The organism is Thermoflexus sp., from assembly GCF_025055495.1.
GTDB lineage: Bacteria > Chloroflexota > Anaerolineae > Thermoflexales > Thermoflexaceae > Thermoflexus.
Genome location: NZ_JANWXB010000130.1, coordinates 1 through 44,102 on the forward strand (window position 1 = coordinate 1; position 44,102 = coordinate 44,102).

General features: G+C 64.3%; 41 protein-coding genes. 24 read left to right on the forward strand and 17 right to left on the reverse strand.

Annotation, left to right across the window (positions count from 1 at the left end; all coding sequences use genetic code 11):
• Positions 1 to 302 precede the first annotated feature (302 nt).
• The 6 genes from NZM16_RS04350 to NZM16_RS04375 form a co-directional block, all read right to left on the reverse strand.
• Complete coding sequence (locus NZM16_RS04350) at positions 303 to 1,538, reverse strand: HlyD family efflux transporter periplasmic adaptor subunit (protein WP_295478843.1); 1,236 nt, start codon at positions 1,536 to 1,538, stop codon at positions 303 to 305.
• 114 nt (positions 1,539 to 1,652) lie between these two features.
• The gene (locus tag NZM16_RS04355; protein ID WP_295478846.1) at positions 1,653 to 2,912 is read right to left on the reverse strand and encodes an efflux RND transporter periplasmic adaptor subunit; all 1,260 of its coding nucleotides are present in this window, start codon (positions 2,910 to 2,912) and stop codon (positions 1,653 to 1,655) included.
• A 102-nt stretch (positions 2,913 to 3,014) separates the two neighbouring features.
• Positions 3,015 to 3,959: an ABC transporter ATP-binding protein gene (locus NZM16_RS04360; RefSeq protein WP_295449180.1), complete on the reverse strand. Its 945-nt coding sequence runs from the start codon at positions 3,957 to 3,959 to the stop codon at positions 3,015 to 3,017.
• Complete coding sequence (locus NZM16_RS04365) at positions 3,952 to 4,881, reverse strand: ABC transporter ATP-binding protein (RefSeq protein ID WP_295449177.1); 930 nt, start codon at positions 4,879 to 4,881, stop codon at positions 3,952 to 3,954. The genes NZM16_RS04360 and NZM16_RS04365 overlap by 8 nt, the downstream gene beginning before the upstream one ends.
• Before the next feature lie 88 nt (positions 4,882 to 4,969).
• Entirely contained in the window at positions 4,970 to 6,091 is a 1,122-nt protein-coding gene (locus NZM16_RS04370; RefSeq protein ID WP_295449175.1) for an ABC transporter permease, read from the reverse strand.
• A gap of 57 nt (positions 6,092 to 6,148) precedes the next feature.
• Positions 6,149 to 6,808, reverse strand: a complete 660-nt coding sequence (locus NZM16_RS04375; protein WP_295478850.1) for a TetR/AcrR family transcriptional regulator — start codon at positions 6,806 to 6,808, stop codon at positions 6,149 to 6,151.
• A gap of 259 nt (positions 6,809 to 7,067) precedes the next feature.
• Between NZM16_RS04375 and NZM16_RS04380 the strand changes: the two genes are divergently transcribed.
• The 4 genes from NZM16_RS04380 to NZM16_RS04395 all read left to right on the forward strand — a co-directional run bounded on the left by NZM16_RS04380 (position 7,068) and on the right by NZM16_RS04395 (position 12,174).
• Positions 7,068 to 8,378: an FAD-dependent oxidoreductase gene (locus NZM16_RS04380; RefSeq protein WP_295449172.1), complete on the forward strand. Its 1,311-nt coding sequence runs from the start codon at positions 7,068 to 7,070 to the stop codon at positions 8,376 to 8,378.
• 86 nt (positions 8,379 to 8,464) lie between these two features.
• Positions 8,465 to 9,505 carry a 1-aminocyclopropane-1-carboxylate deaminase/D-cysteine desulfhydrase gene (locus NZM16_RS04385; RefSeq protein ID WP_295449252.1) on the forward strand — a complete coding sequence of 347 codons (1,041 nt, stop codon included), beginning with the start codon at positions 8,465 to 8,467 and terminating at the stop codon, positions 9,503 to 9,505.
• Positions 9,506 to 10,129: 624 nt separating this feature from the next.
• On the forward strand, positions 10,130 to 10,678 hold the full coding sequence (locus NZM16_RS04390; protein WP_295449169.1) for a hypothetical protein: 549 nt from the start codon (positions 10,130 to 10,132) through the stop codon (positions 10,676 to 10,678).
• Between the two features lie 317 nt (positions 10,679 to 10,995).
• A complete protein-coding gene (locus tag NZM16_RS04395; protein ID WP_295449166.1) occupies positions 10,996 to 12,174 on the forward strand; it encodes a trypsin-like peptidase domain-containing protein in 1,179 nt (392 codons plus the stop codon).
• Positions 12,175 to 12,255: 81 nt separating this feature from the next.
• Here NZM16_RS04395 and NZM16_RS04400 read toward each other — a convergent pair whose 3' ends face one another.
• On the reverse strand, positions 12,256 to 12,576 hold the full coding sequence (locus NZM16_RS04400; protein WP_295449164.1) for a DUF4282 domain-containing protein: 321 nt from the start codon (positions 12,574 to 12,576) through the stop codon (positions 12,256 to 12,258).
• A gap of 238 nt (positions 12,577 to 12,814) precedes the next feature.
• Here NZM16_RS04400 and NZM16_RS04405 point away from each other — a divergent pair, with 238 nt between their 5' ends.
• Complete coding sequence (locus tag NZM16_RS04405) at positions 12,815 to 13,165, forward strand: DUF4190 domain-containing protein (RefSeq protein ID WP_295449161.1); 351 nt, start codon at positions 12,815 to 12,817, stop codon at positions 13,163 to 13,165.
• Between the two features lie 168 nt (positions 13,166 to 13,333).
• Here the strand turns inward: NZM16_RS04405 and NZM16_RS04410 are convergent, their stop codons facing one another.
• Together NZM16_RS04410 and galK are read right to left on the reverse strand one after the other, a co-directional pair.
• Positions 13,334 to 14,641 (reverse strand): MFS transporter, encoded by a 1,308-nt coding sequence (locus tag NZM16_RS04410; protein ID WP_295449159.1) that lies wholly within the window; start codon positions 14,639 to 14,641, stop codon positions 13,334 to 13,336.
• 65 nt (positions 14,642 to 14,706) lie between these two features.
• Positions 14,707 to 15,876, reverse strand: coding sequence for a galactokinase (gene galK, locus NZM16_RS04415; RefSeq protein WP_295449156.1), 1,170 nt, complete (start codon positions 15,874 to 15,876; stop codon positions 14,707 to 14,709).
• Positions 15,877 to 16,149: 273 nt separating this feature from the next.
• Here galK and NZM16_RS04420 point away from each other — a divergent pair, with 273 nt between their 5' ends.
• The 17 genes from NZM16_RS04420 to NZM16_RS04500 all read left to right on the forward strand — a co-directional run bounded on the left by NZM16_RS04420 (position 16,150) and on the right by NZM16_RS04500 (position 32,867).
• On the forward strand, positions 16,150 to 16,539 hold the full coding sequence (locus tag NZM16_RS04420) for a hydrogenase maturation nickel metallochaperone HypA (protein ID WP_295449153.1): 390 nt from the start codon (positions 16,150 to 16,152) through the stop codon (positions 16,537 to 16,539).
• Positions 16,499 to 17,167: a hydrogenase nickel incorporation protein HypB gene (gene hypB, locus NZM16_RS04425; protein ID WP_295478852.1), complete on the forward strand. Its 669-nt coding sequence runs from the start codon at positions 16,499 to 16,501 to the stop codon at positions 17,165 to 17,167. The genes NZM16_RS04420 and hypB overlap by 41 nt, the downstream gene beginning before the upstream one ends.
• Positions 17,157 to 19,541 carry a carbamoyltransferase HypF gene (gene hypF, locus NZM16_RS04430; RefSeq protein ID WP_295478855.1) on the forward strand — a complete coding sequence of 795 codons (2,385 nt, stop codon included), beginning with the start codon at positions 17,157 to 17,159 and terminating at the stop codon, positions 19,539 to 19,541. Before hypB ends, hypF begins: the two co-directional genes overlap by 11 nt.
• 98 nt (positions 19,542 to 19,639) lie before the next feature.
• Positions 19,640 to 19,921 (forward strand): HypC/HybG/HupF family hydrogenase formation chaperone, encoded by a 282-nt coding sequence (locus tag NZM16_RS04435; RefSeq protein ID WP_295449145.1) that lies wholly within the window; start codon positions 19,640 to 19,642, stop codon positions 19,919 to 19,921.
• A complete protein-coding gene (gene hypD, locus NZM16_RS04440; protein ID WP_295449142.1) occupies positions 19,918 to 21,057 on the forward strand; it encodes a hydrogenase formation protein HypD in 1,140 nt (379 codons plus the stop codon). The genes NZM16_RS04435 and hypD overlap by 4 nt, the downstream gene beginning before the upstream one ends.
• A 62-nt stretch (positions 21,058 to 21,119) precedes the next feature.
• The gene (locus NZM16_RS04445) at positions 21,120 to 21,974 is read left to right on the forward strand and encodes an enoyl-CoA hydratase-related protein (RefSeq protein WP_295478858.1); all 855 of its coding nucleotides are present in this window, start codon (positions 21,120 to 21,122) and stop codon (positions 21,972 to 21,974) included.
• Positions 21,975 to 21,979: 5 nt separating this feature from the next.
• Positions 21,980 to 23,032, forward strand: coding sequence for a hydrogenase expression/formation protein HypE (gene hypE / locus NZM16_RS04450; RefSeq protein ID WP_295478861.1), 1,053 nt, complete (start codon positions 21,980 to 21,982; stop codon positions 23,030 to 23,032).
• Between the two features lie 389 nt (positions 23,033 to 23,421).
• On the forward strand, positions 23,422 to 24,525 hold the full coding sequence (locus tag NZM16_RS04455; RefSeq protein ID WP_366946177.1) for a 4Fe-4S dicluster domain-containing protein: 1,104 nt from the start codon (positions 23,422 to 23,424) through the stop codon (positions 24,523 to 24,525).
• A 4-nt stretch (positions 24,526 to 24,529) separates the two neighbouring features.
• On the forward strand, positions 24,530 to 25,009 hold the full coding sequence (locus NZM16_RS04460) for a cyclic nucleotide-binding domain-containing protein (protein ID WP_295449131.1): 480 nt from the start codon (positions 24,530 to 24,532) through the stop codon (positions 25,007 to 25,009).
• Positions 25,006 to 25,875 carry an FAD/NAD(P)-binding protein gene (locus NZM16_RS04465; protein WP_295478865.1) on the forward strand — a complete coding sequence of 290 codons (870 nt, stop codon included), beginning with the start codon at positions 25,006 to 25,008 and terminating at the stop codon, positions 25,873 to 25,875. The genes NZM16_RS04460 and NZM16_RS04465 overlap by 4 nt, the downstream gene beginning before the upstream one ends.
• A gap of 24 nt (positions 25,876 to 25,899) precedes the next feature.
• Positions 25,900 to 26,703 (forward strand): hypothetical protein, encoded by an 804-nt coding sequence (locus tag NZM16_RS04470; protein ID WP_295449124.1) that lies wholly within the window; start codon positions 25,900 to 25,902, stop codon positions 26,701 to 26,703.
• Complete coding sequence (locus tag NZM16_RS04475) at positions 26,669 to 27,967, forward strand: Ni/Fe hydrogenase subunit alpha (RefSeq protein WP_295449122.1); 1,299 nt, start codon at positions 26,669 to 26,671, stop codon at positions 27,965 to 27,967. The genes NZM16_RS04470 and NZM16_RS04475 overlap by 35 nt, the downstream gene beginning before the upstream one ends.
• Positions 27,964 to 28,446, forward strand: a complete 483-nt coding sequence (locus NZM16_RS04480) for a hydrogenase maturation protease (protein WP_295449119.1) — start codon at positions 27,964 to 27,966, stop codon at positions 28,444 to 28,446. Before NZM16_RS04475 ends, NZM16_RS04480 begins: the two co-directional genes overlap by 4 nt.
• 153 nt (positions 28,447 to 28,599) lie before the next feature.
• Positions 28,600 to 29,232 carry an MBL fold metallo-hydrolase gene (locus NZM16_RS04485; RefSeq protein ID WP_295449116.1) on the forward strand — a complete coding sequence of 211 codons (633 nt, stop codon included), beginning with the start codon at positions 28,600 to 28,602 and terminating at the stop codon, positions 29,230 to 29,232.
• Between the two features lie 49 nt (positions 29,233 to 29,281).
• Positions 29,282 to 30,412, forward strand: coding sequence for a M48 family metallopeptidase (locus tag NZM16_RS04490; protein WP_295478868.1), 1,131 nt, complete (start codon positions 29,282 to 29,284; stop codon positions 30,410 to 30,412).
• Positions 30,413 to 30,446: 34 nt separating this feature from the next.
• Entirely contained in the window at positions 30,447 to 31,514 is a 1,068-nt protein-coding gene (locus NZM16_RS04495; protein ID WP_295478871.1) for a hypothetical protein, read from the forward strand.
• Between the two features lie 180 nt (positions 31,515 to 31,694).
• Positions 31,695 to 32,867: an alanine--glyoxylate aminotransferase family protein gene (locus tag NZM16_RS04500; RefSeq protein WP_295449105.1), complete on the forward strand. Its 1,173-nt coding sequence runs from the start codon at positions 31,695 to 31,697 to the stop codon at positions 32,865 to 32,867.
• A 219-nt stretch (positions 32,868 to 33,086) separates the two neighbouring features.
• On the opposite strand, the gene NZM16_RS04505 is transcribed toward NZM16_RS04500, so the two are convergent.
• From NZM16_RS04505 to prmC, 3 genes are all read right to left on the reverse strand, one after another.
• Positions 33,087 to 34,652, reverse strand: a complete 1,566-nt coding sequence (locus tag NZM16_RS04505) for a carbon-nitrogen hydrolase family protein (protein ID WP_295449101.1) — start codon at positions 34,650 to 34,652, stop codon at positions 33,087 to 33,089.
• Positions 34,653 to 34,773: 121 nt separating this feature from the next.
• A complete protein-coding gene (gene rpiB, locus NZM16_RS04510; RefSeq protein WP_295449099.1) occupies positions 34,774 to 35,229 on the reverse strand; it encodes a ribose 5-phosphate isomerase B in 456 nt (151 codons plus the stop codon).
• 88 nt (positions 35,230 to 35,317) lie between these two features.
• Positions 35,318 to 36,190: a peptide chain release factor N(5)-glutamine methyltransferase gene (gene prmC / locus NZM16_RS04515; protein WP_295478874.1), complete on the reverse strand. Its 873-nt coding sequence runs from the start codon at positions 36,188 to 36,190 to the stop codon at positions 35,318 to 35,320.
• A 360-nt stretch (positions 36,191 to 36,550) separates the two neighbouring features.
• Between prmC and NZM16_RS04520 the strand changes: the two genes are divergently transcribed.
• On the forward strand, positions 36,551 to 37,411 hold the full coding sequence (locus tag NZM16_RS04520) for a shikimate dehydrogenase (RefSeq protein ID WP_295449093.1): 861 nt from the start codon (positions 36,551 to 36,553) through the stop codon (positions 37,409 to 37,411).
• Positions 37,412 to 37,755: 344 nt separating this feature from the next.
• Positions 37,756 to 39,426, forward strand: coding sequence for a R3H domain-containing nucleic acid-binding protein (locus NZM16_RS04525; RefSeq protein ID WP_295449091.1), 1,671 nt, complete (start codon positions 37,756 to 37,758; stop codon positions 39,424 to 39,426).
• An 86-nt stretch (positions 39,427 to 39,512) separates the two neighbouring features.
• Here the strand turns inward: NZM16_RS04525 and purH are convergent, their stop codons facing one another.
• From purH to NZM16_RS04550, 5 genes are all read right to left on the reverse strand, one after another.
• The gene (gene purH / locus NZM16_RS04530; protein WP_366946176.1) at positions 39,513 to 41,027 is read right to left on the reverse strand and encodes a bifunctional phosphoribosylaminoimidazolecarboxamide formyltransferase/IMP cyclohydrolase; all 1,515 of its coding nucleotides are present in this window, start codon (positions 41,025 to 41,027) and stop codon (positions 39,513 to 39,515) included.
• A 219-nt stretch (positions 41,028 to 41,246) separates the two neighbouring features.
• Entirely contained in the window at positions 41,247 to 42,269 is a 1,023-nt protein-coding gene (locus tag NZM16_RS04535; RefSeq protein WP_295478878.1) for an SPFH domain-containing protein, read from the reverse strand.
• A 66-nt stretch (positions 42,270 to 42,335) separates the two neighbouring features.
• On the reverse strand, positions 42,336 to 43,085 hold the full coding sequence (locus tag NZM16_RS04540) for a sulfite exporter TauE/SafE family protein (RefSeq protein ID WP_295449081.1): 750 nt from the start codon (positions 43,083 to 43,085) through the stop codon (positions 42,336 to 42,338).
• Between the two features lie 60 nt (positions 43,086 to 43,145).
• On the reverse strand, positions 43,146 to 43,562 hold the full coding sequence (locus NZM16_RS04545) for a hypothetical protein (protein ID WP_295449079.1): 417 nt from the start codon (positions 43,560 to 43,562) through the stop codon (positions 43,146 to 43,148).
• 1 nt (position 43,563) lies between these two features.
• Positions 43,564 to 43,983: a hypothetical protein gene (locus tag NZM16_RS04550; protein WP_295478881.1), complete on the reverse strand. Its 420-nt coding sequence runs from the start codon at positions 43,981 to 43,983 to the stop codon at positions 43,564 to 43,566.
• Between the last annotated feature and the right edge of the window lie 119 nt (positions 43,984 to 44,102).

Genomic DNA, 44,102 nt, shown 5'->3' on the forward strand with positions numbered 1-44,102 from the left:
CCCTTCCACCCCCCCTTCTCCCGCGCCTCCCCATCTGGCCACCCATCACGAGTTCCACCCGCTGGGTCCACCTTCGGCCCCCCCCCGGGGTTTTTGGGGGGGGGGCGCCGCCTGCGGCGGCGCCCCCCAGAGCCCTGGGGGAGGGGCCTAGTTGACTTCCCTCCCAAAGGCGCCTGGACCGGAATTGTCGCCCGAAATTCCACATAGCGTAATATTTAGGATAGCAACCCCGCTGGCCTCGCCAAACTCATCGCCTCCATCGCCCTCCCGGGAAAGGGATCCATCATCGATTCCCCTTCCCTTCAAGGTAAAATTTGCACGTCCGCCGGCATCCCTATCTTGAGACGGCCCTCGGGATTCGGGACTCGCACGGTTACGGCGAAGACCAGCACCTGACGTTCCTCGCGGGTCTGGACGTTCCGCGGGGTGAAAGTGGCCTCGGGCGCGATCCGGGCGATGACTCCTGGGAACTGTTCCCCCGGGAATGCATCGACCTGGACGACCGCGGGTTGTCCCACCCGAAGACGACCCAGAAGGCTCACAGGCACAAAAATGGTAGCCTCCAGGGGATCCACCGCGCTCAGGCTGAGCACCGGTTGCCCGGCTCGAACGGTCTCCCCTTCATGAGCCAGGCGCTCGGAGACCGTCGCGGTAAAGGGAGCCGTCAGGCGGAGTCGTTCCACCTGTAGCCGCAACAGGTCCCGTCGGGCCTCGGCCAGGGCCACGGCCGCCCGCGCCTGATTCCGTTCCCACAGGGTCGGCCCGTTCCGCGCGCGATCCAGACGGGCCTGCGGGGCGCGAAGGGCCGCCTCGGCCGCCTGGATCTGTGCCTCCGCCGCGTGAACCTGCGCCAGCAGGGCTAGGGGGCGCTGGCGCATGGCGATCAGGCCCTCCAGGCGAGCGCGGGCGGCGTCTCGCTCCGCCTCCGCCGCCCGCCACGCAGCCTCCGCGGCGGCCACCTGCCGGTCGGCGATCTCGCGCTGCCCAAACGGCAGGCGGTCCCGATCCGCCCGCGCTTTTTCCAGCTCCGCCCGTGCCCGCTCGACTCCCTGCTCCGCCATCGCCAGCGCAGTTTGCGCCTCCAGGATCTGGCGCTCCAGATCCTGGGGCTCGCGAAGCTGCCGCAACAGCGCCTGATAGCGGCGCTCCGCCGCTTCGACCTCCGCCGCGGCCTGTCGGACCTGGGCGGCCAGCACCGCTTGTTGCTCCGGCGACATCCCAGCCTCCAGCGCGGCCGCTTCCGCCTGGGCCGCGGCCAGGGCCGCCTCCGCCTCCATCAGCTGCTGAGACAGGACCGGGTCCTCCAGCTCGGCCACCCGTTCGCCCGACCTCACTGTCGTTCCCTCCTCCGCCAGCCATCGGACGATCCCGCTCACTTCCGCGGAGAGCTGGACCCTTCGCCCTGTCAACGTGCCGGAAAACATCATGCTTCCCCTGAATCCGCTCGCTGCAGGCCGGGAGAGCCACCATGCGCCGGCCAGGGCTGCGATCCCACCGATCGCAATCACCAAAATACCTGCACGAAGGGGTTTGCGCATTCAGAGGCCTCCATGCGACGGCTGGAAGGATCCTGCGGCATCGTCTTTTGATCGCTGCAGAACAGATTCAGGACACTCAACCGAGGAACGATCCATCCGGGCATCCCAGCCGCGTTATGGCACTTCCACATCGGCCGGCATGCCGGGCTTCAGACGGCCCTCCGGGTTCTCCAGCCGAATGCGAGCCGCAAAGGTCAGATGGACCCGTTCTTCCTGGGTCTGGACCTGGCGAGGGGTGAACGAAGCCTCCTCCGCGATGTGGGTGACCAGACCTTCAAAACGCTCGTCGGGAAATCCTTCCACCATCACCGGAACGTTCATGCCCGGGCGCACCCGACCGAGCGCCGTCTCCGGAATGTAGACGGTCAGCGTGAGGATTCGCAGGTCCATCAGCTGCATCACCCGGGTGCCCGGCGCAACCAGCTCGCCCGGCTCGACGGCCCGCAAGGCCACGATCCCATCCTGCGGCGCTTGTAACGTGTATCGTCCGCGCCGGGCCTTCAGGGCCTCCAGGGCGGCTTCGGCCTGGCGCAGGCGGGCCCGGGCAGCTTCCCGCTGTTCCCGCGTCGCTCCTGCCCGAAGCGCGACCAGTCGAGCCCGGGCCGCTTCGAGGGCCGCCTCCGCCGCCCGATAACGGCCCTCCGCCTCCACAACCTGGATCCTCAACGTCAGTGGATCCTGAACTACCGCATCCAGGTAATCCCGCAGGGCGCGGCTGCCGTCATAGGCCACCCCGGCCCGGTTCACCTCGGCCCAGGCGGCCCAATAAGCGTAAGGTGCATCCCGCACCTCGCCTGGCAGTGGGGGGCGCAGGTTGGGGGGGAGCTGCTCCCAATCCCGAATCGCTGCCTCCGCGCGGTTCTTGAGGATCTCCGCGATCTCCTTCATCGCCACGGCCTGCTCCAGTCGGGCCTGAGCCGCGCGAGCCTGGGCGGCGGCCACCGCCCGCTGGATCTGCAGCTCCTGAGGCTCTCGCCACATCACCAGCGCATCCTGCCAGGCTTGATAGGTGCCATCCCGCAGCGCCTGGGCCTGATCCACCAGCGCCATCGCTTCCCGCACATCCTCGTCCCGAGGGCCAGCCTCCAGGGCCTCCAGGGCGGCCCGAGCCTGGGCCACCTGGGCCTCCGCCATCCGGATCTGGGCTTCCAGGAAGGCCGGATCCAGCTCCATCAGAGGCTGGCCCGCCTGGACAGCCTCGCCTTCCTCCACCCACACCTGAAGCACGCGACCGCCTTCCACAGCGATGACATCGATCGTCTGGGCCTCCAGATAGCCGGAAGCCCGCAAAGGCCGCTCGATCCCAGGCTGACATGCGATGGCGAATGCGAGGAGGCTGAACAAAAACGCACGCAATTTCCCCCTGATCCTCATTCACCATTCCTCCATTCTGAAGTGCGGATCTCAGACGCGGCAGGGTTGATGTTTTCTCTCTGATCTCCGAAGCGTATGGCCAGCGCGATCTGCGGGATCATCTCAACCGGCCGGGTCAAAGCGCTCCCGCTCGATCACCCACAGAAAGATGTCCTCCAGGGATGGGGCCACGGGTTCCACGGAGATGGACTCCAGGCCCGCGGTTTCCAAGCGCCTCCGGATTTCTTCTAGGGAAACCTCAGGCGCGCGAAGGTAGACATGGATGCGAGCCCCATGGAGCGTCACATACGGAAAGATCGACCATCCCCGTAGCAGAGCCAGCGCGCGATCCAGCGGCGTCGCCGCGATCTCCAGCACACGCCCCATATCGGCCATCGCCTTCAATTCGGTAGGTGCCCCCTGCAGAATCAGGCGGCCGTTATGGATGAGGGCCAAGCGAGAACACTGTTCCGCCTCATCCATGTAATGGGTGGTGACAAACACCGTGATCCCCTGTTCCGCCAGCCGATACAGTAAGGACCAGATCTCCCGCCGCGCTAACGGATCCATCCCGGCCGTCGGCTCATCCAGAAACACGATCTCCGGCTCGTGAAGCAAAGCGACCGCCAGGGCCACCCGCTGCCGCCATCCCCCCGCCAGATGTCGAACCAGGCGCCGCTCCTGTCCGGTCAAGCCCAGGAGCTCCAGCAACGCCGGGATGCGATCCGCCAGCCGGGGGAAAGACAGCCCATACGCCGCTCCATAAAACCGCAGCGTCTCCTCCACCGAAAGATCCGGATACAGGCTGAAGCGCTGGCTCACATAGCCAATTCGCGGACGGATCCGCGCGGTCTCTCGCGTCGCATCGTGCCCCAGCACCCAGGCGCGACCCTCGGTCGGCTCCAGAAGCCCCAGCAGCATCCGGATGGTTGTCGTCTTCCCCGCCCCATTCGGGCCCAGAAACCCGAAGATCTCCCCCCGGCGAACCTCAAAGGAAACATGATCCACCGCCGTGAACGTCCCGAAACGGCGGGTCAGCCCCTCGGCGCGAATCACCGCCTCATCCATCGGCCGTCTCCTGATGCATCAGGTGGGCGAAAACCTCCTCCAGGCGCGGCGCGGCCCACCGCGCCTCTTGAACGATGGCGCCGGGGATCCCTCGCGCCGCTTCTTCCACGTCCTCCGGGGAAAGGCTTCCCTCCCGCACCACCAGCCGGATCCGATCGCCCAGGATCACCGCTTCCAGAACCCCGGGATGATCCCTCAGCGCGGCGTGGACCCCCATGATCGGCTGGGCGATGATCTCGATCACCGGATGGCCCAGCGAGGCGCGAAGTCGATCCGGGGCATCGATCGCCAGCATGCGCCCGCGATGCATCAGCGCCACCCGCGTGCAACGCTCCGCCTCGTCCAGATAGGGCGTGGTCACCAGGATGGTCACTCCCTGAAGATGAAACTCACTGAGCAGATCCCATAGCTCCCGCCGTGACACTGGATCCACACCCGTCGTAGGCTCATCCAGCAACAGCAGGCGAGGCCGATGGATCATCGCCCCGATCAGGGCCAGTTTCTTCTGCATCCCCCCCGAAAGTTGGACCGCGCGGCGGTCCAGGAATCGCTCGAGGCGGGCAAAATGAAGCAGGCGCTCCATCCAGGCGGGATCGGATGCTCCATACATTGTGGAAAAGAAAAGCAGGTTCTCCCGCACCGTGAGGTCTCCATACAGGCTGAAGTTCTGAGGCATATATCCGAGCAGCGGGCGAACTCGTTCCAGCTCCCGGAGCAGATCCCGGTCGAAAAGCCGCAGGGAGCCCGCGTCGGGGCGTATCACCCCCGCGAGGATCCGCAACAGGGTCGTCTTCCCGGCGCCGTCCGGACCGATGATCCCGAAGATTTCGCCCTCATCCACCATGAAAGACAGATCCATCAGAGCCCGGACAGGACCGAAGCGCTTTTCCAGATGTTCAACCCGCACAATCGCCCGGTTCATTCCACCCCCTGCAGCCATGTTTGAGAAAAGGCTCTGGGTGGGGCTCCTTAGCCATTAAGTGAACAGGGGTGAACGCAATGACCTCACCCTACTCCAGACGCTTCCGGAAGCGACGGGCTGCAAGGCCCATCACAGCGAACCCGAAGAGCGTCAGCGCCAGCGCTTCATCCCACAGGGGTTCAATCCCCACCCCTTTCACGATGATTGCGCGCAGGATGATCAGCATGTATCGTAGCGGGATCAAGTAGCTCACCCATTGGAGCACCGTGGGCATTGCCTGAATGGGATAGAGGAGACCTGAAAGGAAAATCGCCGGTAAAAGGAGAAAATAAGTCAGCAACATTGCCTCCCGCTGGGTGGAGGCGACTGTTGAAATCAGCAGGCCGAAGCCCAGAGAGGAGATCAAGAAGAGACTGGACAGAGCAAACAGCAACCCCATATCGCCACGGATCGGCATGCGAAACCAGATGGCTCCCAAAGCCAGCACAATCCCGAAGTCCACGAAGGCAATCACGACATAAGGGGCCACCTTGCCGATCACCAGCTCCATAGGGCGGATAGGGGTGACGATCAGCTGTTCCATCGTCCCCTGCTCTCGCTCCCGCACAATCGCTTGAGCCGTGAGCAGCATCGTGAGGAATTGAAGGATCGCACCGATCAGCCCCGGGATCATGTAGTTCGCGCTGCGCAGCTCCGGGTTATACCAGACGCGCGGACGCGGATCCAGCCCAGGCATCTGCTGGGGATCCAGGTGGAGGGTTTGACGCAGGATCTCCGTGGAGTGATGCTGCGCGATCGAAAGCGCAGCCGCGTAAGCATTGTTGGCGACCGTGGGATCGCTGCCATCGATCACCAGCCCTACTACCGCCCGGCGCCCTGCGATGACATCCGATCCATATCCTCTTGGGATCAGCAGCGCCGCCTGGGCTGTCCCCGCATCCAGCAGGCGGGCGAGATCCTCCTGCCGCTCCACATACCCGATGATCCGGAACGCATCCACAGCGCGGTAGGCATCGATCAGCTCCTGGCTCTGGGCGGTTCGGTCCCAATCCAGGATCACCATCGGCACACGCTTGACATCGGTAGTGGCCGCGTAGCCCAGGAGGAACAGCTGAACCACAGGGATCAGAAACATCACCGCCAGCGTCCGGGGATCCCGCAGGATGTGCAGCACTTCCTTGTAGCTCACCGCGCCGATCCGGCGAAGCATAGAGCCCTTCCTCCAAAGCCGAGACCTGAGCACAGAAGGACGATGCAGCCCAGCACCTCAGAGCCGCTCCTCGCCGCTCGCCCGGGCCAGAATCCCGTGCAGATATATCTCCAGCGCCTCCGCCAGCAATCGGTCTATTGATACCGGAGCACGGATCCGGAACAGACAGACCAGAAAGATCTGGGATAAAAGCAGGCCCATCCACAACTGCGCCATCACCCATACGTTCCCACGCCGGAGATGACCGGCAGCCTGCTGATCGGCCAGATACGCTGTTACCGCCTGCAGGCCAGGGCGGATCGCGCGGGCAACGAAAATCCGTCGAACCCGTTTATCCCGCATCGCTTCCGCTAGCAACAACTGGATCGCCGTCAGAACCTTCGGATCCCGAGCCATCGCTGTTGCCAGCTCGACCGTCCTTGCCAGGAACTCACCGGGCGTGGTATCCCGCATGGCCCGTGCTATCTGCCGAAGGGGAAGGATAAACGACTTGGTCTCCACCACTGCTCGAAACAGATCCTCTTTGCTGTGGAAGTACCAGTAGATGAGGCCTGGGGAGATCCCCGCCTCCTGGGCGATCTCCCGGTTTGTAGTCCCCCGGAAGCCCCGCCGCGCAAACACCCGAAAGGCTGCCTCGACGATGTGCCGGCGGGTTTCCTCGCGCTGCTGCTCCCTGAAATTCGACTTCTTTTCCCTCTTCCTCCGCCCCATCTTCATTTGAGCCACCTCGGCGAATTCATGAAATTGACCGATCAGTCAATCAATTATCATCAATAGATCTTCGACGTCAAGATCCATTGGAAAAGCTGTGTCCGGCCCGAGATTGTCCATCCTCTATCTCACAGCAAATTGAGGTATCATAACAGAGCAGCCAGGTAGCACTATGGAGTGTCAAGGCCTTCGAGAGGGATGAACCAAAATCCATGTTTATTTTGCGCTATCCAGAGGACAATCCCCAGAGCTACGCGAGGATATCATGGCGCTGCATTCGCTGGAAGCGGAAGTCATCGTTGTGGGCACAGGACCCGGCGGAGCCACTGTGGCGCGGGAGCTGGCGCGCGCCGGGCACCGGGTGTTGCTGCTGGAGCGCGGCCGCCCGGAACGCCATCGCCCCCTCTATGGGACCCATCTGGGCGCCCTACGTTACACCGAGCGCGGGGGGCTCTTCTTCACCCCCGAGGGAATCCAGGTGGTGGTCCCCTCCATGGTCGGCGGGGCGACCGGGATGTTCGCCGGATGCGCGGCGCCGCCGCCTCCGTGGCTTCGGGAGAAATACGGGATCGATCTCCGCAACGAGGTCGCTGAAACCATAGAGGAGCTGGGGATCGCGCCCCTGCCGCCGGAGCAGCGCGGCGCAGCCTCCACCCGCTTAGCCGAAGCCGCCCGCGCCCTGGGTTACGCCGTTTATCCTCAGCCGAAGTTCATCCGCCCGGAGCGATCCCCCCGGTTCCGCTGCGGAGCACACTGCCTGCTGGGGTGCCGCTGTGGAGCGAAGTGGAGCGCCGCGGAATTCGTGGAAGAAGCCGTGCAGGCCGGCGCGCTCCTCTTCACCCAGGCCCATGTGGAGCAGGTGCGGATTGAGGATGGCCGCGCGGCGGGCGTGATCGGTCGCCTCGCCGGCCGCCCCTTTGTCGCCCGGGCGGAACGCGTAGTGCTGGCGGCGGGTGGGCTGGGCACACCTCGCATCCTCCAGGCCTCCGGGTTGCGAGGAGCGGGCGAGCGGATGGCGATGGATCTCACGGTGATCGTTTACGGTATCGCAGGGGAAGCGGGAAACGCCCAGGATCCTCCCATGACCTGGTCGTGGGAAGATCCGGAGCTGGGAGTGATGTTCAGCACGCTGGTGGATCCCTGGCTGCTCTACCCTGTGATCGCCGGGATGCGGGATCTGCGCTATGTGCTTTCCTGGCCGCGCTGGAGGCATCTGCTCGGGGTGATGATCAAGCTGAAGGACAACCTCTCCGGGCGCCTCCTCCCGGATGGAAAGCTCTCCAAGCCGCTTCTCCCGGAGGACCGCGATCGTTTGCAGGAAGCGGAGCGCGTTGCGCGACGCATCCTCCGCGAGGCGGGAGCAAAGCCCGATTCGATTTTCTCCTCCCCACTGCGGGGAACTCACCCCAGCGCCACCGTCCGCATCGGAGAACTGGTTGGCACCGATCTGCAGACCGAGATCCCAGGCCTGTATGTCTGCGATGCCAGCGTGTTCCCGGAAGCCCTGGGACGGCCCACGGTGCTGACGATCATCGCCCTGGGCAAACGCCTGGCCCGCCAGATGTTAAGGGTTTAGCTTTCCCGGGACTGCGCCGTCGGCCTCTGTCCGGAAGAGACTTCGGGGCCCAGTCCCAAAACCCACAGGACAAAGAGGTGCGCGCGATGGATGCCGAAGCGCTCGCCCGACGTCTGGAGGCGATCCCTCGCGTTCCGCTGGTGAACGAGCCCACCCCGCTGGAATACCTCCCCCGCTTCAGCGCAGCGATCGGTCGGCCGATTTACCTGAAGCGGGATGATCACATCGGCCCGGCCATGGGCGGGAACAAAGCGCGCAAGCTGGAGTATCTGCTGGCCGACGCCCTCCGCTGGGGCCACCATCGGGTGGTCACTTATGGAGGGCTTCAATCCAACCACGCACGGATCACCGCCGCCGCCGCCCGACGCCTCGGCCTGGAACCCCATCTGTTCTACTTCGCCCCTCGTCCCTCGCGTCTGACAGGGAACCTTCTGGTAAACGATCTCCTGGGAGCCCACATGCACTTTCTTCCCTTTGGAGGCGGCACCCGGCCTCGTTCCCTGGCCTGGACCGATTTCCTGGTCCACCTTCTGGCCTGGGTGCGGGTCGGCCGGCATTATTTCATTCCCGTCGGCGGACGTTCGGTCCTGGGCGGGCTAGGCTACGTGCGGGCGGCTCTGGAGCTACATCGACAGGCACAGGCGGAGGGCCTGGAAAACGCATGGGTCGTGATGGCGGTCGGAACCGGCGGGATGCTGGCGGGATTATGGGCGGGGTTTACTTTACTGCGATCGCCGCTGCGCTTGCTCGGCATCGACATCGGGGCGCTATGGAAAAATTTCCCCACCACCGTCGCCCGTCTGGCGGAACGGATCTGTGCCCGCTTAGGAGAGCCCCATCGATTCTCCGCCACGGAGGTCCCCCTGATCGAGCGGACCTACGCCGGCCCCAGCTATGGCGTGCCTTCCCCGGAGGGGAATGAGACATTGCGACGGCTGGCTCGAATGGAAGGAATCCTCCTGGATCCGATTTACACCGCCAAGGCCTTCGCTGGAATGCTGAAACAGATCGAAAAGGGACAGCTGGGCAAGGGGGAGCCGGTGATCTTCCTCCACAGTGGGGGATTGCCGGCGCTGTTTGCTTTTGAGGAACAGGCGCAGGATTCCGCGCTGGGAGAACCGGGTTGATCGTCCCTGGCTGAGCCTGCCCGGCGCCTCCTCCGCATTTCCTCAACCGCAACCGGTCAGCCTGCCAGTGCTTTGTCCAGTTATCCACTGATGGTTTGAGGAACCGAAGCCTGTTCGGAAGGCCATGGTCCCTCCTCCCTTTCTCTCCTCTCCCCACGGCCTAGAGGGCCGTGGGGAGGGGAGAGCAAAACATCTTTCGGGGGCGGTGCGAGGGCCAAAGGCCCCCCGCACCGCCCCCGAAAACCCCCAAATGCAAAGATGGACAAAGCCCCAGTCTCTCCTTCGATGGATCCCCGCTTTTCGCCCTCGCTCCTACCCCCGATGAAACCGGACTCCGGACAAACCTGCAATAAACGGAAGTCGCGGAGAAGGGGGAGAGGACCGGTCGGAACAGAGAACTCGTCGAACGGGCTCCACCGTAACCCCCTTCCCCGGGCAGGCCACGGGCTTTTTTGGCCGGAGCCCGAGCGCCCCGCGCTGCCCGGCTATCCTTCGAGCCGCATGTTATGAAGTCTTAATGCTCGCACAACTGACCGATAACGGCCCTCCGATATGCTGACCTATGGATGGAAGCGGGGGAAGCCGTGACTTCCCCCACCACAACCTGAAGCGGAGGTGCGTGCGATGCGTCGATGGTGGCTGTTTGTTCCCCTTCTCCTTCTGGCCCTGCTGGCCGGCGCGTTCGGCCTAGGCGCCCTGGGTCGGGCCCAGGCGGCCACCGCCGTGCCCTTTGGTAGTTTTCTGGGCCACCGCGGGTGGGGGTTCGGCCGAGGGCTCTGTGGCCAGGCCGGACTGGAGGCGGCCGCGAAGGCCCTCAATATGACCCCCGAGGAGCTCTCCACCCAGCTGTGGGGCGGCCGCACGCTGGCGGAACTCGCGGACAAGGCCGGCGTGGACCTTCAGAAGGTCCGCGACGCGGTGAACCAGGCCTGCGTCCAGGCGATCAAGAACGCCATCGAGCAGGCCGTTCAGGCGGGTCAGCTGACCCGTGAGCAGGCGGACTGGCTGCTTCAGGGGCTGGACCGCGGCTACTGGGGCCCAGGGAGCGGCTGGTGGGGCTTCCGGGGCTTCTGGGGCCGCGGATGGGGGGCTCCGAAGGCGCCGGCCACACCCACCCCCGGCGGCACGAGCTTCCCACGCCCGCGGTTCCTCGTTCCCGGTCGCTCGGCCTGACTCTCCCAGCAGCCTGATCCATGAAGATCGGGCAATCAAACCGTTGCCTGATCGAGCAAGGACCCCGCGACAGGGCCTTTAGGGGTGCAGGAGACGTTTATGGACAGGATGCGGGCCGCCTTTGGCGGCCCGCATCCAATGAAACAGGGAGGTGGAATCCATCGGCTGGGGGAGATAGGGCCACTTTTGCAGTCCTACCTATCCCAAAGCCCTTGGAGGAGGAAATCGGTTTTCGGGCGGTAGGGCTGATGCCCTTCAGCCCTCCATCCTACCCCTTACCTTATCGAAGAGGGACGAGATTGCCAACGGAGGACGGGATGAATGCCTTACGATGGATTCGAAGGATGGGCCTGGGGGTTCTGCTCCTGCTCGCCGCCTGCCAGGCGGTCCGAACGCCTCCCTCCTCGCAGCCCGCGGCGACGCCTCCCCGCGAAGGCCAGTCATCGGCTCCGGTCGCCGGCCTCGCAACGCCGATCCAGGTTGCCGCCCAGGAGGCCGGCAGCCCGGTGGAAGCGCTGGAGCAACACCTCGAGGCCATCTATCAGCAGGTGAACCCTTCCGTGGTGCATATCCGCGTCCGTAGCGGTCGAGGCGTATTCCAGCAGGAGAGCACCGGATCGGGGTTCGTTTACGATTCCCAGGGTCATATTGTCACCAATTATCACGTGGTGGAGGGGGCCAGCGCGATCGTCGTCACCTTTGCGGATGGGACGGAAAGCACCGCTCAAGTCGTAGGTGTGGATCCGGATAGCGATCTCGCGGTCATCCGGGTGGATGCGCCCACCGCTCCGTTGCGTCCGATCGCGTTAGGGGATTCCGGGAGCGTGCGGCCGGGGCAGCTGGCGATCGCCATCGGCAACCCCTTCGGGCTGGAGGGGACTATGACCTTGGGGATCGTCAGCGCCGTGGGGCGGGTGATCCGGCCAGGCGCCCGGCCGTTCAGCATCCCCAACATGATCCAGACGGACGCGCCGATCAACCCGGGGAACTCCGGCGGCCCGCTACTGGACAGCGAGGGGCGGGTGATCGGAGTGAACACGATGATCTTCTCTCAAAGCGGAACCTCCTCCGGGGTCGGATTCGCCGTTCCCGTCAACACGGTGAAGCGGGTGGTGCCGGAACTGATCGCGCGGGGCCGTTATGATCACCCATGGCTGGGGATCTCCGGGTTCTCGGTGACGCCACTGGCAGCGAAAGAGCTGGGGTTGCCCGCTGAACGCGGCGCTCTGATCCTCGAGGTAGACCCGCGGGGTCCTGCCGCTCAGGCCGGCCTGCGCGGCGGCACGCAACCAGCCAACTACGAAGGAGAGACGATCGCTCTGGGCGGCGATCTCATCGTGGCGATCGACGGTCAACCGGTTCGCAGTATGGAGGATCTCATCGCTTACCTGGAGGAGAAACGAAAACCAGGGGATGAGGTGGTGCTGGCGATCCTGCGCGACGGAAAAACCCAGGAGGTCCGGGTGCGTCTGGCCTCTCGCCCCTCGGGGGCATAAGGTCAAGGACTTGATCCCCGACGCATGGACGGCGCGCCTTAAGCGCCGTCCATGCGTTCTTCTTTATGCCACTGGGAGCGCCTAACCCCCGGTTTGACGCTGACGCTCCAGCAACTCACGGATGTCCGTCAGGGTCTCGCTGATCCGAAAGGCCACCATCAGAAGCTCCGCGTAGATTCTCGAGGCCAGGACTCCCAGAACGACCACTAAGGGGCTCACGCAGATCGCCGCGAGAACTGCGCCTGCGCCCTCGCGACCTCCAGCGATCCCTGCCCCGCTGATCCCGCTGACCAGCACGGCGCAACCGCTCAGCAGGCTGAGGGCCACGCCGATCCAGAAAAGCACCTGAATGATGTAGGGGGTGATCATCCGGCGGAAGGTGAGGAAATCGCTCCAGTTCATGGCTGCCCTCCTGTCAGACGATGTTCACCGGACACAGTATACAATCGACGCATCCATCGGTTCCAAATGGCAAAATATAGGAGTTCATATAGGGGTTACGGGTAGGCCTGTGGATGAACTCAACGGTTGAGGGGCGCCATCGGAAAGTTAAATCCGATATAATTAGCTATGTGGCATGACCTCCAACGACCGTCTGATAGACTCAGAACGGGGAACACGAACTTAGGAGGTGTTTCAGATGACAGAAGCGCCCTCTCCCACCCCGACCGCGAGAACCAATGGCAAGGCGATCGCCAGCTTGGTGCTGAGCCTTCTGGGCCTGGTGGGGGTCCTCCCAATCATCGGTCCGATCATCGGGATCATCCTGGGCAATCAGGCGAAAGCAGAGATCGCTCAAAGCGGCGGCGCTTTCACCGGAGAAGGGCTGGCCCAGGCAGGGGTCATCCTGGGATGGGTGGCTCTTGGGCTGAGCGCGCTGGGGGTGATTTGCGCGGTGCTGGCCTTCGGAGGCGTTCTGGGATTAGGGGTCTGTTCCGCCCTTCAGCAGTCCTCCCAGCTCTTCCCTCAGGCCTTCGTCGCCTGGAGATAAGGCGCCCGACTCTTCAAACCGACGCGGAGGGCTTTGATCCGCGGCTCCTGAGACGGATCGACAGGCTGCGTCCTTGGCTGGGAAGGCCGCCTTCGGGGGCCTTCCCAGCCCCCAACCCTTCTCTCGATCTTCCCCCTCCCCCATCCCATCGAAGGGCGAACCGATTCGCTACCCCAATCGGCGGATTTCCGGGTAATGCTGATGCACCCAGAGCATATAGCCCAGGCTGGCCACAGCGCCTAAAGCGACCGTGGCAGGCGCGCCCAGCCAGCCGGCCATCAGGCCAGCCTGCAACCCACCCAGGCGCATCATCGCCTGAAACGAAAGCGTATAAACCCCCATCACCCGTCCCCGCACCGAATCCTCCACATGCGTCTGAATCAGCGTGTTGGCCAGCGCGTTCTGCCATACGAAAGCGATCCCAGTGAGCACCAGAAAGATCAGGGCGATAAAAAAGGATCGGGAGAGGGAGAACCCCAGCAACGCCACCGGAAAGCCCAGATTCCCCCACGTCAGCATGCGTCCCCGCTGGCCCGCATCCCCATATGCCGCCGCCAGCAACGCCCCGGCGACCGCGCCCACCCCCACGGCTCCCATCATCAGCCCATAGGCAACGGCCTCCGGCTGAACGCACGAGAGAAGGGCTCCTCCCAAGGGGTTCTCCACAGTTGCCCGGCAAAGGGCCTCCACCACTGGCACTGCGCTGTCCCAGAGGGAAGTGCGAGCGAAAACCGGGAGAAGCGTGGTGTAGGGCATGGACAAAAAGGCGGAAACGCCCACCATGCCCACCAGGCCCTGTAGGATGGCATCCGATCGGATCCGCGCCAGCCCGGCCAGGGGATCCGCGGAAAGGTTAGACAAGCGCCGTCGTGCGGTCGATGAAGGCAGCCGCATGATCAGCAGGCCGGCGATCACCGCAAGGAACGAGAGGCCGTTCAGGAAGAAGGCCATCGCCTCCCCCAGCGTGGCCACCACCAGCCCGGCCAGGGAGGGACCAAGGATCCGGGCGAAATTGAAGAGGGAGGAGTTCAGGGCGATGGCGTTCCCCAGATCCTCCTCGCCGACCATCTCCACCACGAAGGCTTGGCGCGCGGGCATATCCAGCATCTGCAGGGCCGCCAGGAGCATGGCCATCCCCCAGACATGCCAGACCTGGACACGGCCGCTCCAGGTCAGCCAGGCCAGGAGGAAGGCCTGGCCCATCATGAGCGATTGCGTGATCACCACCAGCCAGCGCCGGGGGAAGCGATCGGCCAGGCTCCCGCCGAAGAGGGCCAGGGGCAAAAGCGGCAGAACCGAGAGGCCGTTCATGATGCCCAGGCTGGCCGGCGACCCGCTGAGCCGATAGACCAGCCAGTTCTGGGCGATGGTTTGCATCCAGGTCCCGCTGAGGGAGATCAGCTGGCCGAAGAAATACAACCGGTAATTCCAGTGACGAAGCGCCCGGAACGGGGAACGCGCGCGATGATTGGACATTGCCGGCATCCATCCCCATCGGTGGATCCGGAGGTGTGTTGAGGCCACCTTCGGCGGCCCCATCATCAGATCGCATGGAGATGCACGGTGGCGCCCTCGTCCGGCGCCACTGCGAACAGAGCCGGCCGTCGGCCGAAGCGAGCCTCATAGAGACGGGCCATGGCCTCGCTGGCCGCCTGAACCGCTTCCCGTTGAACCACCGCGAGAATGCTGCCTCCGAAGCCAGCCCCTGTCAGCCGGGCTCCATATACGCCGGGAACCGAACGGGCTGCCTCCACTAAGGTGTCCAGCTCCGGGGCGCTGACCTCATAATCCAGCCGCAAGCTCTCGTGAGAGGCGTTCAGCCCTTCCCCAAAGGCCAGGAGATCCCTGCGTTCCAGCGCGGCCACCGCCGCCAGGACCCGGTCGTTCTCCGTCACCACATGCCGGGCCCGCCGGTAGATCAGCTCCGGAAGCTCCGCCCGGGCCTCTTCCAACTGCGCTGGGGATACATCTCGCAACGCGCGAATTCCGGGGTATCGCCGCTGAAGCCGTCGCACGGCCTCTTCGCACTGGGCCCGGCGCTCATTGTATCCGGAGGCCGCCAGCTCCCGGCGCACCCCGCTGTCGGCCACCAAGACCACTACCTCTTCCGGGATGGCGATGAGGCGGGTTTCCAGGGAGCGGCAATCGATGAGCAGGGCATGGCCGCGTCGGCCGAACAGGGCCGCCATCTGGTCCATGATCCCACATCGCACCCCTACAAACTCGTTCTCCGCCCGCTGACACAGACGCGCCAGCTCCAGGCGAGGCATTTCGCGGCCGCTGAGGGTGAGCCAGGCCACCGCGAAGGCCACCTCCAGCGCGGCGGAAGAGCTCAAGCCACTGGCGATCGGCACATCCCCTGAGATCACGGCGTCCAGCCCCGGGAGATGAACACCGGATCGCTCTAAGGCCCATGCCACCCCCGCCGGATAAGCCGCCCATCCCCGCAAGCTCCCCGGCCGCAGCCCATCCAGCGAGAAGCCGGCCTCCTCCCCGAAATCCGCTGCGATCAGATACGCCTGCCGATCCGGACGCGGACGAGCCGCCACCCAGACCGCCCGGTCGATGGCGATCGGAAGGACGAAGCCATCGTTGTAATCCGTATGCTCTCCGATCAGATTCACCCGGCCGGGGGCCCGGGCCCGTAGGGATGGTGGTTCACCGAACCGTTCTCGAAACACGTGGATCGCCCGCGCCTCAGCATGGATCATCCCAGGATCCTCAAAGAACGGAGTTCAATCACCACGATTCTATGTCAATAGGAGTCACGCAGCTCCTCACCCCCAAATGTTTGGATCCCCCTCCCCACGGCCCGAAGGGTCGTGGGGAGGGGGATAAGGAGGGGCATCCCGCTTCGCTTAGCCGGCTTCCCACTGCGTAATTCCTATAGTGAAACGGGAATCTCAGAATGGCAAGATATCCGGCTGAAGCCGGCCTTCCCTCTGAAAACCCTGCGCTATACTTAAGCAGAGGGGGACATCCATATGCACGAGCTGGCGATCACCCAGGGGATCCTCTCCGTGGTCCTGGAGGCGGCCGAGGCCGCAAGGGCGCGACGGGTGCTCGCGATCGATCTCATTGTGGGCGCCCTCACGGGTTACGTGGATGATTCCATCCGCTTCTATTTCGATTTGCTCAGCCAAGGGACACCCGCCGAGGGCGCCATCCTGAGGATCCGACGGGAGCCTGGACAGGGACATTGCCAGACGTGCGGAGCCACGTTCCGGGTGGAACCTCCGCTGTGCCCGACCTGTCCTTTCTGCGACAGCCCCCAGATCCAGATCACCGGTGGAGCCCGCTGTTTCGTTGAGCGCATCGAGGTGGACGATGAGGATGAGCATACCGGTAGTGAAGGCGATCCTCCAGGCGAATGAGGCGGTGGCCTCGGAAAACCGAGCCGCCTTTGATGCCGCTGACCTCCTTGCGGTCAACCTGATGTCCTCCCCCGGCGCAGGCAAAACCAGCCTGATCCTCGCCACTATAGAGCGCCTGCCCGCTTCCCTTCGGGCCGGGGTCATTGAGGGAGACATCGCCTCGACGCTGGATGCGGAGCGGATCGCCGCCCACGGGATCCCCGTGGTGCAGATCAACACAGGCGGCGCATGCCATCTGGATGCCCCTATGATCCGCTCCGCGCTTCCCCATTTACCCCTGGAAACGCTCGATGTGCTATTCATCGAAAATGTGGGGAACCTGGTCTGCCCGGCGGAGTTCGACCTGGGCGCCCATCTGAACATCGTGATCGCCAGCGTCCCGGAAGGCCACGACAAGCCCTATAAATACCCCGGGATGTTCCAGAAGGCCGATGGAATCGTGCTGAACAAGGCAGATCTGATGGATGTGCTGGAGTTCGATTTGGAAGCTTTCCAACACGGTGTGGAGATCCTCCGGCCGGATGTTCCGCTTTTCATCGTCTCCTGTCGAACCGGCCACGGCTTGGAGGCCTGGACCGAATGGCTATTCGAGCAGCACCGGCTGCGACGGAAGCGCTATGAGCGATGAGATCCGACGGCTTCGTGTGGAGATCCAAGGCGCGGTGCAGGGGGTGGGATTCCGGCCCTACATTTATCGGCTGGCCGCCGAACTCGGCCTCGCCGGATGGGTTCTGAACGACTCCCGTGGCGTCTTCATCGAGGTGGAAGGGCCTGTATCCCGGCTGGAACGCTTCCTGGAACGCCTCCCCCGCGAAATCCCCCCTCGAGCCCGAATCTATTCTCTTCAGGCGGGCTGGCTGGACCCCGTCGGCTACCCTCGCTTTGAAATCCGCCACAGCGAGAGCGAGGGCGAGAAAACCGCCCTGGTCCTCCCGGACATCGCCACCTGCGCTCGATGCCTGGTCGAGATCCTGGATCCCAAAGATCGCCGGTATCGCTATCCGTTTACGAATTGCACGGATTGTGGCCCCCGATTCACCATCCTGGAGGCCCTCCCTTACGACCGGCCCAACACCACGATGCGTCGCTTCCGGATGTGCCCGACATGCCAGGCCGAATACGAAAACCCCCTGGACCGACGGTTCCACGCCCAGCCCAACGCATGTCCGGAATGCGGTCCCACCCTGGCGTTCTACGCCCGCGTGTCCGCCCTCGAGGAGAGGGGGGAAGATCATCCGGATTTCCCTCAGAGCATAGGGGAGTTCGGACGAGTGGCGATGGGAGAGGCAGCGCTGCGGGAGGCTGCCCGGGCCCTGCGCGCAGGCCAGATCGTGGCCGTGAAGGGGTTGGGCGGCTTCCACCTGATGGTGGACGCGCGGAACGAAGCGGCCATCGCCCGGCTGCGGGCTCGCAAGCCCCGCCGGGATAAGCCCTTCGCCCTGATGGCGAAGGATCTCGCCCAGGTCCGCACCCTGTGCGAGCTTGCGCCGGAAGCAGAAGCCCTGCTCGCAGGGCCGGAGGCGCCCATTGTGCTCCTCCCCCGCCGGGCCGACGCGCCGGTCGCGCCGAACGTGGCGCCGGATAACCCTTATCTGGGCGTGATGCTGCCCTACACGCCGCTTCACCATCTGCTGTTGCGGGAGCTGGATTTTCCGGTTGTGGCCACCAGCGGGAACCTCACCGATGAGCCGATCTGCACCGATGAGCGGGAAGCCTTCCAGCGGCTGGCCCGTGTGGCGGACGCCTTTCTGATCCACAACCGGCCGATCGCCCGCCATGTGGATGATAGCGTGATGATCGTAATGGACGGAGAGCCCCGCCTGTTGCGACGAGCCCGGGGCTTCGCGCCTTTGCCGATCTTGGTGAATCGTCCTCTCCCTCCCATTCTGGCCGTGGGAGGCCATCTGAAAAACACCATCGCCCTCAGCGTCGGACGACAGATCTTCCTCAGCCAGCACATCGGGGATCTGGATACGGCGGAGGCGCTGGGGGCTTTCGAGCGCGTGATCTTTGATTTCCTGCGCCTGTATGAGGCGGAGCCCGTGGCCATCGCCCACGACATGCATCCGGATTACATTTCCACCATCTGGGCGCAACGGGCGGCGGCCGGCGATCTTCCCCAACCCCTGAGCTCGCGAGCACCCCTGCCGTTGATTCCGGTCCAGCATCACCACGCGCACCTGGTCGCGTGCCTGGCAGAGCATAACGTGGAAGGGCCTGCCCTGGGGATCACCTGGGACGGCACCGGCTATGGCCTGGATGGAACAATCTGGGGCGGCGAGTTCCTGGTGGGAGACGCTTACGGATTCCATCGGGTGGCGTCCCTCCGACCATTCCGCCTGCCCGGGGGGGATGCGGCCATCCACGCACCGTGCCGCGTGGCGTTCGCGCTGTTATGGGAGCTCGCTGGCGACATGGTGATTGAATGGGAAGACCTGGCTCCTGTGCGGGCCCTGCGGCCCATCGAACGCCAGGTGCTGGCCCGGATGATCGCGCGAGGGGTGAACGCGCCGCTCACCTCCAGCATGGGACGGTTATTCGATGCGGTCGCGGCGCTCCTGGATCTCCGGCAGGAGATCACGTTTGAAGGCCAGGCGGCCATGGCCCTGGAGTTCGCCGCGGATCCCTCGGAGACGCGCGCTTATCCGTTTCCGTTCTGCGAAAATCCGTCGGGGGAGCCAGCCCAAGTTCTGGACTGGCGTCCTCTGCTGGAGGCGATCCTGAAGGATCTCCGACGCGGGGTCGAGCGGGAGAGGATCGCAGCCCGGTTTCACAATGCCCTGATTGAGGGTATGATCACGATAGCCCGGGAGATCGGGGAAGGCCGGGTTGCCCTGAGCGGGGGCTGTTTCCAGAACCGCCTGCTGACGGAGCGGGCCGCCCGGCGCATAAGGGAGGGAGGGTTCACCGTCCTGATCCACCGCCAAGTTCCCCCCAACGACGGGGGGATCAGCCTGGGCCAGATCCGGATCGCCGCTGCCTATCTGGAGCGTTTTCCCTGAGACCAGGAGTGAGGACGGAAAATTTTCGCGAGCAGGGGGGAGGCCATCGCCTTCTGGGCTGGCCTCGGAAAGCAGACCGTTCGATCAGGAGGCCAAATATGTGCCTTGGGGTTCCCGGGAAGGTGGTGGAAGTGAACGACATGACCGCCCTGGTGGACTTCTGGGGGGTCCGCAAGCCGGTGATGCTCCATACCGTCGACGAACCGGTGGCCCCGGGGGATTACGTGCTGGTCCACGTGGGCTTCGCCATCCGGCGCATTCCCCCCGAAGAGGTCGAGGAAACCCTGGCCTTCTATGAAGCGCTTCTGCGGGCGGCGGAGGAGGATTTGATGGCCGCCGAGGTGCAGAGCGAGATCCGCACGCCGGAGGAGAGCCCATGAATCGATTGCGCTCCCCCAAACCCTCGGAACGCCTCGAGTTCCGGGACCCCGAGCGGGTGCAGGCTTTTCGGCGCGCCCTGGAGCGGCTTTGCGCGGATCACCAGGAGCCGATCTCCGTGATGCACGTCTGCGGCACCCACGAGCAGAGCATCGCCCGGTTCGGGCTCCGGAGCCTCCTCCCGCCGAACCTCCACGTCATCATGGGGCCGGGATGCCCGGTGTGCGTGACCGATATGCCCGAAGTGGACGAGGCGGTTTACCTGGCCGAACAGGGCATGATCATCGCGACCTTCGGGGATATGTTCCGGGTCCCGGGGACCCTCAAATCGCTGGCGGAGGCCAAGGCGGAAGGAGCCGACGTGCGGGTGATCTACAGCCCCTGGGAGGCCCTCCAGATCGCCCGGGAGACCGATCGGGAGGTGGTTTTCTTTGCTACCGGCTTTGAGACCACCGCGGTGGCGACCGCCGCGGTGATCCTCTCCGGCCCGCCGAAAAATTTCTCTGTGCTTTCCGCCCACAAATATATCCCCCCCGTAATGGAGATCGTGGCCGAGATGCCCCAAACCCGGGTCCAGGGCTTCCTGGCCGCCGGCCACGCCGCCACCATCACCGGATGGAAGATCTTCGAGCGCTTCGTCGAGCGCCACGGCATCCCGGTGGTGGTCGCGGGCTTCGAGCCGCTGGACATCCTGGGCGCGCTGGTCCAGCTGGTGGAGCTGATCCGGCGGGGGGAGAAGCGCGTGGTGAACGCCTATCCGCGATGCGTCACGCCGGAAGGCAACCGCAACGCCCAGCGGCTGTTGTGGGAGGTCTTCGAAACCGAAAGCGGGGTCTGGCGCGGCATCGCCTACGTCCCCAACGGGAATCTACGGCTGCGCCGCAAATACGCCTGGGTGGACGCACGGGTTCGCTTTGAGATCCGCCTGTCGGAGTGGCTGCGCGACGCGCCGCCCCGCCTCACCCAGGAGTGCATCTGCGGCAACATCATGGCCGGCATCGCCACGCCCTACGATTGCCGGCTCTTCGGCAAAGAATGCACGCCGGAAACCCCAGTGGGCGCCTGCATGGTCAGCAGCGAAGGCGCCTGCCGGATCTGGTATGAATACGGAGGGCATATCACCGGACCGAACATGTAGGGGCGAAAAGTTTTTCGCCCCCACCCATTCGGACCCAATCCGCCAGGCCCGGAGAGCGTCCGATGGAACCTGTGGTCCTTGAGCTCTATCACATTCGAATGCAACGGAAAGGCGCGGTTGGGATCATCCAGCTGGACCGGCCGGAGCGTTTCAACGCACTGGATGTGGCGATGGCCCGGGATCTCCGGAAGGCGGCCCTTCAGCTCGCCCGGGATCCAGAGATCCGATGCGTGATCCTCGCCGGAACCGACCGGGTCTTCTGCAGCGGGGCGGATCTGAAATACATCCGGGAGCGGGAGCACCCGGAAGACTTCTCGTATTTGCAACCGGAGGCGCGTGAGATCGAGGGGGGGTATGGGCGCAGTTTCAAGGAGATCCTAGAATACCTTCACAGCACGATCTCTGAGATCCGCCGCGCGCCCAAGCCGTTCATCGCAGCGGTCAAAGGGGTGGCCGCCGCAGGCGGCCTCGGCCTGGCTATGGCATGCGATCTGGTCTTTGCCTCCGATCGCGCCAGCTTCGAGTGGGCCTACTCCAAGACCAGCCTCACCGGGGCAGAGAGCACCACTTTCCTCCTCCCCCGCCTCATCGGCCTGCGGCGGACCATGGAGATGGTCTTTCTGAATCCGCGCCTCGACGCTCAGCAGGCCCTGGAGTGGGGCCTCATCAACGGGATCTTCCCCTTTGAGACCTTCGATCAGGAAGTCGAGGCGGTCGCCCATCGCCTGGCTCGGGGGCCTACTCGGGCATGGGCCATCACCAAGGCCCTCATCAACGAAGCCCTGGGGATCGATCGCCTGGATGTCCACATGGCGAAGGAGCTACGCCACCTGGTGGAGATCGCGGAGACACCGGATTTCGCGGAGGGCCTGGCCGCCTTCTTTGAAAAGCGAGAACCCGACTTCCGAGGAGCGTGAACCTTATGGCGACAATGGAGAGCCTGGGGTCCTGCCCAATCCCGTCCCTCTCTTATCGCACCGTGTTGCTGGGGCATGGAAGCGGGGGGCGGCTGATGCACGAGTTGATTGAGAAAGTGTTCCGTCCGCTCCTCCTGCCGCCCGAAACCCGGGTGCTGAACGACGCGGCCGTCCTCAACGTGGACGGATTGCGGCTGGCCTTCACCACGGACGCCTTCGTGGTAGATCCCATCGTGTTCCCGGGCGGGGACATCGGCCGGCTGGCGGTGAACGGGACCATCAATGACCTGGCCGTCAGCGGAGCTCACCCGCTGTTCCTGAGCGCCGCCTTCATCCTGGAAGAAGGGCTGCCGATGGACACCCTGTGCCAGATCGTGGATTCCATGCGCCAGGCGGCGGCAGAGGCCGGAGTTCCCATCGTCACCGGGGACACCAAAGTAGTGAACCGGGGTAAGGCGGACAAGGTGTTCATCACTACGACCGGGATCGGAATCGTGGAATACGAAGGCACGCTGTCTGCCGATCAGGCGCGGCCCGGAGATCTGGTGCTGCTCAACGGGCCGATCGCCGCCCATGGGATCACCGTGATGCTGGCCCGCGAGCAGATCGAGTTCGAACAGCCGGTTCGTTCGGATACGGCGCCGCTGCACACGCTGGTCGCTGCGATGCTGCGGGCCAGCTCCCGGATCCGCTGCATGCGCGATGCCACCCGGGGCGGCCTGGCCAGCGCCCTCAACGAAATCGCAATGAATTCCCGGGTGGGCATTCATCTCGATGAAGACCGGATTCCCATCCAGGATGAGGTGAAAGGCGCCTGCGAGATCCTGGGCCTGGACCCCCTCCACGTGGCCAACGAGGGGAAGCTGGTGGCCATCGTCGCCCGCGAAGACGCGGAGCGGGTCCTGGAGGCTATGCGGGCTCATCCCCTGGGGCGGGAGGCCGCCATCATTGGGGAAGTAGTGGAAGATCCCCGCCACCTGGTCCTGCTCCGCACCCGGATCGGCGGGTTCCGGGTGGTCAGCATGCTGGCCGGCGAACAGTTGCCCCGTATCTGCTGATCGTGAAATATATCACAAAACCGGATGAGCAAACTCAGCAGCCCACTCCGCGCGCTACGAATATAATGATGACAAAAATAACCTGAATTATCCCGGAGCTCCCCCGAAGGGCTTTTCAGGTGCTCGGTTATAATCCGAATGATCCCGGCTGGGGATTCGGGACTTGTCCCTCCGCTCTAATCTTCTCTTCCACGCCGCGAGGCAGCGCTGGAAGGAGGGTAAGAAAAGCGGCCCCAAACCCCAAGTTTGCAACCGAGCATTTCTCAGATCATCCTGCTGGACAGCGCTCGAACACCCTGGCATCCAGCGGGGAAGCGCTGTGGGTCTATGAGGAGGCGGCTGTGGCGAGCCTGGAATCTGCGATTCCGACCCCTGGCCAGGCCTGGCGGATGGAAAAGGCGCGGCTCCAGGAGCTGCTCGATGCCTTGAACCGCCAAGGCTACACCGTCATCGGCCCTCGCATCCGGGAGGGCGCCATCGTCTACGATGAACTCCAGCGCCTCACCGATCTCCCCATCGGATGGACGGATGAGCAGGAAAAAGGATATTACCGGCTGAAGCGCCGCGAGGATGAAGCCTACTTCGGCTTCGCCGTCGGCCCCCATTCCTGGAAGCAGTTTCTTCATCCTCCGGTCTTCCTCCTGGGTCGGGCCCGTCGGAACGGCCAGGGGTTCGAGTGGATCCCCCCAACGGATCCGCCACCCCGGTATGCCTTCCTCGGGGTCCGGGCCTGCGAGCTGCACGCCATCGCGATCCTGGACCGGGTCTTTATGGGCGGTCCCTATGTGGATCCCGTCTACCGGGCCCGCCGCGAGGCGGTTTTCCTCATTGCCGTCCAGTGCACCGTTGCGGGGGGAACCTGCTTCTGCGCCTCGATGGGAACAGGACCGAAGGCCCCACCCGGCGCGGACCTGGTCCTCACGGAACTCCCGGACGCCTTTGTGGTGGAAATCGGCACCGAACGGGGGGCCGCGGTGATGGCGGGGATCCCCTGCGCGCCCGCCACCGAAGCGGATCGGGCCGCCGTCGAAGCCCGCCTGGAGGAGACCGCCCGCGCGATGGGCCGACGGCTGGATACCACAGACCTCCCCGCCCTGCTCTACCGCAACCTAGAACACCCCCGCTGGGAAGAAGTTGCCCAACGCTGCCTGACCTGCGGGAATTGCACGATGGTCTGCCCAACCTGCTTCTGCTTCACCGTGGAGGATGCGAGCGACCTGTCCGGAACCCAGGCGGAACGGGTGCGTCGCTGGGATTCCTGCTTTACCACTGCCTTTACTTACACCGCAGGACATCCGATCCGCCAGAGCGCGAAGGCCCGCTATCGTCAGTGGCTGACCCACAAACTGGCTTCGTGGTGGGATCAGTTCGGAACCTCCGGTTGCGTGGGTTGTGGGCGCTGCATCACGTGGTGCCCGGTAGGTATCGATCTGACCGAGGAAGTTCATGCAATCCGACAGACGGATGGCACCATAGCGGGCGAGAGGAGGTAAGCCGATGTCGAAAGCCGAGATACTGGAAGCGCTTCGTCAGCATCCCTTCACCCACCATATGGATGAGGCCTGGAAAGAGAGCCTGGCGGAGATGGCCCGGTTGCAGACCTACGCTCCGGATACGCTGCTCTTGCGGGAAGGCCGGGCTGCGGACGCCTTTTTCCTGATCATCGATGGCATCGTGGCGATTGAGATGTTCATCCCCCAGCGTGGCCCCGTGCGCCTGCAAACCGTGAGCGCAGGGGAGATTGTGGGCTGGTCATGGGCCCTTCCCCCCTACCGATGGGAATTCGACGCTCGGGCCCTGGTGGAGACCCGGGCGGTGGTTCTGGACGCCGCCGCGTTGCGAGCCCGCATGAGTCAGGATTGCGCTCTCGCGGCCTGGATCCTGAGCCGGCTGCTCAGCGTGGTCGCCGGACGGCTCAAGGCCACCCGGTTGCAGCTGCTGGATATTTATGCCTTGCCGGAAGGGAGGTTGGCATGATCGCGGCCACCGGCCCCGAAGCGCCTGTCGCCGTAGAACAGGACCTTTTCACTCCCCTTCCCTTCCAGGTCACAGCGGTCCGACGGGAGACGGCGGACACGTTCACCCTGCGCCTCCGCCCTCCGGATGGAAGGCCTTTCTCCTTCCGACCCGGCCAGTTCAACATGCTGTATGTCTTCGGGGTAGGCGAGGTGGCCATCTCCATCAGCGGCGTCCACCCCCGAACCCATGACCTCGAACACACCGTGCGGGCTGTCGGCTACGTCACCCGCGCGCTGGTCCGCCTGCACCGGGGGGATATGGTGGGCGTGCGGGGACCTTATGGGCGCGGGTGGCCCGTGGAGGAGGCCCGTGGCCGTGACGTCCTGATCATCGCTGGAGGGATCGGCCTCGCCCCGTTGCGGCCAGCCCTGCGGCACCTGATGGTCCACCGCTCGAATTATGAGCGGATCGTCCTCCTGTATGGGGCGCGAACCCCGAGGGATCTCCTCTACCGGCTGGAGCTGGAGCGCTGGCGCGGTCGCTTCGATCTCCATACTTTTGTGACGGTGGATCGCGGGGATGAGGCATGGCGCGGTCATATCGGCGTGGTCACGACCCTGCTTCCGCTGGCGGAGCGACTGCTGGATCTGCGACACGCTTTCGTCATGATGTGCGGCCCGGAGATCATGATGCGCGTGGCCGCCCGGGAGCTCGAAAATCGAGGGGTCCCGCCGGATCAGGTGTTCGTCTCCCTGGAACGCAATATGAAGTGCGGGGTGGCTATGTGCGGGCATTGCCAGCTCGGCCCGCTGTTCATCTGCCAGGATGGGCCGGTGTTCCCCCTCTCGCAGGTATACACCTTCATGGAGACGCGGGAGTTCTGAAGCTTTTAATCGGAGGCATCGCGAATGGCCCGACGCCGCAAACCCAAACTGGCGGTCTGGAAGTTCGCCTCGTGCGATGGCTGCCAGTTGACGTTGCTGGATTGCGAGGACGAGCTGCTCGCGCTGGCCGGAGAGGTGGAGATCGCTTACTTCCTGGAGGCTTCGCGAGCGGTTGTGCGTGGACCTTACGATCTCTCTCTGGTGGAGGGAAGCATCTCCACCCCCGAGCAGGTTGAGCAGATCCGCGAAATCCGGCGACAGAGCCGGTTCCTGGTCACCATCGGGGCCTGCGCCACCGCCGGCGGGATCCAGGCCCTGCGAAACTTCGCGGATGTGCGGGGCTTCCTGGATCTGGTCTACGCCCGCCCGGAGTATGTCAGGACCCTGGAGAAATCCCTCCCGGCGTCCGCTTACGTGCCGGTGGATTTCGAGCTGCGGGGCTGCCCCATCGGGAAAGGGCCTTTGCTGGAGCTCCTCAGCGCTTTCCTGAACGGCCGGCGCCCCAACATTCCGAACCACAGCGTGTGCATCGAATGCAAGCGCCGCGGGATTGTCTGCGTGATGGTCGCTCAGGGGACCCCATGCCTGGGCCCGGTCACCCACGCCGGTTGCGGGGCCTTGTGCCCGGCCTATCGACGGGGATGCTATGGCTGCTTCGGTCCGATGGAGACACCCAACCCGACCAGCCTGGGGAACTGGCTGCTCACGCACGGGATGTCTTCCCCTGATCTGGTTCGGCTGTTCCGGACTTTCAACACCTACGCCCCCGCTTTCAAAGAGGCAGGAGAACGCTATGCAGAAGCCGCGGACGTTGACCGTGCGCGTTGACCCACTGACGCGGGTGGAGGGAGAAGGCGCCCTGCACGTTCGGGTTCGGAACGGGCAGGTGCATGAGCTGCGCCTGGAGATCTATGAGCCGCCTCGCTTCTTCGAGGCGTTCCTGCGCGGGCGCCGTTTCGAGGAGGCGCCGGATATCACCGCCCGCATCTGTGGGATCTGCCCGGTGGCCTATCAGATGAGCGCGTGCAACGCGATCGAGAGCCTTCTTGGATTCTCGGCGACAGGCCCTCTGCGGGATCTGCGGCTGCTCCTGTATTACGGCGAGTGGATCGAGAGCCACGCGCTCCATGTCTTCTTCCTCCATCTGCCGGATTTTCTCGGCTACGATAGCGCGCTTCACATGGCCCGCGATCACCCGGAGTGGGTGCAGAAAGGCCTGCAGATCAAAAAGGCAGGAAACGCCCTGCTGGCCCGGATCGGCGGCCGCGAGATCCATCCGATCAACGTCCGGATCGGGGGCTTCTATTCCGTCCCCTCTCGAAAAGCTCTGCTGGAGCATCGAGAGGAGCTTGCCCGGGCTCGCGATTTCATGGTGGAAGCGCTCCGCTGGATGGCCACGCTGGAATTCCCGGATTTTGAAGAAGATTATGAATTCGTAGCCCTTTATCACCCTGAAGAATACGCGATCCTGGATGGCCAGATCCGTTCCAGCAAAGGCATCCTGGTCTCCGTTTCCGGATTCGAGGAGGTTTTCGAAGAATTCCAGGTCCCCTACAGCCACGCCCTGCATTCCATCATCCGGGGGCGCGGCAGTTACATGGTCGGTCCCCTGGCCCGCTTCAATCTGAACTTCTCTCAACTTGCCCCGGTCGCCCGGGAAGTCGCGGTTTCCCTTGACCTGACCCCGCCCGTCCGCAACCCCTTCCGGAGCCTTCTGGTCCGCGGGATCGAGGTCGTCCACGCCTGCGAGGAGGCGCTGCGTCTGATCGAACGCTATGAGCCGCCTCACCGCCCCTGGGAGCCAGTGGAGGTTCGCCCTGGGATCGGCCATGGCGCCAGTGAGGCTCCGCGAGGGCTCTTGTATCACCGCTATCGGATCAACCCGGAGGGCCTGATCGAAGAGGCGAAGATCGTCCCGCCCACCTCGCAGAATCAGCGGCGCATCGAGGACGATCTGCGGAAACTGGTGCCTCGCCTGCTCTCCCTTCCGAAGGATCAAATCACGTGGCGCTGCGAGCACGCGATCCGAAACTACGATCCGTGCATCTCGTGCGCCACGCATTTCCTGCGGCTGGAGATCGATTTGGAATGAGGCCACTGCTGGCGCTCATCGGCCTGGGGAACGCCTGGCGGCGGGATGATGGGGTCGGCCTGTGGGTGGCTGAGCAGATTCAAGCCCGTAACCTCCAGGGATTGAAGGTGGCCCCCCTGAGCATCCCGGATCCCGTCGCGCTGGCCCGAGCATGGGAAGGGGCACGGATCGTCTGGATCGTCGATGCGGTAAGGGCCGGGAGGCCCCCGGGAACTGTCCTGCGGCTCCGGTGGGATCGCCTCCCGGATCCGCAGGAGCGCTGGTGTTCCACCCATGGGATTCCCATCCAGGAGGCGATCCCCCTGGCTCGCGCTCTGGGAGATCCCCCGGCATCCATCACCGTGTATGGGATCGTGGGTCGGGACTTCGGTCACGGCGAGGGTTTCACGCCGGAAGTAGAGGCGGGCGCTCATCGGCTGCTCCGCCGATTGGAGCGTCTCATCCCCCATGTTCTCCGCTGCCTGGACCATTCCGCATAGCGCATGCTGTGCTCGTATACCCAGCAGGAGCCCCGCCTTCAACCTCCCTTCCGGCTGGTCCTTGCTCTCCCCATCGGATCGGGCGTATAGTGTTCTTGAGGAACTCGCGCTTTGGGCACGCGCACTCCCAAAGATGGTCATGGGAGGTCTCCCATGGAACAGCATCCTCGCCTGTTGAGCCGGATCCACTGGCTGGGCCATGACGCCTTCCGCATCGACGGGCCACCGGTGATCTACCTGGACCCCTGGCAGGTCCCTCCCGATGCACCGAAGGCAGATCTCATCCTGATCAGCCATGAGCACTTCGATCATTGCTCGCCGGAGGATATCGCCCGGCTGCGCAAGCCGGAAACGGTGATCATCGGCAGCCCAGCCGCCGCTGCCAAAATCAAAGGCGCTCGCGCGATGCGCCCCGGCGAACGGCTCTCCGTGCTGGGTGTGGAGATCGAAGCGGTGGCGGCCTATAACATCAACAAGCGCTTCCATCCCAAAGAGGCCGGCGGGCTGGGGTTCATCCTCACCATTGAGGGGGAACGCCTCTACTTCGCAGGGGACGCCGATTTCATCCCCGAGATGAAAGAGATCCGCTGCGACATCGCCCTGCTCCCGGTCAGCGGCACCTATGTGATGACCGCGGAGGAGGCTGCCCAGGCGGCGGCCGCTATCGCGCCCAAGGTCGTGATCCCGATGCACTACGGCGCGGGAGTGGCCGGCACGGAGGCCGACGCGGAGCGGTTCCGCTCTCTGTATTCCGGCACGGTGGTGATTCTAAAGCCGGAGCGATGACTCAGAATCTGGGTTCCCTGGGGGAACTCTGCCCGGGCGAGTAGAAGCCATGGATCGTCAACAGGAGGCAAAACGCTACGCTCGGCTTCGCCGTCGTTTGTGGCTGGCGGAGACAGGCCTTTTCCTGGCCTACGCCCTCCTCTGGCTCGGGTCAGGCCTCGCCCGCTGGGTTGGGGAGGCCTTGGCCCAATCGCTTCCCTTTCCCCTGGATGCGATGGGGATGGCCGTGCTGTTCGGCGGCGGCTGGGCGTTGCTTTCGCTCCCCCTGGATTTTTACGGCGGGTTCCTTCTGCCTCACCGTTTCGGTCTCTCCACGCAGACCCGGACCGGATGGCTATCCGATCGCCTGAAGGGCTGGGGGATCGGGACCTTGATCGGATTGCCGTTGCTCGGAGGGCTTTATTGGGCCTTTCGGCACTGGCCTCAAACCTGGTGGATGCCGGTGGGCCTTTTCTGGATCCTCTTTTCGGTTCTCATCGCTCAACTGGCCCCGGTGCTGCTCGTCCCTCTGTTTTATCGGTTCCGCCCGCTGGAGGATCCGGAGCTCATCGCCCGGTTGACTCGCTTGGCCGCCCAGGCGGGCGTGCAGGTCCGTGGCGTCTTCACGATCGATATGAGCCGCCGGACCCGCGCCGCTAACGCCGGGTTGATGGGGTTGGGCCCCACCCGACGGATCGTGGTGGGGGATACTTTGCTTCAAGGCTATGCGCCGGAGGAGATCGAAGCGATCCTGGCTCACGAACTGGCCCATCATCTCCACCGGGATATCCCGCTGGCACTGGTCGTGGGGAGCCTCCTGAACCTGATCGGCTTCTTCCTGGGAGCCCAGATTCTGCCCCGGATCCTTCAAGGCCTGGGTCTCCCGGGCCTGGATCACCCCTCCAGCCTGCCGGTCCTGGCCGTGGGAGCCTTCCTGTTCAGCCTGGGAACGATGATCCCGGCGAACGCCTGGTCCCGCTGGCGGGAGTGGAAAGCAGATCAGGAAGCGATCCGGCTGTGTGGGCAACCCCTTGCGCTGGCTTCCGCCCTGCGTAAACTGGGAGAACAGAACTTGGCGGAGCTTGATCCCGAGCCGTGGGTGGAATGGATTTTCTACACGCATCCAGCCCTGGGGAAACGGATCCGCTTTGCCGAGGCTGTGGCGCAGCGTAGCGCTTCCATGCAGGATATGCTAAACTGAGTCGTGTGGCCACATCGCCTGGCAGGAGGCCTTGATGCGCAACCTTTCCCATGAAGACCAGGAGGCTTTGCGCGCGATCCTTCGAAAGAGGTTCGAAGAAGCAACAGTGGAAGCGCTTCTCGAGGCGTTGGATCGACTGGCCACCCGTCAGGAGGAAAAAGCAACCGACCTTCGGCAACTGGTTGAAACCCTGGAGGGGGCTGTTCGAGGCGTGCGAGAGAACGTCCGTCAACTGGCCGATAGCTATCAGCACGTGGTCCAGGGATTGGCGCGTTTAGCGGAAATCCAAGCGCGAACCATTGAGGGCCTGAGCCGTCTGACAGAGGCTCATGCGCGTATAGAGAACGCCCTGACCCGCCTGGCGGAAGTTCAGGTTAAAGCTGAGGAGCGCCTGGCTCACCTCGAGGAAACCGTCGCCCGCCTGGCCGAAGCCCAGGCCAAAGCCGAAGAACGCCTCGCCCGCCTCGAGGAAACCGTCGCCCGCCTGGCCGAAGCCCAGGCCAAAGCCGAAGAACGCCTCGCCCGCCTCGAGGAAACCGTCGCCCGCCTGGCTGAAGCCCAGGCCAAAACCGAAGAGCGCCTGGCTCGCCTGGAGCAAACGATCGAACGATTGGCTCGCCAAGTTGGCGGTCTGAGCGATCTCATCGGAGGCGACCTAGAAGACACCGCCTACATTGTCATCCACGACAGCTTCGAACGGGAACTGGGATGGGAAGTGGATGTTCTGGAGCGCGCCTTTCTTCGCTGGGATGATCGCGAGCTGGAAATCGACATTTTCGGGAAAGCTTTCGATCCTAATCGGCCTAAACACGAAATCTGGATTGTTGGCGAAACGAAATATAACATTACCATCAGCGAAGTGGATCGGTTTGCCCAAAAGTTGGGTATGGTTGAGGAATATTTGAAATGGGAGCGAGGTGAGAAAGGGGGGCGCTTGATCATCCCGGTGATCTTCTGCTATCGCGCTCGCCCCGAGGTGCAACAGAAGATCCACGACCTGGGTTTTCATCTCGTCTTCTCTTATGGGCGAATCCGATGGGGAAAGGAAGGTCCTCCGATCTCCGGGCGTAAGAGGGCACCCTCCCGGAAGACCCGTCGCTGAGGATCGCCATCCAGGAGACGCAAATTAGGAGCTCGAGGCTCGCCCACCGACTCGCCCACCGACGGATCTCCTTCCCCGCGTCCTGAAGAGATGCGGGGAAGGAGATCCGCGTAGCCAAGCGCCCGGCTCCACCTCTAATACCCCTCAGATGGAATGTAACTCTCATCGAGGAGCCTAATGATGGTGTCCCGCACGCTGTTGATGATCCCCGGCCCAGTGGAAGTGGACCCTGAGGTCCTGGAAGCCATCGCCCGGCCTCCGCTCAGCCATATGTCTACCGCCTTTGCGGCCCTGATGCAGGAAGCTCTCGCAGGTCTTAAGGAAGCCTTCGATGCCCTGGATGGCCAGCCGTTCCTGATCGCGGGATCCGGGACTCTGGCGATGGAGATGGCCCTGGCCAACCTGGTCGAGCCCGGCGATCGCGTGGTGGTGGTGGACACTGGCTATTTCGCGGCGCGGATGGCCGAGCTCGCCGAGTGGCTGGAGGCCCAGGTCATCCGGGTAGCTGCCGAACCCGGAGCCCTCCCCGACGACGCCCAGATCGAGTCGGCGCTTCGGGGCGGGGCCAAAATCCTGACGATCACCCACGTCGACACCTCAACCGGGGTGGTGGCGCCCGTCGAGCGCTGGACAGCCCTGGCCCATCGCTACGGCGCCCTGGTCGTCGTCGACGGGGTTTGTGCGGTGGGAGGGCAGCGCTTCCACCAGACCCCATGGGAGGTGGATGTCGCCCTGACTGGCTCCCAGAAGGCGCTGGCGGTGCCACCGGGGCTGGCGATCGTGGTGGCCCGCCCGGCTGCGCTGGAGGTCTACCATCAACGACGGACCCGAACCCGCTCCTACTATGTGGACTGGGGGAAATGGCTTCCGGTGATGGAAGCTTATCAGGCCGGACGGCCCGCCTACTTCGCGACGCCAGCAGTGAACCTGGTTGCGGCGATGGTCGCTTCCCTTCGCCGCATACGGGTCGAAGGGATGGAAGCCCGATGGGCCCGCCACGAACGGATCGCCCGTTCCTTCCGGGCTGGGCTTCGGGCGATGGAGCTCGAGCTGGTGCCCCGGGATCCCTCCTGGACGGCCGTCACCTTGAGCGTGATCTACTACCCGGATGGGATCGATGATCGCCTGCTGCGGGAAATCGAGGCGGCAGGGGTGACGGTGGCGGGCGCCATCCATCCGGCGCTGCGGGGCCGCTCGTTCCGGGTCGGCCATATGGGGGAGATCGGCCTGCCCGCCCTCCTCCAGACGCTCAGCGCCATCGAAATCGCCTTGCGCCGCCTGGGCCATGCGGTCTCCCCCGGCGCGGGGGTTGCCGCCGCCCAGGCCGAATGGACACGCGAAGCGGGGGCGTAACCATTCAAGCGCTCTTACAAAGGGGAGGCTTTCTTCCCCCTCCTTCCAACGTTCTCCGAGCCGACCGAAATTCAAAAAAGGTGGGGACGGCCAAAGGCCGTCCCCACCTTTTGAATGGGATATCCTCTCCCCTCTCCTGCAAAGCGGAGGGCAAGGCGAGGACCTTGCCGCCTCCGCTGCTTTGTGTCCACCTGCAGGAAAACCCTAGGGAAGAGCCGATTATCCGAGGAGCCCCTGAAAGATCTCTGGCCTCCGGCTGAACACCACGTGGGACCCGGGAGCCATCTCTTTATGACGCGTTAGCGGGCGAAATAAGGAGACGAAGAGCCCGTGCTCCACACCGGGAACCCCCGTGGCTAAGGGTTGGCCCAGCGGGTCGAAAACGGCAGATGCGACGCCTCCGGCCTCCCCAGGTGGAGCCGCCAGGGCGACGAACACCCGGTTCTCATCGGCTCGGGTTCGGGCCAGCACATATAGGGGGGGCTCTGCGGCGGAGACCCACCACACCAGAAGCTCGGCCCCTCGCAACATCGCGCCGCGGGCGATCTCCGGGGCCCATCCGTCGGAATCCAGAAGCACCCCGACGGTCCATCCGCGGAGGGAATACACCGGGGAGTCTCCCTGCTCGCTCCCACGATACCGGCCTATCCATCGCCCACGATCCAGGAGATAGAGGGCCAGACGCCCTGAACGGTTTTCCCCCTCCTCCAGAAACGGAACGACCAGCCCGCACGGCCAGCGGGCGCTGAGCGCCTCAAGAGCGTGCAGAGTGGAGGGGTCAGAGGGCGAAGGAGGCCCGGACACGACCAGGATGGAAGCTCCCTGGCGGATCAGGATCTCCCCGAGCGTCGCGATGCGCTGGATCCATTCCGCTGCTACGGGATAGGGCCGGAGCTGGAGCAAGCCCATTCGGACATAGAGATCGTTGGGAGGGATCAGCTCCTGGAGCTTCTGGACCACCGGCAGATCCTCGATGGGGGCGGTCAGCAGAGGATCCGACGCCGGCCGAATCCGCGGGCCGGAGGCCATCTCTAGATCGACCTCCGCCAGCACGATCTCCTCCCGGTCCGGGCTTCCCATCGCTCGATACTGCCCGTCGGGCGCGATGACCCCGCTGCGGCCGCAATAGAGGACGCTGTCTGCCTCCATTCCCACCTTGTTGGCCACCGCGATCCACACCCTGTTCTCCATCGCCCGCGCCGGAAGCATATAAAGCACCTGGGGGTTGGTGCGGGCCTCCGGGGTGCCGATGGAGGTCACCAGAGCGGTCGCATCCAGGATCAGCTGAGCTCCCTGTAAAGCCAGGGCGCGGGCGATCTCCGGCATGCGTCCATCCGCGCAGATCATTAAGCCCACGCGTCCGAAGGGGAGATCGAAAATCGGCAGAGCTGACCCCGGCTCGAACCACTCACCGTCAAAGTGCCACAGGAAGATCTTGTCATAAAAGCCCAGGATCTCTCCCTCTGGATTGAGGAAGGCGATGGAGTTGCATAATCGCCCGGAGGGAGCCAGCCGGGCCAAGCCGAGGGCGATATAGGCTCGATGCTGGCGGGCTTTCTCCCCGAACCTCCGCAGGATCTCCTCGGTTGAGCGCAGCCGGGATCGATGGTAAGCCTCGCGGGCGTGCAGATAATAGGCCGGATAAGTGCATTCCGGGAGAAGGATAATCTCTGGCCGATAGCGGCCTGCCTCGTCCACACGCTCAAGCGCCCGCCCTAGGGCCTCCTCAGCCTGTCCCAGATCTCTTGCTTCCAGCTGCACACAGGCCACGCTAATGCGCGCCATTGAGCAACCTTCCTCCTTGAGGTGGGGACACCGCCTTCCCATGTTGCAATCATGATGCGTGGGGAATGGGAGAGCGGCGCGCCGTAAAACCACCGGTCATCGCTCCCTCAGCGCGGCGCATTCATGAAGAGGCCTCACAAGCGATCTCAAGCTGCCGGATTTTCTCCAGGCGGCGCGCGTGGCGCCCTCCTTCGAAGGAGGTGCGCAGCCAAGTCTCCAGGATCTCGATCGCCAGCCCTGGCCCCACCACCCGCCCTCCCAGACACAGGATGTTCGCATCGTTATGGGCGCGGCTCATTCGGGCGGAATACACATCCGACACGGCCGCAGCGCGGATCCCGGGTACCTTGTTGGCGGCGATGGACATCCCGATGCCTGTGCCACAGATCAGAACGCCGAAGTCCGCTCCTCCGCCGGCGACCGCCTCCGCCACCACCCGGGCATAGTCCGGGTAATCCACCGAATCCGGCCCATGGGTTCCGAAATCGATAACCTCTATCCCATGCTCCCGCATGTAAGCCACAAGCGTTTCTTTTAACGTATAACCCGCATGATCCGCACCGATCGCGATCCGCATCCTTTCCCTCCTGTGCTCCCCAATGATACGTCGAGGAAACGAAAGCCATGATGCTGCGTCCGCCACCCCAGATCCCTATCCCACCCGTCTAATGCGTGATCGCCACGACCCGATCGAGGCCGGCGCTGTCTTTCAGCAAACGGATCACAGCCCGCGGGAAGGCGGAGCGGGCCAGATCGAGAACCGCCGCCCCCTGCCCGGCTCCGATCTCCAGGAACACCGCCCCCATCGGCCGAAGATAATCCGGCGCCTGGGCCAGAAAGCGCCGGATCACCTGCAACCCATCCGCTCCCCCATCCAGGGCCAGGATCGGCTCATATTCCCGGATCGCCAGGTCCAGATCCTCCCATTCCGAGCGAGCGACGTAGGGCAAATTGGCGACCAGAAGGTCCACTGGCTCCGGCAACGGGGCGCAAAGATCACCCTCCAGGAAGCTCAGCCGGTGGGCGACGCCATGACGAACCGCGTTCTCCCACGCCACCTCCAGGGCCTCTGAAGATAGATCCGTGGCATAGCCCCGGCTGTTCGGCAGATAAACCGCGAGGGTTACCGCGATGCATCCGGATCCTGTGCCGATGTCCGCAAAGGTGAGAGGGGAGTAAGTTCGATAGGCCCGGCTTCGGGCCCACTCCAGGGCTGCATCCACCAGATGCTCCGTCTCCGGCCGGGGGATCAGGACGGCCGGGGTGACCTTAAAGGGCATCCCGTAGAACTCCCGCTCGCCGATCAGGTAAAACAGCGGCTCCCCACGGGCGGAGCGCGCCACCAGCTGGGCAAAGGCTTCCCACTCCGAATCCGTCAGGACACGCTCCGGATGGGTCAACAGATGCACCCGCGAGACCCCCAGGATGTGCGCCAGCAACACCTCCGCTGCCAGCCGGGGCTGGGTCGCCCGGACCCGCTGGGCTGCCCAGGCGATCGCCTCTCGAACAGAAAGGGCACGAATCTGTGTCTGATCCATCATCTGGATCGTTCACCCCAGGCTGCGATCATGGCCTTGAGATCCTGCTCGGATCTCCGAGCTGTGGGCGAGCAAACCGGAAATCTGCGATTCGCTGAAATCGGCAAGTTCGCCCGCGTTCACATGCTCCCAGCATAGCCTGAAGATCGGGCTCCGGCCAATTTTGCAGGAGGCTATGCTTCGTTAAAGAATTAGAAATCATGCGATTGGGAGCCGGTCGGACGAAGGGGAAGGGCCCCATCTTCCCCTCCCCCCCTCTCCCCACGGCCCTTGGGGCCATGGGGAGAGGGGAGAAAAGACTCCGCGAGGACAGGTCGTCACTCCGGATCGGAGGCGCGGGAAGACCGTTATGGAGGTCGCATGAGGATCCGTGGCACAACCCGTCTGGTTGGTCTTTTGGGATGGCCGGTGGCGCACAGTCGAAGCCCCCAGATGCACAACGCCGCCTTCTCCGCCCTGGGCCTGGATTGGGCCTACGTGCCCCTGCCGGTGGCACCTCCCGCGCTGGAGGATGCCATGCGAGGGTTGCGGGCCATGGGCTTCGCTGGGGCGAACGTCACGGTGCCGCACAAAACCGCTGTGATCCCCTATCTGGACGAGATCTCCCCGCTGGCCCGGGCGATCGGGGCGGTGAACACGCTGCGGGTGGTGGATGGGCGATGGATCGGGGAGAACACAGATGTAGAAGGGTTCCGCCGCGCCTTGGCCGAGATCGGGCTGTCCGCCCGAGGACAGGCTGTGGTCGTTCTGGGGGCCGGCGGGGCCGCCCGATCTGTCCTGGCTGCCCTGGCGATCGAGGAGGCCCGAGAGATCTTCCTGATCAACCGAAGCTACGAGCGGGCTGCCCGCTTGATCGCCGAACTGAGCGAAACCTTCCCTCCAGCAGGCCTTCGTCTGCCGCCGGTTCATGTGCTCCGCGTGGAAGAGCCTCCTCCTGAAAGCGTCGCCCTGCTGATCAACACCACGCCGGTCGGCATGGCGCCGGAGATCGAGGCATCCCCATGGCCGCCGGATCGTCCATTCCCCTGGGGCCTGCAGGGCGTCATCGATCTCATTTACGAGCCCCCGCGAACCCGCCTGATGACCCTAGCGGAGGCCGCTGGGATCCCCGCCTTCAATGGCCTGGGGATGCTCCTCCACCAGGGAGCGATGGCGTTCACCCTGTGGACAGGCCAGGAAGCTCCCCTTGAGGTGATGCGGACAGCGATCCTGGAACAGTGATCTTTTCCGTTGATTCACACCAGGATTGGGGGAGCAGGCCTGGTGGATACCCAGTTGCAGTAAACCCCGGATCGCCCCCCTGGAGGGCTTTCGAGGGCCGGGCGGGCCCTCGAGGACAGTCCGCCCGGCTTCTCCGTTTCTTCACTGTGCCTTTCTCGAGATCGTTCAAAAGCCCAATCCTGCCCTGCAGAAGATGCGCAGGGATAGCCAATTGCGTTAAAATAAAGTGATTAAGGGATCAGCCCCCTGGACCGGTCCCCCTATCCTTTCAGGGGCAGGTCATCCCAACGGATGGCCCCAGGGGGCATGCCCTGAATCCTGATGGGAGGAGCGTCAGCATAAGGATGACACAATTTCAGATCACAGACGACCTGGAAGCGTTGCTAAGTGTTCTGCCTCCGGACATCGCCCGGGCTGTGCGGGATCGCAATCGAAATGAGGCCTTGCTGGAGGTCGTCCTGGACCTGGGTCGATATCCGGAGGCCCGATACACCGATGGTGAGGCAACTCTTTGCCCCCGTGAAGTGACCGAAGCAGACCTGCAATATGTCGTCTCCCGCATCGGGGAGTTCGACGCCGACAACCGAGCGGGGATCCAGCGGACCCTGCACCGGATCAGCGCGATCCGCAACCGACGCGGCAACATCATCGGGCTCACCTGTCGGGTCGGCCGCGCGGTCTACGGCACCATCGAGATCATCAAAGACATCATCCTCTCCGGGAAGAGCATCCTCCTGCTGGGCCGCCCGGGCGTCGGCAAGACGACCATGCTGCGGGAGGCAGCGCGGGTCCTGGCCGAGCACAAGCGGGTGATCATCGTCGACACCTCCAACGAGATCGGCGGCGATGGGGACATCCCCCATCCGGCGGTCGGCCGCGCGCGCCGTATGCAGGTCCCCAAGCCCAGCCTCCAGCACGAGGTGATGATCGAGGCGGTGGAAAACCATATGCCGGAGGTCATCATCATCGACGAGATCGGACGTGAGCTGGAGGCAGTGGCGGCCCGCACGATCGCCGAGCGCGGGGTGCAACTGATCGCCACCGCCCACGGGAACACCTTGGAGAACCTCCTGATGAACCCCACCCTGTCCGATCTCGTCGGCGGGATCGAAAGCGTCACCCTTTCCGACGAGGAGGCCCGGCGACGCGGCACCCAGAAGACCGTCCTGGAGCGGCGGGCGCCGCCCACCTTCGATGTGCTCATCGAGATCCAGGACCGCCAGCGGTTGCTGGTCCATCACGATGTGGCGGCCAGTGTGGATGCGCTCCTGCGGGGCCAGCAGCCGGACGTGGAGTTGCGCTATCGAGATGAGGAGGGACGCATCCATATCGAGAAGCCTCGCTTCCGGCGGGCGGTGATGGTGGGGAAATCTCCCCTTCCCTTCTGGCGCGGGGAGATCATCTCCACCACGCCGATCGCCGCCGGGGAACCCCTACCCGCCCCGGCACGGGTGACCGTCGAACGGGTGGGGACCTTCGAGGAGGAAGAGCTGGAGGAAGCCTCATGGCAGGCCCCGCCGCTCCCTTCCGGCAACGGGCCGCGGCGTCCCCTGCGGGTATATCCCCTGGGCCTGGCCCGGAACCGCCTTCAGCGGGCGGCCAGCGTCTTCGGAACTCCCATCCAGTTCGTAGAGCAAATCGGGGAAGCCGATGTGGTGATCACCACCAAGGCCCACTACCGCCGCCATCCTCGGGTGCTCCACGAGGCAGAAGGCCGGGGGATCCCGATCTACGTGGTGCGCTCCAACACCGTGACCCAGATCGAAAGCTGTCTGGCGGATATCCTGAACTTGACGCCGGCAGAGGGAGAAGAAGAAGATCGCCTGGCCCAGGCGCTGGAAGAAGCCGAGGCGGCCATCCGGAAGATCCTCCACGGGGAAGCGAAATACGTCGATCTATCCCCCCAGAACGCGTATATCCGGCGCCAGCAACATCTCCTGGCCCGCCAGTATAACCTGATCTCCCACAGCTACGGGAAGGAGCCGAACCGCTACGTTCGGATCTACGCGGAGTGAGACTCTGTTCAAGATCGGAGAGCCTTGGGGGCGAAGCCGGGCGTGGAAGAAGCCCGCTTCGCTCCCCGTTGCGTGGCTCCTTTCCTCTAATGACGGAAGCAACGCCTTCCGGTGAAGGCCATGGCCATCCCGTAGCGGTCGGCCACCTCGATCACCTCGGGATCCCGGATGGAGCCGCCAGGCTGGATGATGGCCGTCACCCCAGCCGCCGCGGCGACCTCCACCCCATCGGGGAACGGGAAGAACGCGTCGGACGCCAGCACGGCGCCCCGGGCCCGCTCCCCTGCCTTCTGGATGGCGATCCGCACGGCGTCCACCCGGCTCATCTGCCCTGCCCCGATCCCCACCGTCTGCCTCCCCCGGGCCAGCACGATCGCGTTGGAACGGACGTGGCGGACCACCCGCCAGGCGAACCGGAGATCCTCCCACTCCGATGCCGCCGGCGGCCGGCGGGTGACGACCTGCCAGGCGCCCTGATCGTCTTCCTCGCGATCCGGGGTCTGAACCAGGAACCCGCCGAGGACGCTCCGGATCTCCAGGCATGGGACCGCTGGTTCCTGCATACGGATCACCCGGCATGCTTTCTTCCTCGCCAGATGGGCCATCGCCTCCGGCCGATAGGCGGGCGCGGCGATGACCTCTAAGAAGATCTCCCGGAGCGCTTCGGCGGTTTCCTCGTCCACCTCGGCATTGAAGGCGACGATCCCCCCGTAGGCGCTCTCCGGATCGCCCGCCAGGGCGCGCCGGAACGCGCGGGCCGGGGTGTCCGCCACCGCCGCGCCGCATGGGTTGTTGTGCTTCACGATGACGGCGGCGGGCGGGGGGAGATCCTGGGCCGCCCGCCAGGCCGCCTCCAGATCGAGCAGATTGTTGTAGGAAAGCGGCTTTCCCTGGAACACCTCGAACGGAAGGGAGCGGAAAGGATCCAGATAAAACGCTCCGGCCTGATGGGGGTTCTCACCGTAGCGCAAGGCGATCACCGGCCGGGCGGAGAGGAGCAACATCTCCGGCAGCGGACTGGAAGGCGCGTCCGCCCCCTCCAGGTAGCGGGCGATCATCGCGTCATACCACGCCGTTAACCGGAACGCCTGGGCCGCCAGGCGCCGTCGCAGTTCCAGAGGGACCTCCCCCTCCTGACGGAGCGCCTGCAGCACGAGGGGATAATCCGCGGGGCGACTGCACACGATCACCCGGGCGAAGTTCTTCGCCGCGGCCCGCAGGAGGGCCACGCCGCCGATGTCGATGGCCTCCACCGCCTCCTCCATGCTTCCCCGGCGGGCCGCTTCCTCAAAGGCATACAGATTCACCGCCACCAGATCGATCGGCCTTCCCCCGATGGCGGCGAGCTCCGCCCAATCCGCCTCCGTAGGCCGGGCTAGGATCCCCGCGTGCACCAGGGGATGGAGGGTCTTCACCCGCCCGCCCAGGATCTCCGGGGCACCTGTCCACTCCTCCAGTGGGGTCACGGGGATCCCTGCAGCGGCGAGGGCGCGGGCCGTCCCCCGCGTGGCGAGGATCTCCCAGCCCAGCCCCACCAGCCCCCGGGCGAAGTCTTCCAAGCCTGTTCGGTCAGTCACGCTGAACAAAGCATAACGTCTCACCATCGAACCTTCTGACCTCTTGTGTTCTGTGGAGATTTGGGAAATCCCCTCCTACCGAACAGAAGAAGAAACCACATCGCATAACGGTCGATCCACGAGCAATTTCCCAGGCTACTAATAAGGCTTCTGCCTCATCAATGAATATCACGACCCACAGCTTTTGAAGAGTTTCATGAAAGATTTGCTCTAAATGTCGCTCAGGTTCCTGCGGAAGCGCCCTCACCCCTTCAGGAACTCCTCGATCGCCGAGCGGCTGATGCGATAGGTGGCGCCGATCTTGCGGGCCTTCAACTGGCCGGACTCGATGAGCCGAACCACGTCGTCCGGCGACACCTTGAGGTAAGCCGCCGCCTCCTCCACCGTCATCACCTCGGGTGCCGCCGCGGGAGCCGCCGGCCGGGCCGTCATCCCCTGAAAGAGCTGGGTGAAGAACTGGGCCAGCCCGAAACCGGCCCCGGCACCCACCCCCGCCGCCGCCAGCCCGCCCAGCTCTTGCTGCGCCGCCTCCCGCAGGGCATCCGCCGCCTGCAATTGCGCATACGTCTGCACATCCAGCAGCCCCATCGCCCGCAACTCCTCGATCGTCTTCGAGGAGGGCCGGAGCGATTGCACGTAGAACGCCTTCAGATCCAGCCCCAGGGCCTGGAAATCCTCCTGGGCTTTCGCCCGCACCGCCGCGCCCAGCTCCTCGAAGAAGCCCGCCAGATCTACCACCGGCCGGTTGAAGTTCCCCACCCCATCCGCCAGTTTGCTCACCAGGATGCTGCGCAGGTAATCCACAATGCGCTCGGTTTCATAGAGATGCTGGATCCCCACGATCTTGTTCACGAAAAGCTGCGGATCCCGGACCTGGATGGCAAAGGTCCCGTGTCCCTGAAGCAGGACCACCCCCAACCCCATGCCGGGGTTGCGGACCACGATGGGCTCGGGGGTGCCCCATTTCAAATCCACGAACTCGCGGGTGGAGACGAAATAGACCTCGGCGGTGAAGGGGGAACGGCCGCCGAAGAACGGCCCCAGCAGGTTGATCAGGAGGGGGATATTTGCCGTCGTCAGGGTATGGCGGCCAGGGCTGAACACATCGAGGGCTTTCCCATCCCGGAAGAAGACGGCCACCTGACTCTCCCGCACGATGAGCTGGGAGCCCAGGCGGAAATCCCCCGCCCCTTCCTCCGGGAACCGTTTCACGATCTCCCGCCCCGTGTCGTCGGCCCATTCGATCACGTCGAAGATCCGCGGCATCTTCGCGCTCCTTTCTTTAGATCTTTCTGAGCTCGTTTAGCCAATCGCCGGATGACTTTCCCCAGTCTAATGGAAGAACGACCGGAATGCCACCAGGAAGCCGATCGCCACCACGGTCCGCCGCACCCAGATGCGATCCACCCGATGCGCAATGAAGGCCGCCGCGTATCCCCCGGCCAGCGCCCCCATCGCCATCCACAACACATCCCCCCAGAGCACCGCGCCGGACTGGACGAAGTAGAGCGCGGCGATCCCGTTGATGGTGAACGCCAGGACGTTCTTCAGCCCGTTCATCTGATGGATGTCCTCCAGCCCCATCAACTCCAGGGCGGCCAGCATCAGGATGCCGATCCCGGCTCCGAAATAGCCGCCGTAGAACGCCACCAGAAGCTGGAAGAAGACGAGGGCGGCCCACCGCCGGGCGGAGATCGAAACCGTGGACCGCGGCAGCCATCGCTGGAGGCGTGGGCCGATCAACAGGAGGATCGTGGCGAACAGCAACAAATAGGGGATGATCTCCCGGAACATCTGCTCCGGGGTGTGGAGCAACACGTAAGACCCGAGGAATCCGCCGATCAGGGAGGGCCAGAGCAGGATCAGCAACCAGCGGCGGATCCTTTTCAACTCCTGACGGAACCCGAAGGCCCCAGCGAGGGATCCCGGCAGAAGGGCCACCGTGTTGGTGGCGTTGGCCAGGATGGGCGGGCGGCCCAGCCATAGCAGCGCGGGGAACGATACCAGGGTTCCCCCACCTGCGATGGCGTTCATCGCTCCAGCGATGAAGGCAGCAATAAAAACCACAGGGGCATCTCGCATGCAATCCCTCCACCCAACAATTCGATGATGTTTCCTTAACATCACATCTAAGCGGTGATTTTACCGAATGATCGCCGGACGCACTCGAGGCCACAGGTGGATCACGAAGGCGAGAACTCCCAACGCCTCCAGCCCAACCCCCAGAGCGATCCCGATGCCCCAGCCGGTCGCTCCGGCAAGGCCGGCGCCGAGGACGCCAGCGTTCAACCATCCCATGGAAGCCCATGCCCACCCGGTCCGCCCCCGTGGATCTTCCGGTCGCTCCAGGGCAAATCGAGGGAAGATCCAGTAAGCCACCCCGAAGGCCAGCTGGACCGTCCAGCCGATGAAGAGGCTGTGGATGTGCCAGGGGAGCAAGCGCATCACCCACGGCGCATACGGAAACGCCTTGTGAGCCAGCATCAGGCCTCCAATGAGGAAACCGAAAGCCAGATGCCATAGGGCCATACGGATCATATAACGGCTCAACGGCGGCATCTCACTTCCCCTTCACGCGAGGCCAGAGCAATCCCACGAAGATCCACCCGGCGGCCACCAGGGCCAGAGCGCTCAGCCCCAGCCCCCAGCGAGCGATCGGCCGAGGATCCACCGCCACCCACGGTTCACAGATCGCCCGAAGGATCAGCCCTCCATTCAACAGGAAGAACACCGCCCACGCCAGCGTCTCGTTCCCCCGCGGGCGCTCTTTCGAGAGCGGTGGGAACATCCACCAGGCGACTCCGATGATAAACTGGGCGATGCCGCCCAACATGAACAGATGGAAATACACCGGGTTGGTTGCGAGCAGGATCGGGGGCAACGCAACGATCCGCCCCAGACCCAGGATCCACCCCAGAAGCAGGGCGGCGATCAGATGGATCAGCGCGGCGCGGATGAACCAGCGAGTTAATCGCGGCATGTCGGGCAGGGCCGTCCACGAATGGAGCACGAATGCACGAATGATGGCTATCATCATTATGGAGGCAATCTGAAGAGGAGCAAAGGGCAAACCATTTGGGGTTTTCGGGGGCGGTGCAG

Bases quoted from the DNA above. Each gene is read 5' to 3' on its own strand.
- NZM16_RS04350 (WP_295478843.1), bottom strand. From the start codon at position 1,538: ATGCGCAAACCCCTTCGTGCAGGTATTTTGGTGATTGCGATCGGTGGG.
- NZM16_RS04355 (WP_295478846.1), bottom strand. From the start codon at position 2,912: ATGAGGATCAGGGGGAAATTGCGTGCGTTTTTGTTCAGCCTCCTCGCA.
- NZM16_RS04360 (WP_295449180.1), bottom strand. From the start codon at position 3,959: ATGGATGAGGCGGTGATTCGCGCCGAGGGGCTGACCCGCCGTTTCGGG.
- NZM16_RS04365 (WP_295449177.1), bottom strand. From the start codon at position 4,881: ATGAACCGGGCGATTGTGCGGGTTGAACATCTGGAAAAGCGCTTCGGT.
- NZM16_RS04370 (WP_295449175.1), bottom strand. From the start codon at position 6,091: ATGCTTCGCCGGATCGGCGCGGTGAGCTACAAGGAAGTGCTGCACATC.
- NZM16_RS04375 (WP_295478850.1), bottom strand. From the start codon at position 6,808: ATGAAGATGGGGCGGAGGAAGAGGGAAAAGAAGTCGAATTTCAGGGAG.
- NZM16_RS04380 (WP_295449172.1), top strand. From the start codon at position 7,068: ATGGCGCTGCATTCGCTGGAAGCGGAAGTCATCGTTGTGGGCACAGGA.
- NZM16_RS04385 (WP_295449252.1), top strand. From the start codon at position 8,465: ATGGATGCCGAAGCGCTCGCCCGACGTCTGGAGGCGATCCCTCGCGTT.
- NZM16_RS04390 (WP_295449169.1), top strand. From the start codon at position 10,130: ATGCGTCGATGGTGGCTGTTTGTTCCCCTTCTCCTTCTGGCCCTGCTG.
- NZM16_RS04395 (WP_295449166.1), top strand. From the start codon at position 10,996: ATGAATGCCTTACGATGGATTCGAAGGATGGGCCTGGGGGTTCTGCTC.
- NZM16_RS04400 (WP_295449164.1), bottom strand. From the start codon at position 12,576: ATGAACTGGAGCGATTTCCTCACCTTCCGCCGGATGATCACCCCCTAC.
- NZM16_RS04405 (WP_295449161.1), top strand. From the start codon at position 12,815: ATGACAGAAGCGCCCTCTCCCACCCCGACCGCGAGAACCAATGGCAAG.
- NZM16_RS04410 (WP_295449159.1), bottom strand. From the start codon at position 14,641: ATGTCCAATCATCGCGCGCGTTCCCCGTTCCGGGCGCTTCGTCACTGG.
- galK (WP_295449156.1), bottom strand. From the start codon at position 15,876: ATGATCCATGCTGAGGCGCGGGCGATCCACGTGTTTCGAGAACGGTTC.
- NZM16_RS04420 (WP_295449153.1), top strand. From the start codon at position 16,150: ATGCACGAGCTGGCGATCACCCAGGGGATCCTCTCCGTGGTCCTGGAG.
- hypB (WP_295478852.1), top strand. From the start codon at position 16,499: ATGAGCATACCGGTAGTGAAGGCGATCCTCCAGGCGAATGAGGCGGTG.
- hypF (WP_295478855.1), top strand. From the start codon at position 17,157: ATGAGCGATGAGATCCGACGGCTTCGTGTGGAGATCCAAGGCGCGGTG.
- NZM16_RS04435 (WP_295449145.1), top strand. From the start codon at position 19,640: ATGTGCCTTGGGGTTCCCGGGAAGGTGGTGGAAGTGAACGACATGACC.
- hypD (WP_295449142.1), top strand. From the start codon at position 19,918: ATGAATCGATTGCGCTCCCCCAAACCCTCGGAACGCCTCGAGTTCCGG.
- NZM16_RS04445 (WP_295478858.1), top strand. From the start codon at position 21,120: ATGGAACCTGTGGTCCTTGAGCTCTATCACATTCGAATGCAACGGAAA.
- hypE (WP_295478861.1), top strand. From the start codon at position 21,980: ATGGCGACAATGGAGAGCCTGGGGTCCTGCCCAATCCCGTCCCTCTCT.
- NZM16_RS04455 (WP_366946177.1), top strand. From the start codon at position 23,422: ATGGAAAAGGCGCGGCTCCAGGAGCTGCTCGATGCCTTGAACCGCCAA.
- NZM16_RS04460 (WP_295449131.1), top strand. From the start codon at position 24,530: ATGTCGAAAGCCGAGATACTGGAAGCGCTTCGTCAGCATCCCTTCACC.
- NZM16_RS04465 (WP_295478865.1), top strand. From the start codon at position 25,006: ATGATCGCGGCCACCGGCCCCGAAGCGCCTGTCGCCGTAGAACAGGAC.
- NZM16_RS04470 (WP_295449124.1), top strand. From the start codon at position 25,900: ATGGCCCGACGCCGCAAACCCAAACTGGCGGTCTGGAAGTTCGCCTCG.
- NZM16_RS04475 (WP_295449122.1), top strand. From the start codon at position 26,669: ATGCAGAAGCCGCGGACGTTGACCGTGCGCGTTGACCCACTGACGCGG.
- NZM16_RS04480 (WP_295449119.1), top strand. From the start codon at position 27,964: ATGAGGCCACTGCTGGCGCTCATCGGCCTGGGGAACGCCTGGCGGCGG.
- NZM16_RS04485 (WP_295449116.1), top strand. From the start codon at position 28,600: ATGGAACAGCATCCTCGCCTGTTGAGCCGGATCCACTGGCTGGGCCAT.
- NZM16_RS04490 (WP_295478868.1), top strand. From the start codon at position 29,282: ATGGATCGTCAACAGGAGGCAAAACGCTACGCTCGGCTTCGCCGTCGT.
- NZM16_RS04495 (WP_295478871.1), top strand. From the start codon at position 30,447: ATGCGCAACCTTTCCCATGAAGACCAGGAGGCTTTGCGCGCGATCCTT.
- NZM16_RS04500 (WP_295449105.1), top strand. From the start codon at position 31,695: ATGGTGTCCCGCACGCTGTTGATGATCCCCGGCCCAGTGGAAGTGGAC.
- NZM16_RS04505 (WP_295449101.1), bottom strand. From the start codon at position 34,652: ATGGCGCGCATTAGCGTGGCCTGTGTGCAGCTGGAAGCAAGAGATCTG.
- rpiB (WP_295449099.1), bottom strand. From the start codon at position 35,229: ATGCGGATCGCGATCGGTGCGGATCATGCGGGTTATACGTTAAAAGAA.
- prmC (WP_295478874.1), bottom strand. From the start codon at position 36,190: ATGGATCAGACACAGATTCGTGCCCTTTCTGTTCGAGAGGCGATCGCC.
- NZM16_RS04520 (WP_295449093.1), top strand. From the start codon at position 36,551: ATGAGGATCCGTGGCACAACCCGTCTGGTTGGTCTTTTGGGATGGCCG.
- NZM16_RS04525 (WP_295449091.1), top strand. From the start codon at position 37,756: ATGACACAATTTCAGATCACAGACGACCTGGAAGCGTTGCTAAGTGTT.
- NZM16_RS04535 (WP_295478878.1), bottom strand. From the start codon at position 42,269: ATGCCGCGGATCTTCGACGTGATCGAATGGGCCGACGACACGGGGCGG.
- NZM16_RS04540 (WP_295449081.1), bottom strand. From the start codon at position 43,085: ATGCGAGATGCCCCTGTGGTTTTTATTGCTGCCTTCATCGCTGGAGCG.
- NZM16_RS04545 (WP_295449079.1), bottom strand. From the start codon at position 43,562: ATGCCGCCGTTGAGCCGTTATATGATCCGTATGGCCCTATGGCATCTG.
- NZM16_RS04550 (WP_295478881.1), bottom strand. From the start codon at position 43,983: ATGCCGCGATTAACTCGCTGGTTCATCCGCGCCGCGCTGATCCATCTG.